54 protein-coding genes and 4 pseudogenes (1 of these 58 only partly in view) are annotated in these 56148 nt (G+C 58.7%); 26 read left to right on the top strand and 32 right to left on the bottom strand.

The features are described 5' to 3' along the window. The 6 genes from ACNAZS_RS18660 to ACNAZS_RS18635 all read right to left on the bottom strand — a co-directional run. On the bottom strand, positions 1-1801 hold the 5' portion of the coding sequence (locus ACNAZS_RS18660) for a xanthine dehydrogenase family protein molybdopterin-binding subunit (RefSeq protein ID WP_415791995.1). The gene continues 401 nt to the left of window position 1, outside the view; the window shows 1801 of its 2202 coding nt (coding positions 1-1801); its start codon is at positions 1799-1801; its stop codon lies off the left edge, out of view. 13 nt (positions 1802-1814) lie between these two features. Continuing rightward, positions 1815-2810 carry an FAD binding domain-containing protein gene (locus ACNAZS_RS18655; protein WP_415791994.1) on the bottom strand — a complete coding sequence of 332 codons (996 nt, stop codon included), beginning with the start codon at positions 2808-2810 and terminating at the stop codon, positions 1815-1817. Positions 2811-2814: 4 nt separating this feature from the next. Further along, positions 2815-3327, bottom strand: a complete 513-nt coding sequence (locus tag ACNAZS_RS18650) for a (2Fe-2S)-binding protein (RefSeq protein ID WP_415791993.1) — start codon at positions 3325-3327, stop codon at positions 2815-2817. A 106-nt stretch (positions 3328-3433) separates the two neighbouring features. Continuing rightward, positions 3434-4003, bottom strand: a complete 570-nt coding sequence (locus ACNAZS_RS18645) for a hypothetical protein (RefSeq protein ID WP_415791992.1) — start codon at positions 4001-4003, stop codon at positions 3434-3436. Between the two features lie 164 nt (positions 4004-4167). Further along, the gene (locus tag ACNAZS_RS18640; protein ID WP_415791991.1) at positions 4168-4554 is read right to left on the bottom strand and encodes a RidA family protein; all 387 of its coding nucleotides are present in this window, start codon (positions 4552-4554) and stop codon (positions 4168-4170) included. Between the two features lie 57 nt (positions 4555-4611). Continuing rightward, positions 4612-5430 carry an IclR family transcriptional regulator gene (locus ACNAZS_RS18635; RefSeq protein ID WP_415791990.1) on the bottom strand — a complete coding sequence of 273 codons (819 nt, stop codon included), beginning with the start codon at positions 5428-5430 and terminating at the stop codon, positions 4612-4614. Positions 5431-5543: 113 nt separating this feature from the next. Here ACNAZS_RS18635 and ACNAZS_RS18630 point away from each other — a divergent pair, with 113 nt between their 5' ends. Both ACNAZS_RS18630 and ACNAZS_RS18625 read left to right on the top strand, forming a co-directional pair. Further along, positions 5544-6719 carry a thiolase family protein gene (locus tag ACNAZS_RS18630; protein WP_415791989.1) on the top strand — a complete coding sequence of 392 codons (1176 nt, stop codon included), beginning with the start codon at positions 5544-5546 and terminating at the stop codon, positions 6717-6719. 14 nt (positions 6720-6733) lie between these two features. Further along, the gene (locus ACNAZS_RS18625; protein WP_415791988.1) at positions 6734-7129 is read left to right on the top strand and encodes a Zn-ribbon domain-containing OB-fold protein; all 396 of its coding nucleotides are present in this window, start codon (positions 6734-6736) and stop codon (positions 7127-7129) included. A gap of 50 nt (positions 7130-7179) precedes the next feature. On the opposite strand, the gene ACNAZS_RS18620 is transcribed toward ACNAZS_RS18625, so the two are convergent. The 11 genes from ACNAZS_RS18620 to ACNAZS_RS18570 form a co-directional block, all read right to left on the bottom strand. Further along, the gene (locus tag ACNAZS_RS18620) at positions 7180-8550 is read right to left on the bottom strand and encodes an MmgE/PrpD family protein (protein WP_415791987.1); all 1371 of its coding nucleotides are present in this window, start codon (positions 8548-8550) and stop codon (positions 7180-7182) included. Further along, complete coding sequence (locus tag ACNAZS_RS18615) at positions 8543-9706, bottom strand: PrpF domain-containing protein (protein WP_415791986.1); 1164 nt, start codon at positions 9704-9706, stop codon at positions 8543-8545. The genes ACNAZS_RS18620 and ACNAZS_RS18615 overlap by 8 nt, the downstream gene beginning before the upstream one ends. Before the next feature lie 3 nt (positions 9707-9709). Beyond that, positions 9710-10897, bottom strand: coding sequence for an iron-containing alcohol dehydrogenase (locus ACNAZS_RS18610; RefSeq protein ID WP_415791985.1), 1188 nt, complete (start codon positions 10895-10897; stop codon positions 9710-9712). A gap of 13 nt (positions 10898-10910) precedes the next feature. Further along, the gene (locus tag ACNAZS_RS18605) at positions 10911-12098 is read right to left on the bottom strand and encodes an acyl-CoA dehydrogenase family protein (RefSeq protein WP_415791984.1); all 1188 of its coding nucleotides are present in this window, start codon (positions 12096-12098) and stop codon (positions 10911-10913) included. A 22-nt stretch (positions 12099-12120) separates the two neighbouring features. Next, a complete protein-coding gene (locus ACNAZS_RS18600) occupies positions 12121-12897 on the bottom strand; it encodes an enoyl-CoA hydratase/isomerase family protein (RefSeq protein ID WP_415791983.1) in 777 nt (258 codons plus the stop codon). 30 nt (positions 12898-12927) lie between these two features. Further along, entirely contained in the window at positions 12928-14133 is a 1206-nt protein-coding gene (locus ACNAZS_RS18595; protein ID WP_415791982.1) for a CaiB/BaiF CoA transferase family protein, read from the bottom strand. Beyond that, a complete protein-coding gene (locus tag ACNAZS_RS18590; RefSeq protein ID WP_415791981.1) occupies positions 14130-15368 on the bottom strand; it encodes a CaiB/BaiF CoA transferase family protein in 1239 nt (412 codons plus the stop codon). Before ACNAZS_RS18590 ends, ACNAZS_RS18595 begins: the two co-directional genes overlap by 4 nt. A gap of 39 nt (positions 15369-15407) precedes the next feature. Further along, entirely contained in the window at positions 15408-16382 is a 975-nt protein-coding gene (locus ACNAZS_RS18585) for a Bug family tripartite tricarboxylate transporter substrate binding protein (protein ID WP_415791980.1), read from the bottom strand. Positions 16383-16701: 319 nt separating this feature from the next. After that, on the bottom strand, positions 16702-17775 hold the full coding sequence (locus tag ACNAZS_RS18580) for a phosphotransferase family protein (protein WP_415791979.1): 1074 nt from the start codon (positions 17773-17775) through the stop codon (positions 16702-16704). Then, positions 17768-18961 (bottom strand): acyl-CoA dehydrogenase family protein, encoded by a 1194-nt coding sequence (locus ACNAZS_RS18575; RefSeq protein ID WP_415791978.1) that lies wholly within the window; start codon positions 18959-18961, stop codon positions 17768-17770. Before ACNAZS_RS18575 ends, ACNAZS_RS18580 begins: the two co-directional genes overlap by 8 nt. Positions 18962-18971: 10 nt before the next feature. Next, on the bottom strand, positions 18972-19718 hold the full coding sequence (locus ACNAZS_RS18570; RefSeq protein ID WP_415791977.1) for an SDR family NAD(P)-dependent oxidoreductase: 747 nt from the start codon (positions 19716-19718) through the stop codon (positions 18972-18974). Positions 19719-19843: 125 nt separating this feature from the next. Between ACNAZS_RS18570 and ACNAZS_RS18565 the strand changes: the two genes are divergently transcribed. Next, the gene (locus ACNAZS_RS18565; RefSeq protein WP_415792107.1) at positions 19844-20533 is read left to right on the top strand and encodes a GntR family transcriptional regulator; all 690 of its coding nucleotides are present in this window, start codon (positions 19844-19846) and stop codon (positions 20531-20533) included. A gap of 93 nt (positions 20534-20626) precedes the next feature. Here ACNAZS_RS18565 and ACNAZS_RS18560 read toward each other — a convergent pair whose 3' ends face one another. From ACNAZS_RS18560 to ACNAZS_RS18550, 3 genes are read right to left on the bottom strand one after another with little or no spacing between them, the layout of a single operon-like run. Further along, complete coding sequence (locus tag ACNAZS_RS18560) at positions 20627-21331, bottom strand: SDR family NAD(P)-dependent oxidoreductase (protein WP_415792106.1); 705 nt, start codon at positions 21329-21331, stop codon at positions 20627-20629. A 7-nt stretch (positions 21332-21338) separates the two neighbouring features. Further along, positions 21339-22307, bottom strand: coding sequence for a Bug family tripartite tricarboxylate transporter substrate binding protein (locus ACNAZS_RS18555; protein ID WP_415791976.1), 969 nt, complete (start codon positions 22305-22307; stop codon positions 21339-21341). 39 nt (positions 22308-22346) lie between these two features. Then, complete coding sequence (locus tag ACNAZS_RS18550; RefSeq protein ID WP_415791975.1) at positions 22347-23285, bottom strand: dihydrodipicolinate synthase family protein; 939 nt, start codon at positions 23283-23285, stop codon at positions 22347-22349. A 117-nt stretch (positions 23286-23402) separates the two neighbouring features. Here ACNAZS_RS18550 and ACNAZS_RS18545 point away from each other — a divergent pair, with 117 nt between their 5' ends. After that, a complete protein-coding gene (locus tag ACNAZS_RS18545) occupies positions 23403-24341 on the top strand; it encodes a LysR family transcriptional regulator (protein ID WP_415791974.1) in 939 nt (312 codons plus the stop codon). A 64-nt stretch (positions 24342-24405) separates the two neighbouring features. Here ACNAZS_RS18545 and ACNAZS_RS18540 read toward each other — a convergent pair whose 3' ends face one another. Both ACNAZS_RS18540 and ACNAZS_RS18535 read right to left on the bottom strand, forming a co-directional pair. Continuing rightward, positions 24406-25911: a fumarate hydratase gene (locus ACNAZS_RS18540; RefSeq protein ID WP_415791973.1), complete on the bottom strand. Its 1506-nt coding sequence runs from the start codon at positions 25909-25911 to the stop codon at positions 24406-24408. Between the two features lie 13 nt (positions 25912-25924). Beyond that, complete coding sequence (locus ACNAZS_RS18535; protein WP_415791972.1) at positions 25925-26905, bottom strand: Bug family tripartite tricarboxylate transporter substrate binding protein; 981 nt, start codon at positions 26903-26905, stop codon at positions 25925-25927. A 189-nt stretch (positions 26906-27094) separates the two neighbouring features. Between ACNAZS_RS18535 and ACNAZS_RS18530 the strand changes: the two genes are divergently transcribed. Next, on the top strand, positions 27095-27847 hold the full coding sequence (locus ACNAZS_RS18530; RefSeq protein WP_415791971.1) for a GntR family transcriptional regulator: 753 nt from the start codon (positions 27095-27097) through the stop codon (positions 27845-27847). Between the two features lie 45 nt (positions 27848-27892). Here ACNAZS_RS18530 and ACNAZS_RS18525 read toward each other — a convergent pair whose 3' ends face one another. The 6 genes from ACNAZS_RS18525 to ACNAZS_RS18500 form a co-directional block, all read right to left on the bottom strand. Beyond that, on the bottom strand, positions 27893-29278 hold the full coding sequence (locus tag ACNAZS_RS18525) for an amidase (protein ID WP_415791970.1): 1386 nt from the start codon (positions 29276-29278) through the stop codon (positions 27893-27895). A gap of 43 nt (positions 29279-29321) precedes the next feature. Then, the gene (locus tag ACNAZS_RS18520) at positions 29322-30047 is read right to left on the bottom strand and encodes an ABC transporter ATP-binding protein (protein ID WP_415792105.1); all 726 of its coding nucleotides are present in this window, start codon (positions 30045-30047) and stop codon (positions 29322-29324) included. Between the two features lie 5 nt (positions 30048-30052). After that, positions 30053-30769, bottom strand: a complete 717-nt coding sequence (locus tag ACNAZS_RS18515) for an ABC transporter ATP-binding protein (RefSeq protein WP_415791969.1) — start codon at positions 30767-30769, stop codon at positions 30053-30055. Then, positions 30753-31700, bottom strand: a complete 948-nt coding sequence (locus tag ACNAZS_RS18510) for a branched-chain amino acid ABC transporter permease (RefSeq protein ID WP_415791968.1) — start codon at positions 31698-31700, stop codon at positions 30753-30755. Before ACNAZS_RS18510 ends, ACNAZS_RS18515 begins: the two co-directional genes overlap by 17 nt. Beyond that, complete coding sequence (locus ACNAZS_RS18505; RefSeq protein ID WP_415791967.1) at positions 31697-32578, bottom strand: branched-chain amino acid ABC transporter permease; 882 nt, start codon at positions 32576-32578, stop codon at positions 31697-31699. The genes ACNAZS_RS18510 and ACNAZS_RS18505 overlap by 4 nt, the downstream gene beginning before the upstream one ends. A gap of 122 nt (positions 32579-32700) precedes the next feature. Next, complete coding sequence (locus ACNAZS_RS18500) at positions 32701-33816, bottom strand: ABC transporter substrate-binding protein (RefSeq protein WP_415792104.1); 1116 nt, start codon at positions 33814-33816, stop codon at positions 32701-32703. 523 nt (positions 33817-34339) lie between these two features. On the opposite strand from ACNAZS_RS18500, the gene ACNAZS_RS18495 reads away from it, so the two are divergent. From ACNAZS_RS18495 to ACNAZS_RS18485, 3 genes are all read left to right on the top strand, one after another. Then, positions 34340-34819 (top strand): carboxymuconolactone decarboxylase family protein, encoded by a 480-nt coding sequence (locus ACNAZS_RS18495; RefSeq protein WP_415791966.1) that lies wholly within the window; start codon positions 34340-34342, stop codon positions 34817-34819. A gap of 10 nt (positions 34820-34829) precedes the next feature. Continuing rightward, positions 34830-35585, top strand: a complete 756-nt coding sequence (locus ACNAZS_RS18490; protein ID WP_415791965.1) for an SDR family oxidoreductase — start codon at positions 34830-34832, stop codon at positions 35583-35585. A 74-nt stretch (positions 35586-35659) separates the two neighbouring features. Next, complete coding sequence (locus tag ACNAZS_RS18485) at positions 35660-36154, top strand: Ohr family peroxiredoxin (RefSeq protein WP_415791964.1); 495 nt, start codon at positions 35660-35662, stop codon at positions 36152-36154. A 12-nt stretch (positions 36155-36166) separates the two neighbouring features. Here ACNAZS_RS18485 and ACNAZS_RS18480 read toward each other — a convergent pair whose 3' ends face one another. From ACNAZS_RS18480 to ACNAZS_RS18470, 3 genes are all read right to left on the bottom strand, one after another. Further along, complete coding sequence (locus ACNAZS_RS18480; RefSeq protein WP_415791963.1) at positions 36167-37207, bottom strand: LysR family transcriptional regulator; 1041 nt, start codon at positions 37205-37207, stop codon at positions 36167-36169. Between the two features lie 196 nt (positions 37208-37403). Continuing rightward, positions 37404-37838: a cupin domain-containing protein gene (locus ACNAZS_RS18475; protein ID WP_415791962.1), complete on the bottom strand. Its 435-nt coding sequence runs from the start codon at positions 37836-37838 to the stop codon at positions 37404-37406. Positions 37839-38054: 216 nt separating this feature from the next. Continuing rightward, on the bottom strand, positions 38055-38933 hold the full coding sequence (locus ACNAZS_RS18470) for an RNA polymerase sigma-70 factor (protein ID WP_415791961.1): 879 nt from the start codon (positions 38931-38933) through the stop codon (positions 38055-38057). A gap of 254 nt (positions 38934-39187) precedes the next feature. On the opposite strand from ACNAZS_RS18470, the pseudogene ACNAZS_RS18465 reads away from it, so the two are divergent. The 18 genes and pseudogenes from ACNAZS_RS18465 to tssH form a co-directional block, all read left to right on the top strand. Continuing rightward, positions 39188-39700, top strand: a pseudogene (locus tag ACNAZS_RS18465) (dihydrodipicolinate synthase family protein); the annotation flags it as partial. A gap of 1 nt (position 39701) precedes the next feature. After that, on the top strand, positions 39702-40099 hold a 398-nt coding region (locus ACNAZS_RS18460), incomplete at its 5' end, for a dihydrodipicolinate synthase family protein (RefSeq protein WP_415791960.1). A 277-nt stretch (positions 40100-40376) separates the two neighbouring features. Beyond that, complete coding sequence (locus ACNAZS_RS18455) at positions 40377-41702, top strand: aspartate aminotransferase family protein (RefSeq protein ID WP_415791959.1); 1326 nt, start codon at positions 40377-40379, stop codon at positions 41700-41702. Positions 41703-41831: 129 nt separating this feature from the next. Then, the gene (locus tag ACNAZS_RS18450; RefSeq protein ID WP_415791958.1) at positions 41832-42272 is read left to right on the top strand and encodes a WG repeat-containing protein; all 441 of its coding nucleotides are present in this window, start codon (positions 41832-41834) and stop codon (positions 42270-42272) included. 347 nt (positions 42273-42619) lie between these two features. After that, positions 42620-43681: a type VI secretion system protein TssA gene (gene tssA / locus ACNAZS_RS18445; protein ID WP_415791957.1), complete on the top strand. Its 1062-nt coding sequence runs from the start codon at positions 42620-42622 to the stop codon at positions 43679-43681. Positions 43682-43725: 44 nt separating this feature from the next. Next, complete coding sequence (gene tssB / locus ACNAZS_RS18440) at positions 43726-44280, top strand: type VI secretion system contractile sheath small subunit (RefSeq protein ID WP_415791956.1); 555 nt, start codon at positions 43726-43728, stop codon at positions 44278-44280. Between the two features lie 18 nt (positions 44281-44298). Continuing rightward, the gene (tssC, locus tag ACNAZS_RS18435; RefSeq protein ID WP_415791955.1) at positions 44299-45801 is read left to right on the top strand and encodes a type VI secretion system contractile sheath large subunit; all 1503 of its coding nucleotides are present in this window, start codon (positions 44299-44301) and stop codon (positions 45799-45801) included. Positions 45802-45857: 56 nt separating this feature from the next. Continuing rightward, on the top strand, positions 45858-46343 hold the full coding sequence (locus tag ACNAZS_RS18430; protein WP_415791954.1) for an Hcp family type VI secretion system effector: 486 nt from the start codon (positions 45858-45860) through the stop codon (positions 46341-46343). A 132-nt stretch (positions 46344-46475) separates the two neighbouring features. Continuing rightward, a complete protein-coding gene (locus ACNAZS_RS18425; RefSeq protein WP_415791953.1) occupies positions 46476-47291 on the top strand; it encodes a type VI secretion system accessory protein TagJ in 816 nt (271 codons plus the stop codon). Next, on the top strand, positions 47291-47854 hold the full coding sequence (gene tssE / locus ACNAZS_RS18420) for a type VI secretion system baseplate subunit TssE (RefSeq protein WP_415791952.1): 564 nt from the start codon (positions 47291-47293) through the stop codon (positions 47852-47854). The genes ACNAZS_RS18425 and tssE overlap by 1 nt, the downstream gene beginning before the upstream one ends. Beyond that, the gene (tssF, locus tag ACNAZS_RS18415; RefSeq protein ID WP_415791951.1) at positions 47854-49758 is read left to right on the top strand and encodes a type VI secretion system baseplate subunit TssF; all 1905 of its coding nucleotides are present in this window, start codon (positions 47854-47856) and stop codon (positions 49756-49758) included. The genes tssE and tssF overlap by 1 nt, the downstream gene beginning before the upstream one ends. A gap of 31 nt (positions 49759-49789) precedes the next feature. Next, a complete protein-coding gene (locus ACNAZS_RS18410) occupies positions 49790-50446 on the top strand; it encodes a DUF3540 domain-containing protein (RefSeq protein ID WP_415791950.1) in 657 nt (218 codons plus the stop codon). A 14-nt stretch (positions 50447-50460) separates the two neighbouring features. Further along, positions 50461-50676, top strand: a pseudogene (locus ACNAZS_RS18405) (hypothetical protein); the annotation flags it as partial. Position 50677: 1 nt separating this feature from the next. Beyond that, positions 50678-51336, top strand: a pseudogene (tssG, locus tag ACNAZS_RS18400) (type VI secretion system baseplate subunit TssG); the annotation flags it as partial. Between the two features lie 4 nt (positions 51337-51340). Then, on the top strand, positions 51341-51639 hold a 299-nt coding region (locus ACNAZS_RS18395; RefSeq protein ID WP_415791949.1), incomplete at its 5' end, for a type VI secretion system baseplate subunit TssG. After that, the gene (locus tag ACNAZS_RS18390; protein WP_415791948.1) at positions 51636-52160 is read left to right on the top strand and encodes a DUF2778 domain-containing protein; all 525 of its coding nucleotides are present in this window, start codon (positions 51636-51638) and stop codon (positions 52158-52160) included. The genes ACNAZS_RS18395 and ACNAZS_RS18390, both read left to right, overlap by 4 nt. Next, entirely contained in the window at positions 52150-52533 is a 384-nt protein-coding gene (locus ACNAZS_RS18385; RefSeq protein ID WP_415791947.1) for a DUF2195 family protein, read from the top strand. Before ACNAZS_RS18390 ends, ACNAZS_RS18385 begins: the two co-directional genes overlap by 11 nt. A 93-nt stretch (positions 52534-52626) precedes the next feature. Continuing rightward, positions 52627-55383 carry a type VI secretion system ATPase TssH gene (tssH, locus tag ACNAZS_RS18380; protein ID WP_415791946.1) on the top strand — a complete coding sequence of 919 codons (2757 nt, stop codon included), beginning with the start codon at positions 52627-52629 and terminating at the stop codon, positions 55381-55383. Positions 55384-55408: 25 nt separating this feature from the next. On the opposite strand, the pseudogene ACNAZS_RS18375 reads toward tssH, so the two are convergent. Then, positions 55409-56148: pseudogene (locus ACNAZS_RS18375) on the bottom strand (hypothetical protein); the annotation flags it as partial.

The raw sequence follows: 56148 nt of genomic DNA, 5'->3' as shown, positions 1-56148 counted from the left end.
AGACGACTTCGACGAAATGCGCGCCATACGAGTTGATCGAATACTGCTTTTTTAGCGCCCGGCCGCTGCCGCCGTGGCCGTCGCCCGATACGTGGGACACGTTGGCCGCGGCTAACACCTCAACCAGCGGCACGCCCGCGTCAACGCTGTCATCGGCCGCGCGAATGCGGCCGGCTTGCACGGTCAGTTCCTTGGCCGATCTGCCGCGGTATGGGCCTTGCCCGCTCACCGCTAGCTGGCAGGCAGCCTGAACGGCGTTGCGGGTGGCCTCCAGCGCGGCGGGCGCAATGGACGCGGTGGCGGCCGACCCGCCCGACACCGGGCCCGCGGGCAGCTGTGTATCGCCCAGGCTGACCTGGATGCGGTCCAGCGCGATACCTGTTTCGGCACTGACTAACTGCGCCAAAATCGTGTAGGTGCCCGTGCCGATATCCTGCGTGGCGCACATCAAGTGAGCCGAGCCGTCCGCATGCAGAGAGACTCTGGCATCGGTGGGCATGCGCAGCCCTAGCCACGAGCACGCGGCGACGCCCCAGCCTAGCACCTCATCGCCCCGACGCATCTCGCCCACGCCTGGCAGGCGTTTTTGCCATCCGAATCGTTCGGCCCCTTGCTGCAGGCATTCGCGCAGGTGGCGCGACGAAAAGGGCAGTCCGTTGCCCTCGTCGTGCTCGGGCTCGTTGCGCAGGCGGAGCTCAACAGGATCGATCTGTAGTGCGATGGCCAATTCGTCCATGGCGGATTCCAACGCGTACATGCCGGGCACCGCGCCGGGGCCGCGCATGGACGTCGGTGCGCCGACATGGCGCCGCGGCATTGCCCAAGTCACTTTTAAATTCGGCGTGCTGTACATGCGTGGCGTGGCTTCGCCGCAGCGTTCGCGATATTTGTCCAGCATAGATACCTGGCTCAGGTAGTGGTGCTGCAGTGACATCAGTTTGCCATCCTGCGTGGCGCCCAGGAGCAGGCGTTGTCGGGTGTACGGACGGTGCCCCGCGCTGTGAAAGGTCATCGCGCGGCTGATCACCAGTTTCACGGGACGGCTCAGCAGGCGCGAGGCGACAGCTGCCAATAGCGAATGCGGCCAAATCCATAACTTGCCGCCGAAACCCGATCCTAAATAATGCGAGATGACGCGTACGTTCTCTTTGCCGGTCCCCAACATCTGGGCGGCGACATCACGATGATTGACCACGCCTTGCGAGGTCTCATACAGCGTATAGGCCTGCCCGTCATAAGTCGCTACGCAAGCGTGCAGCTCCATCGAGTTATGGGTTTCGACCGGCGTGGTGTAGACGGCGTCGATCGTCACCGGCGCACTGGCGTGAGCGGCCGCTGCGTCGCCCCGCTCGCTTTCAATATTGGGTGTGTCCTCGTCGGCTAGCGGCGAAACATCAGGCGTCTGGCTGTCATAGCTGACTTGTACCGCATGGGCCGCGGCCTGAGCCTGTTCGAACGTATCAGCCACGACAAGCGCCACATACTGGCCGTAGTAGCGGATGATGTTGTCGTCCAGCGGTGGTCGTGCTTCGTCAATCGAACCGCTGGCAGCGCGGTATAACGCAGGGCGATTGCCTTGGTGCAATACGATATGCACGCCGGGCATGGTTTCAGCAACCTCAGTCTCCAGCTGGGTGATGCGTCCATGGGCAATGGTGGCGCATACGGGTACCGCATGCAGCATATCAGGCAGCATGAAGTCCGCGGTATAGCGCGCCGTGCCGCTGACTTTTGCAGGACCGTCGATACGCGTATAGGGCTGGCCGATTGCGTCAGGATGGGCAAGCGGGGATTGGGCCATGGTGCGCTTCCTCTTATTGGGGCGGCAGCGTGGTGGACAGGGTGTGGACCAGACAGCGGCGCGCCAGTTCAATCTTGAAGCCGTTCTCGCTTTGTGCAATGGCGTCCTGCAATGCGGTTTGCGCGGCTTGCCGATAGAGCCCCGCGCTGGCGGCTTGGCCGATCAACACTTGTTCGGCGTGCGGGCAGTGCCAGGGCCGCGTACCGACTCCGCCCAGGGCAACGCCGGCCGATACGATATGGCCGTCGCGAGTCTGCAGCACCACTGCGGCCGACGCCAGTGCGAACTCGTATGAAGCTCGATCGCGCAATTTCGTATACAGGGAGCGTGTGCCGGGCGCTATGGGCGGCAGGCTCACATGGGTGATCAATTCACCCGTCCGCAGCACAGTCTCGCGATGGGGCGTATCGCCGGGTAGCAAGTAAAAGTCGCGCAGTGCGATGTCTCGGGCGCCGTCGCTGCCTTGCACATGCACCGTGGCATCCAATGCCATCAGCGCCACATTCATGTCCGACGGATTGCTGGCGATGCAATGCTCGCTAGTGCCCAGGATAGCCAGATTGCGGTTGTGGCCGCCAATGGCGTCGCAGCCGCTGCCGGGGTTGCGCTTGTTGCAGCGAGTGGCACGGTCACGAAAGTAAACACAGCGCGTGCGCTGCAACAGGTTGCCGCTGGTGGTGGCCATGTTGCGCAGTTGCGCCGATGCGCCGGCCAGCAGCGCCTGCGCCAGCACAGGATACTGTGCTGCGATGCGCTCATGGCGCGCCAGATCGGCATTGCGTACCAGTGCGCCAATGTGTGTGCGGCCGTCCGGCGAGACCTCGATTTGGTCCAGGCCCAGATGGTTGATATCGACGACGTGAGAGGGCGTTTCGATATCGAGCTTCATCAAGTCGACCAGGGTGGTGCCGCCAGCTAAAAATCGTACCTGTTCGTGGGGATCGGTCGGTGTGGCCAGACGTACTGCTTCTTCAAGCGTGGCGGCGCGTGCGTAGTGATAGGTTTGCATGCCTTTACCTTTTTCCGCGTACGTCCTGGATGGCGGCGATGATGTTGCCATAGGCGCCGCATCGGCAAATATTGCCGCTCATCAATTCGCGCACCTCGTCGTCGCTGTCGCCACAGGGTTCGTGCAGTAGGGCGGCCGCCGACATGATCTGGCCGGCGGTGCAGTAGCCGCACTGATAGCCGTCGTGCTCCACAAACGCGGCTTGCAGCGGGTGCAGGGCCTCGGGGCTGCCCAGCCCTTCGATGGTCGTGACGTCGCAGTCGTGCGCGGCCACGGCCAGCACCAGACATGCGTTGACACGCCGGCTGTCCACATGCACCGTACAGGCCCCACATTGACCGTGATCACAGCCCTTCTTGGTGCCAGTCAGGTGCAGGGTGTCGCGCAGCGTATCCAGCAACGTGGCACGGGGGTCCAGTGTCAGGACATGGCGGTGGCCGTTGACGCGTAGCGTAGTGGGTACGCCGCCGTCTGGCTTGGAGATCCTACAGGACGTATCTTCAGAAGGATGGGGCATGAACAGTTCCTGTCTGCAGAAAAAAATGGCCGGAAAAGTAGGTGAGAACGAAGACGGCAGCAAACGAAGCGAGCAGCAAACGCCATGCCCGCGGAGCTGGAGAGTGCTAGCGACGGTTGCCTGCGTGGTCCCCTTCTTGCCGGGCCTGTTTCAGGTCTTCGTCTGACAATAGGCGCGTATCCGGGTCGGCGGTGTCACCTTGTTGGGTATTGAAATGCAATTTTTCCATATAGGGCGTGGGCTTCTTGCGGCGATAGTCGGCAAATTCCTTGGCGTAGTAGGCACGCGCTTCGTCAACCGATTTGGCATTGGTGACGATATCGTGCATCAGGTTCAAGGCCAGGAAATTAGCTTGTTCATCATGGCAGCGGGCTGAGACTTCACCCACTGTCCGTTCGACGATAACGCTACCATCGAATTGTGCCAATGCCGTGAACTTATCAGGAGGGACGAGATAATCGATGAACGACTCGACCGAGTCGTTGTGGGGCGCCGGAAAATTGTGCGTATAAAAGGCCCTGGACGCCACGATACGCTTCCACGGTCCGGGTTTGAACCATGTCAGCTGAGTATCGGTGATTTCATCGGGATCGCCATACTGGTCAATGACCAGTTGGGCAGCCTCGCGCGATTCGCTGGGCCAACCTTCCGTGAGAGGGGATTGGGGGGTAGTCATGCGGCTCTCCTTGTTTCAATATGGATTGAACCGGCCTAAAGCCGGAGCCGCAGTGACCAGCAAATCTCGTTCCGCTGCGCTGATTACGTTCGCAACAACATCAGCACACCAACGGCCGCCAAGCCGTTAGCGCTGGATAGCAGCAGATCGAGGCGAAGACGAAATCAGTTGTTGGAAACCGGGCCCCCGGCGTACTTGGGACGCTGCGCGGCAGTCACGATAATCTCTACCAACAGCTCGGGTGCTGCCAACTTCGCTTCGCAGGTCGCTCTCGTAGGCATCGCGTTCGCGGGCAGCCACTCCTCCCAGACGGCGTTCATGCCAGCGAAGTCGCGCTCAATATCCTTCAGCCAGATCTGCGCGGACAACAGACGGGATTTGTCCGAACGGCCCTTGAGCAGATAGTCTTCGATTTTCTTCAGTACGTCGCGGGTTTGCTCGGCGATCCCTCCTGCCGCTGACGATGTGATGCCCGCCAAGTACACCGTATCACCGTGGATCACGACGCGGCTCATCCGCTGGTTGGAATCTTTGCGTTCAATATCTGTCATTTGATGTGCTCCTTGATTCGTGGCTTGCAGTATTTGCTCGCGGTCAGAGGTTTAAGTCTACATCTGGCTTTGAGGTTCGTCTCTGTCTTCGTTTCGTAGCTTGGCCTCGATTGCTCGGGATGCATCGGTCAGCACCTGCAGCTTTTCTCGAAGGAAGTTTCCGGACAATCGCTTCTTTAGCGCTGAGATACTCAGGCCGCCCACCGGGATGCCGTGCGGACCAAAAATGGGCAGTGCCAATGCGCGAATATCCTGAATCTCCAGGACTTCGTCGATGAAATACCCTTTTGTGCGTACGTGTTCGATGCGCTCCCACATGGTCTTCAAGTCAAACCCTGGGTAGTCGCGGGCGATGCGCTTGCTGTTGGCCAGATAAATGCGTTCGATCTCGTCGTCCTGCAGGCCACTGAGAAATGCAACGGCGCCGCCGCCGATGTTTAGCGGACGATGTCGGCCCACATCTAATACGAATGCCTTGATCGGATAGGCGCCTTCGGCACGCCCCGCGCAGACGCCATCGAATCCTGAGCGGATCGTCAGAAAAGCGGTGTCGCCCGTTGCGACGGCGATGTGTTCCAGAAAGGGTTGGCAAACGTCGCGCAAGTCAAAGGACATGGCAGCGGCCAAGCCCATCTCATAGGCCAACGATCCGAGATGATATTTCTTTGATTTCTCGTCCTGGCTGATGAGTCGTTCAGAGACAAGCGCCTGCAGAATTCTATGGGTCGTTGGTCGAGTCAGTCCTGACCGTTGATAGAGCTCGACCAACCTCAGGCCTTTGCGATTGTCCGCGGTGATCAGTTTGAGCAGCGTCGCGCAACGCTGCACCATCTGCGTGCCGCTACGACTTTCTTCAGCATTGGCGTTGTTATGCATGAACTCTCACGATGTGGACGGTTAGGGGTGGGTAAGTCCCGATTATCTGCGGATAATGGGGGTTAATTCAAATTCGTTGTGACAAATAGTCCACATTTAGGGAGATCGAACAGGTGACTGCTACCTTGGACACTGACACATCTCAGATTTCTGCTGTGGTCGGAATCGGCCACACTGACTGGGTGGAGGATTACCGGCGTGTACGTGCCGGCGAGAAGCCACATGATTCCTACGGGTATGCCGCGCTGGCATTCAAAAGGGCGCTGGAAGATGCAGGTCTGAGCCGCGACGATGTCGACGGCTTGATCGTAGGGCCGACGACGGCGTACGAACGGATGGGCGAAATATTGAATATCGATCCGCGCTGGGGAGGCCAGGCCGATGCGGTGCAAGCGGTATTTCAGGCCGTCATGGCGATCAAGTCCGGCATGGCGGAAGTCGTGGCGCTGGTGTATGGCAACGATCAGCGCTCGGCCGCTGTGCAATACGGCGGTCCCGAGGCAATGGGTGGCGGAGCATTCCTGTCATATGTCTATCACAGCCCCTGGGGGCTGACGTCACAAGGCGCGCTCTACGCATTGATGTTTCAGCGCTACAAGGCGTTGCACGGCGTCACGGACAAGGACCTCGGGCAGGTGGCAGTTGGCCAACGCCAATGGGCCAATATCAATCCCAACGCCATCATGCAGAACAAACCGTTGAGCATGGAGGATTATCTCGCGGTCAAGTACATCGCCGAACCGCTGCGTATGAACGACTATTGTTTGATAAACGATGGCGGCGTGGCGCTCATCATCATGGAAGCCAGCCGCGCGAAGCGTCTGTCGAACAAAGCGGTCAAAATCCATGGCCTGGGCCGCAGCGATTTGAATCATCATGCGACCAGTTTGGGTCCGCGGTTGGTCGACTTCTATCTGCCGGCGCAACAGCGCGCGGCGGAGCAGGTGTTTGCTGCCGCCGGTATTGGTCCCAAGGATATTGACGCGTTGATGGTGTACGACAGTTTCAGCCCGCATATTCTCTTTGCGTTAGAAGGGTTCGGTTATTGCCGTTGCGGCGAGGCGGGAAAATTCATCGCCGAGAATGGCATTGGCGTGGGCGGAAAGTTGCCAGTGAACACGCACGGCGGCCATCTGTCCGAGTCCTATATGCAGGGCTGGAGCCATCAGATTGAGGCGGTGCGCCAGGCGCGCGGCGGGCTGGGAAAACGACAGGTACCGGACTGTCGCTATGTGCAATACGTTTCGGATGTCGCCGGCAAGGCCATGTCCATCATCTATGGACGCTGAGGAGGACCACGACCATGAGCAAGACGCCCCGTCTGTATTCCCCGTACGATGCACCGATGTGGGAAAGCATTGCCGAAGGCAAGATGAAGCTGCAACGTTGCCCAGAGTCCGGAGAGTTCCGTTATCCGCCCGGCCCGATATGCCCGGTCAGCCTTAGCATGGACTATGCGTGGACGCCGATCTCGGGTAAAGCCAAGATCGTTTCCTGGACCGTGTTTCATCGTCAGTACTTGCCCGCCTACCCCGCACCTCATCTGGTGGTTGCCGTGCAATTGGAAGAGGGCCCCATCATGGTGTCTTACATGGATCATGCCGAGCTCGCGGACATCGCGCTGGATGCGCCGGTACGCATGATGTATGCGGAGCATCCCGATGGTTATCAGGTTCCGAAGTTCACGCTGGATCGATAGAAAAAAAGGGCGTGCGATGGTGTCGCACGCCTATCCGCCATGCGCGTCGATCAGGCTACGATCGGCAGTTTGCTCATCAACTCTCGCACCGAGGTCTGCTGCAACGCCAAGGCCGATGCAAAAAACGCATCGCCATGATCGGCGGCACCGGCATGGCTCAGGCAATCCCGCCATTTTTCACGAAGTTCTTCGTCATCCAATGGACAGTCGGCCGAGCCGCGCAGTGCTCGGATTTCTTTGTGCAATACGTCGCCTGATACAAGCGTCACCGCCAGTGTATTCCAGCGAGGGGTTTCAGGGCCGTCGTCTTCGGTGCAGCGGATCTTTTGCATCAGAGCCTGCGCGGCGGGTCGTTGCACGGCATCGTCGGTGAAGCTGGATAGGCGTACGTGACCATCCAGTAGCGCGGCAGCCATGGCGTACTGCATGCTGAATTTGCCTTCCAGACCTGTTTTCGGATGATCGTGGATCAACGGAACCGTTGCGCGCCGGTTCGCACGTACGTGGACGGCTGTCACGGCGTCGGCGTGCAGACCATGTGTGTCGCGCAGTGCAAGCATGCCGTCGATGGACCGATGGGCGGCGTAGCACATTGGGTATTTTTTGATTTCGATGCCGCTGCGTTCCAGCTCCAGCGTATCCACGCCCAAGCTGTCCATAGCCTCGTTCAAGTCTTCGCCATGGCCATACAGTGACGTAAAGCCCTCGGGGCCGTCCAGGGCATCAATGGCGCCGTCGACGTCTAGCTCTGCCAGGAGGGCTGCGCGTATGGCGCTGGCACCGCAATGTCCTGTCTGAAATGACTTGGCCATGGTACCGAAGTTGCCGCGCGTACCGGACGCCTGTGCGACAGCAAGACCGATGGCGTTGACGGTTTGTGCCTCGGATAAGCGCAACAGATGGCAGCACGCGACGGATGCGCCGATTGTGCCTAGCGTCGTGGTAGCGTGCCAACCTTTGGCATAGTGGTCGTGAACCATGGCGCGAGCCAGTCGTACCATCACTTCGAATCCCATGGCATACGCGCTCGCCAACTGAATGCCATCCAGGTCTCGGGCCTCTGCCAGTGCCACTAGGGGTGGTAGCAGCGCGATGCTGGGATGGCCCCGAAGCGGACTGTTGACGTCGTCATAGTCCAGTACGTGCCCGGCGACGCCGTTATACAAAGCGGCGTCTTCGGCGGACCTGGCCGCGCCCAGGCCCCAAGCTGTCGCAAACGACCTCGTGTCGCGACGCCCGCCGGTATAGCGCCGTATCGCCAGGGAGGCGGGCTCGCCGTGTCCCGCCAGGGCGATGCCCGCGGTGTCAATCAGCGCCCGGCCGACTTGGCGCCGTAGTTCCGCTTGTAGCACACGCGGATCAAAGACTCGCGAGAACCGGGCGATACGTTGCGAGGCGGTAAGTGCGGTAGGTTCAACCATGAGGGCTCCGCAGAGGAGGATTCTTCAGAAACAGTTCGCCGCGCGCCAGCAAGCGAGCGGTGCGTTCAATGGTGGCGGTAATGATGCGTGTCGTCGCACCATCTTGCTGTGCGGCGGCGTCGACGCTGATCGTCCCGCTCGGATGACCCAAGCGAATCGGACCGGTCTGGTCGGGCCGGACATGCTGTGCGGCCAATGTGCCGGGAATGCGACATGCCATGCCCACCGCGGCGGATACGGTGGCGGCCAATGCTTTGCTGGTCGCGGAGGTCGAGTACTGTCGGCAGATCAGGTCCACATCGTTGGCCTCGATCTGTTCTCCGGTCGTATAGGCCCGATAGGCACGAGGCGACTGTACCGCAACGAGCATCGGTGTCGATGGCGCGGCGCGACTGTACCAGTAGTCGGATAGTCCCGTGCGCACGGCTACGGCTTCGCGTACACGCTGCATGACGCCGCTCAATTGGGCATTGTTATCGATGTCGTCAGGCGTTTCGACACCCGTCATGCCCAGATCTTCCGCGCAGACAAGCACGATCAGATTGGGGCCATCCACGACCGAGACGTTCAGCGGGCCGTGGCCTGGAACCTCAATGCGGCTGGTTGCCTCTCCAAGCGGCAGCAGGGCGCCCGTGATGGCGCCTGTCGCCAGGTGAAAATCCAGATCTATCGCGGCGCCCGTGCCCGGTACCCCGCCGATCATCAAGGTTCCTGTTTCCAGCACGGCGCCGTCACGCAGCGGGACTTTGGCCACGATGATGCGTTTCGTGTTGACGTTGTGGATGCGTACGGTGGCCACATCACCATGCGCCTGGACATATCCTTCACGGACGGCATAAGCGGCGGCCGCGGCGGTCAGGTTGCCGCAATTGAGATTGAAATCGACCTCGGCGTGGCGGATTCCTACCTGTGCGAACAGGTAGTCGATATCCGCGTTTGGCACGGTCGGGGTACCCATGAGGGCCGCCTTGCTGGTCAACTTATCGCCGCCGCCCATGCCGTCTATCTGGCGAGGGTCCGGGCTGCCGAAGATCTCCAGCAGCATGGGTACGAGGGCCGTACGGTCTGCGGGAAAGCGATCGCTGGGCATGAAAACGCCTTTGCTGGTGCCGCCGCGAAACAGAGAGAACGGAATAGAAGTAGTGCTCGTGTTCATGGCTTACGCTGCCTCCGTCAAGATGGCGCGCAGACGGTCGTGGTGACCCGCCAGTTCGCGTGCGCGATCGGCGTTGAAGTTGTATAACGACGCGTTCAGCGCGTGTTCGCGATCGGTGGGTGATACGTTGGTCAGTTTGTGAGGGACACCCAGAGAAAGGAAGTGTGCCCGTACCGCCTGAGCGACTTGCTCGGGTGCGGCCGCGGTGGCGGGTAGTCCCAGGGCGACGCCCATCTGCTCGATAGCGTCGGGACACAGGTTCCCGAAATGCCGGATGGCGGGTGCGGTGAGCAGTGCCTGCGTCGCACCTTGGTCCAGTTGCGGTACGCGGTTAAAGAGGGCCGCGGCCAGCGCATAGACCGAACGGGCGATCCAGTGGGCATCGAACGGTCTGCCCCCATCGTCTTCGTCGCGATTTTGCAATAGTGCCGCGGCGCACATGTCCAGACGAGCTTGCGCATCTCCTGGGTCGAGCATGCGGTGTAACGCTGTTCGTGACAGGGTGTAGGCGTGCAGCCGTGACGACTGCACCAGGGGGTTAGCTTGGCGCAGAGCGCCGATGTTCATCAGCGCGCGCCAATAGACACCCAGTCCGGTGGATAGCGCCAGGCTTGTGGGCGCGGTTAACAGGGCATCTGAATCCCAGAAAATGGCCGATGGTCGGGTCTTGGGATCGAAAAACTCCAGACGCGGACCGCCGTCGTCGCGGCGCAGCGCGGCACCGCCGCGATGCTGTGCCGAGGTGGCCGCCGTCAGCACGTTGAAAACAGGGGGTTTGGGGCGCAATAGCCTGGGGCTATATGGCGGCTGACCGTCGACGTAGCGCGTCGCCAGCTCCATTAACGGTCTGTCTTCGCCCAGCGCCATGGCCACGACGCGCGTGGCCTTCAGCACACTGCCCGCGCCCACTGCCACGAGCAGGTCTGCGTGCCCCGAGCGGGCGACCGCCGCGGCTTGCTGTACATCTTCCAGCGGAGCATCTTTGCGTAGTTGCGTGTAGGCGCCGGCGTATCGATCACCCAATAGCGCTTGAATGCGCGACAACAACGGCGTGCGCGTGGCGACGCTATTGCCGCACAGCACGAAGACGTGGCGTGCGTTCAGTCGCGCCACTTCGCGCGGCAGGCTGGCGAGCGCGTTGTCTCCAGCGTGGATGCGGACGGCGGAAGATATGGCGAGGAACCGAGTCATGGCTGCCTCTCGTTCAGTTTGTCGGTAATCCGCCGCGCAGCAACTCTCGGGCGACCACCCAGCGATGTACCTCGCTGGGACCTTCCACGATGCGCATGACGCGGCACATGCGGGAGATGTACTCCAAGGGCAATTCCTTGGATACGCCCATGCCGCCAAAGAGTTGCATGGCGCGGTCGACGACGCGCGTGATCATTTCCGTGCCCTGTACTTTCACCATGGAGCCGTCCAGGCGCACGTCGGTGCGGTCCTGATCCATTTTCCAGGCCATCTGGTAGACGAGCAGACGCACCATTTCCAATTCTTGATAAGAGTCGGCGATCCACCACTGTACGGCTTGACGGTCCGCCAGCGGTGCGCCAAAGGTCTTTCGTGTGTTGGCCTGTTCGATCATCATCTGCAGACAGCGCGTGGCCAATCCCAGGCAGCGCGACGCAATTTCGAGTCGACGTACACCCAGGCGCTGCGACAGCGGTCCGAATCCACCACCCACCGCGCCCAGCACCTGGCTATCGTCCAACTCCACGTTGTTCAGCACGACTTCATAGGGATGATATTCACCGATCATCGGAAACGACGTGGGAACGCTGAGCCCGGGTGTGCCGTTGTCCACCAGGAATGCGGTAAAGGCGGAGCGCTTGTCGGCGGCAGGATCCGTCACGGCCATGACGATCATGAAATCCGCGCGGCGTGCGTTGCTGATCCACAGCTTTGTGCCGTTGAGCACCCATTTTCCGTTCTTGCGCTCGGCACGAGTCGTTATGGCGGCGGCGTCTGAGCCAGCACCAGGTTCAGAGAGCGCCAGACAGCTTTTCTTCTCGCCTCGCGAGTAGGGCAACAGATATCGGTCGATCTGATCGCCTTTGCACAGCTCCTTGAGCATGAAGAGGTTCGGGCTTTCTGGCGGTAGAACGAAAGGGACAATGCTGTGCTTCAGTTGCTCGACGACCAGGCATTTCGTCAGCATCCCCAAGTTCTGTCCGCCAAACTCTTCGGGTACGTCGATGCCCCACAGGCCGATTTCTTTGGCTTTGGCCTGCAGTGTGGCCTCGAGTTCAGGCGGGATGAGCGGCGTGTCGGTATAGCCGCGCTCGGCTTCGCGGCGGATGATCAGCGCCTCGTGCGGTATCAGTTCGTCAGTGGTGAAACGCGCCACAGTGTCGCGCACCATCCGCGAAGTTTCGGGTAATTCGAAATCCATATTCTCTCCTGATGACTCTGGGTCACCGGCCCTGGTAGGCGGGTTTCCGTTTTTCCTGAAAGGCACGGCGGCCTTCGATTCGATCTTCTGTGTCGCGTAGCAGTCCAAAGGCGAGGCGCTCGCTGTCCAGTGCGGCGGGCAGCGGCATGTCCTTGCCGCTGTACACCAGCCGCTTGATGGCGCGGACCGATAGGGGGGCGTTCTGGGCAATGCGCTGTGCAATCGTCAGGGCGGCCGGCAGCAACTCGTCGCGCGGCAGCACCTTGCTTACCAGACCAATGCGCAACGCTTCGTTCGCGTCCACGCGGTCGCCCGTCAGCAGCATCAGCATGGCATCGGATGTGCCTATCGCGCGCGGCAGCCGTTGCGTGCCTCCCGCGCCCGGGATGCTGCCAATCCGTACTTCGGATAGCGCGAACACGGCGTTCTCCGAGGCGAGTCGGATGTCGCACGCTAGCGCAATCTCCATGCCGCCACCCATGGCGTAGCCGTTGATGGCGCAGATCAGAGGCTTGTCGGTATTCAGCCCTTCCAGCAAGTGGTCGGAATGTGATCGCCCAAACGTCAGTTCGGCAAAACTTTCCTTGGGAGGCATGGTCTTCTTCAGATCAGAGCCTGTGCAGAAAGCCTTGTCGCCAGCGCCGGTCAATACTGCTACCCGAATGGCGTCGTCTTCGTTGATACGGATCCAGGCGGCATGCAATTCGGCGCGCATCTCCGGGTCAATACTGTTCATCGCTTCCGGGCGATTCAGTGTCAGGGTGGCGACGTGGTCAACCACCGTAATGTTCAAGGGCATGTCTTCTCCTATCTCTGATTCGGCGATAGCTCAGGACAGAACACCGTCCGCGTACAAGACTGCTATCTCTGTGTCGTCCAGTCCGAGCAGGTCGTGGCAGACTTCGTCGGTATGCTGTCCCAGCAGTGGCGCCGGGGATGTGGGTTCGGATTGCGCGCCCGAAAACCGATAGGGCGCGGAGTTGTAGGTGCTAGGGCCCATTTCGGGATGGTTCATCGTGACCCAATGCCCGCGTTGCTTCAGTTGCGGGTCGATCATCACATCGCGGGCGTCGTAAACGGGACCCGCAGCGACGCCCGCGTTTTGCAGCGTTGTGGCTAGCTGCATCATGTCGTACGACGACGTGACGGCGGATAAAGCGGCATCGATGGCCTCGCGTTGATTCAGGCGATCCTCGACGTCATTCCACTCTGGATAATCCTGCATGCCGAGGACATGAGTGAGTGTCTGCCATTGCGCGTCGTCACTGATCTCAATGGTGATCCAACGATCTTTGCCTGCGCACGGATAGACGCCACTGGGAGCGCGGCCGGGGTGGGCATTGCCACGGCGGCCGTCGATACTGTCGTTCACCAGGAAATTCATGAGACTGGGACCCACCATGGCCAGTGTGGACTCCATCTGTGCCAGGTCAATGAACTGGCCCTGACCGGTGCGGCGCTGGTGGCGCAGTGCCGCCAAAATGGCGAATGCTCCATGTCCGGGATTGGGGATATGGTCCGGGTAGTTGGTGCCCGTACCCGCAGGTTGACGGTCGGGCAGGCCTGTCATGTGTTGCAGGCCGGTCAACGCAGCAATCGTCAGGCCATAGCCCAAGTCGTTTTTCGCAGGGCCCGCGGCGCCTTGCATGGACATCGCGGCAAAGATCAGGCGCGGTGCGAGTGCCTTCAACGTGTCGTAGCCCAGACCGAGTTTTTCCATGACGCCTGGCGTGAAGTTATTGGTGACCAAATGGGCATCGACGATCAGACGCTTGGCCAACTCCAGCCCTCGTACGGTCTTCAGGTTTAACGTGACGCTGCGTTTGCTGGAATTGCGATCCGCGAAGTAGCCGCTGCGATTGACACCGGGCTTGCCGTCCTTGAACGGTTTGGTGACGCGCAGCGTGTCCAGCCTTTGCGAACTTTCGATCTTGATAACGTCTGCACCGAGGTCGGCCAGAATCTTGGTGGTATATGAGCCTGCGCCAATCCATGAAAAATCGATGACACGTACGTTCGACAGCAGTTTTTTCATCGTACGACTCCTTGCTGTCTCATGGCTTCTTGCTCTGTGTCGGTGTAGCCGACCCAGCTCAGGATCTCCCGAGTATGTTCACCTAGCTGCGGCGCGTGACGACGCAACTGCCAGGGTGTGGCCGATAGTCGGTAGGGTGCACCGGGCATGTGCAGTGTGGTTCCATGGGCATCCTGGGTATCGACGAAATAGCGGCGGAATTCGCGTTGGGGATCGCCGGCAATGTCCCGTGTGTCGCAGATCGGCGCCAATGGAATGCGGCGCGTACGTCCCTTGGCATGCAGCGCCCGCTTGGTGAGTTTGCGGACAAAGGGAGTGAAGACCTCGCCAAAAAGGTGCTTGGCTTCGTCGCTTGCCAGGAATTCCTGGTTGTTCCAGCGCTCCTCGCGGAACTGTTCGGCGCCGATGACGCCTTCCTCGATTAACCAGTCCGTGGTGGTTTTCCAAAATCGGTTACTGCCGATGCCGCCCGCCATCAGATAGATGTAGCCATCCTCACATTCGAAGACGCCGGTGCCCGCCAGGCGCTGCGTGCCGGCGTTGCGCTGGCGGATGGTGCCTTCCAGATCATAGAACTGCACCGCGTTCTCCATGCCCATGACCACGCATTCCTGCATGGAGACATCGACATGTTGTCCCGAGCCGCTGACCTCGGCATCGTAGACAGCCGCCAAGGACGCAACGGCGGCGAACAGATTGGCCGCACCCACGGCCTGCTCGCCGCAGGCCACCATCGGTGCGGTGTCGGGATAGCCCGCCAAGTACAGCATGCCGCCCATCCCCATGGCCGTGAGATCGGTCGCCAGCCAATGCGCGAACGGACCGGATTGTCCAAACGCCGTAATGCTGGTCAGCGTCAGTGCGGGATTGGCGCGGCGCAGCTGAGCAAAATCCAGTCCCCGGTCCGCCATTTTGCCAGGCTGCTCGCTTTCTAGAATCAGCGAGCAGCGCTCGGCCAATCGGTGGAACACTTGCGTGCCAATGTCGCTTTCCAGATCCAGCGCGATACTCTCTTTGTTGGTGTTCTGATACTGGAATGTGAGACTGGCATCCGAATCGTCGCGGCCCGCGATCCGAGGTTCTACATGCCGTGACGGTGATCCTATCAGTGGCTCGATCAGGATGACTCGGGCCCCGAGATCAGCAAACAGTTTGCCGCAGTAGTTTCCCAAAGGGCCGGCCACGTCCAATACCGTGATGCCGGCCAGTGCCATGACTTCTGGCGTTGACGTCATATACGTAAGTCCATTTGTAGATTGCCCAGCCAGACAGGCTTATTGCATTTGGTAGATGCCCGCCTTCTTGGCGACGTCGCGCCATTTGGCGATGTTCTGTTGCACACTTTTTTGCATATCCTCGGGTGAGCTGGCGACCACGGCGTATCCCAGCTTTTCGAGCTGCTCGCGTCGCTTCTTGAGTGAGTTGACGATGGCGGTGTTGAGGACCGCAACGACTTTGGGGTCGGCCTTGGCTGGCATGTTGAAGCCATACCAGGTGTCCGAGTCGTATCCCTTTAGCCCGATTTCCGAGAAGGTGGGCACGTCCGGTAGTTGCGGGTTGCGTTCCGGGCTACCGATGGCCAGGATGCGCAAAGACCCCTTGTCCGCGAGTTCCTTTGCCGAAGCGGATTGCACAAACATCAGGTCGATGTGACCGCCCAGCAGATCTGTCATGGCCGGCCCGCCACCGCGGTAGGGTACGTGGGTGATGTCCACATCCGCCATTGCTTTCATGAGTTCGCCCGCCATGTGCTGCGAGCTACCTACTCCTGCCGAGCCATAGCTTAGTTTTTCGGGGTTCTTCTTGGCGTAATCGATGATCTCCTGCGCCGTCTTGAATGGCGAATTGGTCCGTACCGCCAGCACGAGCGGGGCCGAGACGGCGACGGACAACGGAGTGAAATCCTTGAGGGAGTCGTAGCCGAGCTTTTTGTATATGGCAGGGTTGACCGATAGTATGCCGTCGGTGGTCAGCATGATGGTGTAGCCGTCGCCGGGTTGCCGTTTGACATAGTCGGCCGCGATCGTGCCGCCGGCGCCCGCGTGGTTCTCGACGACGACCGGTTGCTTCAATGCTTCGGCGACGTCTTGGCCGACCAGGCGAGCCAGGCCATCAGTGCTGGCGCCAGCCGCGTAAGGCACGATCAATTTGATTTGCTCGGATGGGAATGTGTTGGCGGCCGCAACGCTCATGGCCAACGTCAGTCCGGCTACACCGAACAAATACTTGAGTGGATTCCTGAATGGCACGGATGTCTCCTAGTTTTAGGGAAGGGGTGTGCCGGTCTGCGCCGGATTCAGTCGCTTTTGGAAGGGGCGATCTGATACCGGTGAATGATAGGAATCTGGGGGAGCGTGGGCAATGCGGAAAAGCCCACAATGTGAGCTATTCAGGGTGAAATCTATGCGTTGTCGTACCGATTCTTCGGGTTTTACCCGATGAATATGCTGATAGTCCAATTATTGAGATTTTATTTTCTGGGCGAAGCCGTTCTTTTGGGCAGCCTTGGGGATCGAACCGCCGTGTAGCAGATATCCTCGAACACGGCATCGATTATGAACTGTGCGTTCAATTGGCGTGTCGCCCCTCCACCTGCCCCCACGCAATATCCGCCACCCGTGAAAACCGATTGCCCATGTCTTCTGCATTGGCACTCGCTGCGGTACCCCTCAGTACGCGGCCTTTGATTCCATGCAGAATCGCGGCAAATCGGAACATGTTGAAGACGATGTAAAAATCCAGATCGGCGATGCCCGTGCGGCCCGTGCGTTGGCAGTAGGCTTTGACATAAGCCTGCTCATCGGGCAGGCCCGCTGCCCGCAGATCTACACCGTGAATGCCGCCGAGAATGTCTGGCGGCATGCGAAACATCATGGCGTGATAGGCAAAATCCGCGAGCGGATCGCCTAGGGTCGAGAGCTCCCAATCCAGTACCGCCAGTACCTTGGGTTTGCTCGGGTGAAAGATCATGTTGTCAGCCCGAAAGTCACCATGCGTAATGGTGACGTCTTCGGTCGTCGGCAGGTGTGCGGGTAACCATTCGACGAGTTTATCCATGGCGGGGTAACGGCCGGCGAGTTCGTCTTCCAGATACTGTTTGGACCACCGATTGATTTGACGTGCGACATAGCCGCCTGGTCGGCCGTAGTCGCTCAGGCCGATGGCCGTGTAGTTCACTTGGTGCAGCGTTGCCAGCGTGGCATTCATGGCATCCATGTATAGGGCACGCTCGTTTTGTGGCACATCGGCAAAGCTGGCGTCCCAGAATACGCGGCCTTCTATCATGTCCATCACAAAGAACCAGCTGCCGATCACGCTGTCATCGGTGCACAGACCATAAATGCGCGGCACGGCAAAGCCTACAGTGCCCAGCGCGGCCATGACGCGTGCTTCGCGCTCTACGGCGTGCGCGCCTTTGAGCAGGACGCCCGGCGGCTTGCGCCGCAGTACATAATTGCGTCCGGGGGTTTGCAGGCGGTAGGTGGGATTGGATTGCCCGCCCTTGAATTGATCGACCGTTAAGGGGCCTTGGTATCCCTCGACATGGGCTTGCATCCAGGCCTCCAGTGAGGTTTGGTCAATTTGGTGTTCGGGACGGACCGCGGTCGTGCCGGCGAAGCTGGCCTCTTTACCCTTATCCATGCGTGCCTCCTTGTATCGCATCGCGCTTCATTTTCTTGGCCAGCGACCATTTGTGGACTTCGGTGGGACCGTCGTAAATGCGGAAGGCGCGAACTTCGCGAAAGATCTGTTCGACGATGGTATCGCGCGACACGCCCGTGCCGCCCAGGACTTGGACGCAGCGGTCGGCGACGCGGAATAGGGCGTCAGACACGGCGACTTTGGCCATGGAACTTTCGGTGGTAGCTTGCGAGCCACTGTCGAGCACACCAGCGCACCAGTCAATCATCAAGGCGGCCTGCTGCAAGTCGATCAGGTTGTCGGCCAACATGAAACCCACGCCTTCGTGATCGATCAGGGGCTTGCCAAAGGCTTTGCGCTTGACGGCGTAGGCGGTGGCAATCTCATGCGCGCGCGCGGCGCCGCCGAACCAGCGCATGCAGTGCGACAGGCGTGCCGGCGACAGGCGGATCTGCGCGTAACGGAAGCCCTCATGCACCTCGCCGAGGATGTCTTCCTGAGGAACGGTGAGGTTGTCGATGATGATCCGCGCATGGCCGCCGGGCATTGAGCTATCGATGGTATCGAGGATGCGTTCGATGCGTATGGCGGGGTTGGGCAGTTCGACCAGGAACATCGTGGCCTGGATCTTGTCGCCCGTGTTGGTGCGCGCCATCACGATGCCCACCTCGGCGCCGTCGGCACCGGTGATGAACATTTTTCGGCCATTGATCACCCATTGATCACCCTGCTGTATGGCAGTGGTTTGCAGCATCGACGGGTCGGAGCCCGCGCCACCGTCTTCGGCCGGCTCGGTCATGTAAAAGGCCGAGCGCGCCTGGCCGCTGACCAGTCGGTCGAGGTATTTGGTTTTCTGCGCGGCGGTGCCGATTTTACCGAGCAGGAACATATTGCCTTCGTCCGGCGCCATGGTGTTGACCGCTACAGGCCCCAGCGGCGACAGGCCCGAGCGTTTGAGCACGGCCGCTGTTTCCAGCTGCGTCATATGGCTGCCGTCGGGCAGGATATGGGGTGTCATGACGCCCGCTGCGCGAGCCTTGGCGCGCAGTTCTTCTACCAGTTCCTGATTCGGGCCGTGGGCCGTGCGACGCGGATCGTGCTCGTAGGGCACGACAATGTCGCGCACAAATGCTTCCACGCGCTGGCCCATTACTTGACTGCGTTCACTGGGGTATGGGGTGTACATGCCTATCTCCTTAAAGCGTACTGACGACATGGCCGCCGTCGACCACCAGCACAGAGCCGGTCATGTAGCGGGACGCATCGCTACACAGGAGCAGCAATGGGCCGTCAAGATCCTCGAGTTGGCCCAAGCGTCGCTGAGGGATGCGTTTGATCAGTGCTTTGCCCGCGTCGGTTTGCCAGAACTCGCTATTGAATTCGGTTTCGATGTAGCCGGGCGCCAAGGCGTTGACGCGAACGCCATAGCGCGCCCATTCCAGTGCCAGTGTTTTGCTGAGCTGGATCACACCGGCCTTTGAGACGGTGTACGACACGATGCCGCCTGCCTGGCGCAGACCCAGAATAGAGGCGACGTTGATGATGCTGCCCCCTGTGGTTTGCAGGGCCGGCAACAGGGCTTGGGCCAGAAAGAACATGCCCTTGAGATTGGTATCCAGTACCGCATCCCAATCGTCCTGACTGTGTTTGGCCGCAGGGCTTTCTCGCACGATGCCGGCATTATTGATCAGGACATCGAGGGTGTCGATTTGCTTGACCAGGGCTGCGCGACTGGCCGCATCGGTCACGTCGAATGACAGGCAAATCGGCGACACGCTGCATTCCAGCGTGTCGGCAAAGGCCTGTAATCGGTCCAGCCGCCGGGCGGCCAATATCAACTGTGCCCCTTGTGCGGCCAGTACCTTGGCAAAGTGCTGCCCCAGGCCACTGGATGCCCCCGTGACGAGCACTCGCTTGTTCGCGACGGATAGTGATGGCGTCATACCTTACGTCTCCTAAGATCCTATTGGCCCGCATAGCGGGACGTGGCTCAATATTTTTTCCCATCAATGAGAATTGTTCTATAAAATTGTAGGATGATTTTCCTGGTGTGACTAGCCCCCTATTTATGAATCAATCGATCACCCCTACTGAACCCAACGACCTGCCGTCGTTGCAAAAGAAATCGAAAAGTGCATCCGACCTGGTTTTCCAGGGGATTCTGCGTGAGCTGGAGGCCCATACACTGGTACCTGGGCAACGCTTGGTGGAAGTCGACTTGGCCGCCCACTTTGGCGTGGGTCGCAATTCGGTACGAGAGGCCTTGCAGCGGCTCGCAGCCGAGGGGGTGATTGAGCTATCGCGGCACAAGGGCGCGGCGATACGCTCGCTGAGTCTGCAGGAAACCCTGGATGTGCTGGATGTGGCAGAGCGCATGTTGGGTCTGTTGGCGCGCACGGCGATCCGGGGTTTGGATCTGCCCTTGGCGAGGGGCTCGTTGCAGGATACGTTGCAGCAATTGAGACAGGCCGATCAGGCGCAGGATAATGTGGCTTTTGCCCGGGTACGTCGGCGCTTTTATCGAGTCTTGCTGGACATGGGCGGCAATCTGGAACTCAAACGATTGTTTCCCACCATTCTGATGCCGGTGGTGCATGCTCAGCATCGGCTGCCTAGTCTGCAGAAAATGCGTCTTGCCGATTATCAGCACATTGCGCAGGCGGTGCTGGATGGCGATCCTGATCAGGCGGAAATGGCCGCTTGCGCTCATGTGCACAACGTGCGCAAGAGTATTAATGGCGCTTATGGGCCAGGCTAGAGTGGCTCTGGTTGTTTGCCGGCTCAATGTGGTCAAGAGTGATTGGGGCGGGGACTTCTCGTTTCGTCGTGGGATAACCTCCAGAGAGTCTATTTAACACCGCAATGACGCCCCTCCGCATATCCCAATATTTTGCCCAGTAATCGCCGCGGCGGCAGGGGAAAGCAGATAGCCTATCAACTGAGCGACCTCTACTGGTTCGATGAGTCGGCCAATCGGCGGCACCCGTGCGGCACTCTCTGATCGCGCCGGATCATTCAACATCCCCGTCGCGGTAGCGGCGGGAGACACGACATTCACAGTGACTCCGTGTTCGGCGAATTCTGCAGCCCAACTGCGTGACATGGCGATCAGTGCCGCCTTGGTGGCCGCATATTGACCTCGCCCCGGCATGCCTTGCGCTACACGGCTGCCAATGAACACGACGCGTCCGTGGTAGCGTGCGGCCATGGCGGGCATGATGGTATTACACAATCTGTTGGCGGCATCGACATGTAAACGCCACATCAGGTCGCTGGCCACATGATCCAATTCCCCAATGCGGCCAACACGCAAGATGCCGGCTGCGTGCACCAGGGCGTCAGCGTCAACGAGTTGCTGCGCTATGCGTTCGACCTCTGTTCCTATGCTGAGATCGACAGTGAATGCATTGAAGTGGTCGGTCGCGAGCGTGGGGGGATCCCGATCCACGCCCGTTACACGCCAACCTGACTCCAATAGCAACTCGGTGATTGCCCGCCCGATACCGGCACTGGCGCCTGTCACGACGGCATGTCTTTGCGATGGGGGGCTCTTCATCGCGGCGTTATTGGACACGAATGTTTGCCTCCGTCACGATCTTTTGTGCTTGAGCCATCTCATCGCGCTGGAAGTTCGCAAAATCAGCGACCGAGCCAGGTTGAAACATGAGGCCTTGCTCGGTCAGCTTAGTTCGCATATCGGTAGCTAATGCGATGTTGACCTCTTTATTGAGACGTTCGGTGACGTCGGCAGGTAACTTGGCGGGGCCCCACAAACCATACCAGCTGTAAAACTCATACCCTGGAATCGTCTCCCCCACGGTCGGCACATCGGGCAGACTGCTGGCGCGCTCGGCGGATGTGACGGCGATGACACGCAGCTTCCCCGTTTTGTGATACTGCAACGAGCCCAGGATGGGATCGATAAAGCCGTTGATCTGCCCACCGATCAGGTCGTTCAACGCGGGGGCTGTACCCCTGTACGGCACAGTCAGGTATTCCAGATTGCCCGCCGCCTGTTTCAGCGACTCGGTGGCGAGGTGGCCTGCGGAGCCGATTGACCCTACGGCGAAGGTCATCTTGCCTGGATTGGCCTGTGCGTAGGTAATGAGCGACTTGACATCCGTAATGGGCAGGTCTTTGTTGAGCGCGATAGACAAAGGGGCTTTGGCGACTAAGGCAATCGGGGTGAAGTCGTTCTCGACCTTGTAGGGGACGGACTTCGTCGTCATTTGGGTGGTGGTAAACGTCGAGGCGCTAAACAGCAAGGTGTAGCCGTCGGGTTCGGCGCGGGCGACTGCGTCACCGCCGATAATGCCGTTGCCGCCAGGACGGTTTTCGACAACAATCGATTGGCCCATCTGTGTACCTAGTTTTTCCGCGAGCATACGACCAACAATATCCAGCGTTCCGCCAGGCGGAAAGGGAATGATCATGCGAATCGGCCGGGTGGGATATTCCGCGGCGAGCGCGTTGATGGATACCACGAGCGCGATGGTGGTCAGGCATGTGCCGATTAGGGTTTTGATTTTCATCGTTGTCTTCCTCCTTGTTATGTGCTGGCTGTCAGGCGATCAGCGTGTGAGTAGTCCAGCTTGTTTGACGGCGGCTCTGAGGGCCTCCAGTTCTTGTTCAGAAGGGGCTTGGGTTGGTGGGCGTACCGTGGCGTCGTTGATGACACCCGCCAAATACATTCCGCTCTTCATCCGAGCATGGGCTTCGCCGGTGGGCTCGCCACCGCCATATACGGCGTCTTTCAAGGGCGTAATGATGGCTTGAATCTCAATCGCTTTCTTGAGGTCACCGGTTTTCACCGCATCCCATAGGTCGATGATTAGTTGCGGGATAAACGTCGCAAAACCCACTAATGCCCCATCTACGCCTTGCACCATCGAGGCGAGCAGATACTCGTCGTGGCAGGTCAGTATGGCTTTGTGAGCGTTCGCCTCGCGAATGGCCTGAATATCGCGTGCATATTTGTTCATGTCGCGCTGGCCCACCTTAAAGGCCTGTACATAGGGCAATCGGGCGAGATCGGCCAGCAGTTGTGACGAGTATGAGGCGCGCGTCCATGCTGGATAGACGTGGCACACCAGATCAAGGTCCGGCGCGGCATGGTGAATGGCCTCGAAATATTCCAATGCATGAACGGTGGTGAAACCAAAACGCAGCCAATGGTGTGGCGGCATCACATCCAGGGCTTTCGCTCCTGCCTCGCGGGCGGCACGGGCATGATCGGCGGCGTCGGAGAGCCCCTCGCACACAATCGACGAGATGACGGGGATTTTGCCCTTGAGTTCATCGGCGACGACGCGTGTGACTTCGGCTCGCTCGTGGGGCGTCAGGGCGAACACTTCGCCTGTGTGACCATTGGTCATGACGGCCACCACTCCCTGGTGACTGGCCAACCATGCAGCGAGTTTGCGCAGGGCGGGCTCGTCGATACGGTGATCTGGTGTAAATGGGCAGGAAATAGCAGGTATGATTCCCCGATAATTATTGATGGACGGCATGGTCGTTTCCTAGTGTCGATAGTGAGTGTCGTAACGTTTTTCGGACACCTCTATCGTTCCTCACCCACCTCCTGTCCGTCCAATACTCGAATCGCATAGAACTATTCACCACAAAAGATGGGTCCCGGAAATCGACCTCTTGATCTCGAATGGCTGGAAGATTTTCTGGCCCTGGCCGAGTGCGGTAATTTCTCACGAGCGGCAGAGGCTCGTCACATTGCACAGCCGGCGTTTAGTCGGCATATTCGTGCCCTTGAGGAATGGGTAGGTGTCGATCTTTTTGACCGTAGTGCGCATCCCGCTGCACTGACTGCGGCAGGCAAGCGATTTCATCCGTTGCTGGAGGATATTCTGGCCAGTCTGCAAGCCGCCCGGATCAAGGCTCAGCTTGCCCATGACGTGGCGGCCGCCAGCCTGCGCTTTGCTGCGACGCACGTGTTATCCCTGACGTTTTTTCCAGCTTGGCTGGGTCGCCTCGAGGGGCAATTGCACCTGGGGTCTATTCAGACGATGTCTGATAGTGCGCAGACCTGCGAGGACTTTATGTTGCAGCGCCGCGCGCAGTTCATGCTCTGTCACGGACATGCCAAGCTTACTAACCGTCTGGACGAAGCGAATTATCCCAAGTTGGTATTGGGACAAGATGTCCTGGTGCCGGTGTCCGCGCAAGATGGGCTGGGTCAGCCCCGGTACACGCTAGATTCCAAGGGCATGCCTCCTTTGCTGGCGTATAGCGAGGGTGCAGGGTTGGGACGAATATTACGTGCCGAGATGCGTCAGTGGTTCGGAGAAATGCCGGATACGGTAGCGTATCCTGGTGCATGGATTGTTTTCACGGCGCATCACGCATTGTTGCTCAAGTCCATGGCACTGGCTGGGCGAGGAGTGGCTTGGCTGCCTGAGAGCTTGATTCGTAGTGAGTTGGAGCGGGGTGAACTGGTCGCGGCCGCAGACACATCGAGGCATGTGATCATCGACATCCGTTTGTATCGGCAGCCATTCGAGATGGCGCCCTCGGCGGAAAAGCTGTGGTTGCTTGCTAGCAGTGGAATTTGAAGTCAATCAATCCCTGTGATGTGGCGTGAGCACACGCTGCGGTTCGTACATCTATACGCTCAGATTACACGGCCGCTTTCAGCGGAAAGACCTTGTGAACTCTGTTTCCCTGCGCATCTATTGCTACGGTAACGGGCATGTCGCGTACATCAAATTCGTAGATGGCTTCCATGCCCAGGTCCTCGAAAGCCACGACACGTGCTGCCTTGATGGCTTGAGCTACTAGATAAGCGGCTCCCCCCACCGCGCTCAGGTAGGCGGCGCCATGGGCTTTGATCGCGTCAATGGCGATGGAACCGCGTTCTGCCTTGCCGATGGTGACCAATAATCCCGTCGTGGCAAGGAGCTGAGGCATGAATTTGTCCATTCGGGTGGCGGTCGTGGGACCCGCGGGGCCAACGGCTTCTCCGTGTACCGGATCCACCGGGCCGACGTAATAGAGCGCTCGATCTCTCAGGGATACTGGCAAGGGTTGCCCTTGTGTGAGCAAATCCGCCATACGCTTATGTGCCGCATCGCGCCCCGTTAGGAGTTTGCCCGATAGCAACAGCGTTTCGCCCGCCCTCCAGGTTGCAACGTCCGTCGGTGTCAGGGTGTTCAGATCGATCCGCTTACCTTCCTGGGCTGGCAGCGTATCGGGGATGCCCTCCCACGTGCCGGGGTCTGGTGGAGGAAGGCGGGCAGGCCCGTTATCGGGCATCTCAAAGGAAATAAAACGGGTGGCGGCACAGTTAGGCACTAGCGCTACGGGCAGTAGCGCCGCATGCGAAGCAGCGGTCGCGACTTTGACATCCAGTACGGTGGTGTCGCCGCCTAAACCCTGGGCACCGATACCCAGGGCATTGACGCGTTGATAGACATCTATTCTTAACTGCTCCTCTGCGATGTGTCCCCCACGTTTGAGCAACGCGTGCATGTCAATGGGACTGAACAGGGCGCGTTTGGCCATCGACATGGCTTGTTCGGGCGTGCCACCGATACCTAGGCCAAGTACGCCCGGTGGACACCAGCCTGCGCCCATGCCGGGCAGCTGGGACACAACCCAGTCAGCAACGGAATCGCTGGGATTGAGCATGGCGTAGCGCGTTTTGACGTCGCCGCCGCCGCCCTTGGCTACGACGATGAACGCCAGTTCTTCACCTTCGACCAGTTCTACCTGCACCATCGCGGGCGTGTTGTCTTGGGTATTTCGACGCGTGCCTAGCGGATCCTGAATCATAGACGCCCGCAATGGATTGTTCGTGCAGCCATAGGCGCGAGCGACTGCGCGGTTGGCTAGGGTTTGCAGGCTTGGCGTGGCCTCGGCGTCGCCGTGACGGATGCGCACGTCCATCCCCATCCGCGCGTATATGTGCACAACGCCAGTGTCCTGACAGACTGGCCGGCGCGCCTGCGCACTGAGCTTGCTGTTGATCAGCAACTGCAGTAGCGCATGGCGCGCCGCAACGCCGCTCTCGGTTGCATGCGCCGCCTTTAGCGCTTGCACGAAATCCGCAGGATGAGTGTGACTGATCGCTTGCAATGCGTCGGCGATGCTGGTTTCGATATCGATGGCTAACACATTGCGCATGACGTTTCTCCTCTCATTGCAATTTGATTCCCGCCTGCTTGACAACACTTGCCCAGCGTTTTCCTTCATCTGCCGTGAACTGTTGGAAGGCGGACGGTGCATACTGTTCAGCGGGCAGCAGTTTGATGCCCTGTTCACTCATCGTGCTGGTGAAGTTCCGATCGGCTAGTGCTTTTTGCCATGCTCGATATAGCGTCTGTACCACTTGGTCAGGTGTGCCTTTCGGCGCGTACAGTCCATACCAGGTGGCGACCTCGAAATCCGGTATGGCTTTTTCTCCGATAGTGGGAACATCCGGAAATTGCGTCATACGATCTGGTGAGGTCAGACCCAGCGCTCGCACCTTACCTCCCTTGGTTTGAGGGAGGGCGGTATTGGTCTGGTCGAACATAGCATCAACCTGATTGCCCATCAGGTCATTCAAGGCGGGGCCGGCGCCTTTGTAGGCAATGGGTGTGACCTCGATACCCGCTTCGCTGGCGAACATGGCTGCTACCAGATGTGAGGTGGATCCAACGCCGGCGTTACTGAAGTTCAATTTGCCGGGGTTCTGTTTGCCATAGGTGATGAGATCGGAGACGGATTGATAGGGAGAGGACTCACCTACCAACAGCACCAAGGGGGTGTCGGGGAAGCGGAATACCGCTTGAAAATCCTGGACAGGATCATAAGGTAGCCGTGCATATAACGAAGGGGCCGCCGCCATATAACCAATGTGTCCCACCAAAAATGTGTAGCCATCTGGGGCGGCTTTGGCGGCTTTGGTTGCCCCGATGGTGCCCCCGGCTCCACCCACGTTTTCAACGAGGATGGTTTGTCCCAATTCTTGGGATACGCGATTGGCAACGTTACGGGCCATGGCATCGGTCGGGCCGCCTGCAGCGAAAGGAACGATCCAGGTAATCGCCCGGTTAGGGTAATTATCTTGCGCCTGAGAGGCCATAGGCAACGCGAGCGCTCCCGCGGCAGTGAGTGCTGCAATCCAATTTTTCATGAGTTGTCTCCGTTCTATGGTGGGCCGTGTTTCCGGGTAGATGGGTACGCGTACATGTGATTCGAGAATGAATACTGACATAATAATGTACGCTCATATAAAAATGTACGTACATTTAAGCGAATCAATATTATCGCGTCAATATTGGGAATTACCCTTGGACTCTGTCAGGGCAGGGCAGCAGATAGAATGGAGACTGTCATCTATTTCCCTCATACCATGTCCATTACGCTGTACACACGCATCTCGGAAGAGCTGGCCGGGTTGATCGCAAGTGGCGTGTATCCGGTAGGCTCTTTGTTGCCCGCCGAGCACACGCTGACCGAACAGTTCGATGCCAGCCGCCACACAGTGCGCGCCGCCTTGCGCCAGTTACAGGATCTGGGATTGATCGCACGTCGCCGTGGCATCGGGACGGTGATTATTGCCGCCAAGCCCAAGGCGGGTTTCAGTCAGTCTTTGAGTTCGTTAGAGGACTTGGTGCAATTGGCGGTGCGTAGTCCACGCACGATTAAGCAAGTCCAGGAAGTCGTGGTGGACGTGGCATTGGCGACGTATTTAGGTGTCGGGCCGGGGACGCGGTGGTTGAAGTTTTCCTCGACGCGTGGGGTCGATGGACAGCCTCCCGTGGCATGGACGGATCTTTATGTCGATGTCCATTACAAAGGCGTGCGTAAATTGGCGCGCGAGCACCCGGATCAATTGGTATCGCAGCTGATCGAAGAGCACTACGGTCGTCGCATTGCTTCCGTTGAACAAACGATTTCCGCGTGTGCGATTCCCTCTGCCGTGGCGCGAGAGCTAGCGGTCCCGGTGGATTCACCGGGCTTGCTGATTCGTCGACAGTACAAGGATCAGGCCGGGACATTGGTCGAAGCATCGTGCTCTTATCATCCAGCAGGACGCTATGAGTTTTCCACGACCTTGATCAGGGAGCAGTGAGGGCGTATGGGCCTATTGCAGGTTAGCGTTCGTCGTGACTCTCAATCACTTTTGCTTAGCAAAAGCGTTTTCGATTTCAACGGCGATCTCTAACAATCGTCGATCGCTGTTAGGAGCCCCCATCAATTGATAGCCGATAGGCAGGCCTCGTACCGGTAACGGCAATGAGACCGCGCACAGGCCCAGGTAATTCGCAGGCTGCGTGTTTTGCGTCATACCCAAGGCCAGGCTCATGCTTTTTTCTGGGTCAGACAGTTCTGTCAACAGAGGGGGGAAATCCGCCGTCGTTGGGCTCACCCAGGCGTCATACCCCGCAAATCTTTCCGCGACAGTTTTTCTGCTCTGGGTTCGTTTGTCCTCCAGGGCCAGGAACTCATAGGCTTTCGATTCCAGGCCCGCTTCGATCCGTTTCGCAATCACGGGGTCCATCAACGATTTTTGGGCGAGGAAGTTTTCTTTGCCCAATACCGACAACAATGATGCCGGCATGGACACGGGAAAATATCCGGCTCGTTCGGGTGCCTCGGGAACCATGATATTTTCCAGCGAACATCCGTTTTCCTTCAGGCGCTGATTGGCCTGTTGAAACGCGTCGCTGATGTCCTGGTTAATGCCGTCACTGAAATGATTTTCCGGCACGCCGAGACACAGGCGGCTTAGTCGGACGCCCGTTGGACGGCTGTCGTATTGGTATCCGAAAAGCACGGACGAGATCGTATTAAATGCCAGCAGCGCATCCTTGGCCGATCTTGTAATCAAGCCGATGGAATCGACGCGGGGGTCTAGCGGAAACGCGCCGTCGACGGGCCACAAACCCGCCGTGGTTTTAATGCCAAATACCCCGTTAAATGCCGCCGGGACGCGAACGGAGCCGCCGGAATCCGAGCCAATGGCAAAGGCGCACAGCCCGGCACCCATGGCGACCCCGGATCCCGAACTGGAGCCGCCTGGCGCGCGGTGGTTGTCCCGATCCGATGTATTCCACGGCGTACCTCTCGGTGTCGAATGGCCGGTGATGCCCAGGCAAAACTCAACCGCCTTGGTTTGCCCCAAGAATACGCAACCTGCCTGTCTGAGGGCTTGGATGAAGGTCGCTTCCTCGGGGCCAAGAATGCCTTGCAAATCGATATTGGAGCCCACCTTGGGTCGCGGCATCTGCGAAATCACAAACACATCTTTGATCGCGATGGGCACACCCATCAACGGCCCTAGATCCGTGCCGGCTTTGATCAAGAGGTCCATGGCTTTTGCCGTGGCGATTGCGCTGTCGGCGGCGACCGACTCATAGGCGCCCAGTTTCGGATCCAGTTGCTGAATGCGCTCCAGATAAATCTTTGTGACGGCTTCAGCGGTCACCTTTCCTGTGCGAAAGTCTTTCGCGAATCCTTCCAGACCGTGTTCTTGGAACGGATCTAACGGCAAATCACTCATTACTGCGTTCTCCGAAAAAGAGTCAAATAGGATGAATAGCGACCTATAGGCCCAAGTACGCTTTTCTGATCAATGGGTGGCCTTCTAATGTCGAAGACGGCCCTTCCAGCACCAACCGTCCGTTTTCGAGTACGTAAGCGCGATCACTGCATTGCAGCACCTGCTTAATGTTTTGCTCTACCAATAACACCGGAAATCCCAGATCCGCGACTTGCCGTATCGTTTGCATGACTTGTTTGACGTACAGCGGTGACAATCCCAGACTCGGTTCGTCCATGATCAACAAATCCGGGTCCAACATCAGTGCGCGACCAATGGCCACCATCTGTTGTTGTCCCCCCGACAACGAGCCAGCTTCCATGTGGGCGAATTTCTCTACATCCGGAAAAAGCGAAAATACTTTCTCCAAATTGGAATTTCTCTTCGCGCGCTGGCGAGGGAGATATCCTCCGAGCAGAATATTGTCTTTGACCGTCAGATTCGGAAAAAGCTGGCGCCCCATGGGAACGTGCGCCAATCCGCGTTCGGCCATCTGATGGGGCTCAAGGCCGGAAATCTCTTCGCCTTTAAACAGGATCCGACCCTTCCAGGGTTTGATCATGCCCGAGATGGCGCGAAGGATGGTGGATTTTCCGCTGCCGTTACCGCCCACCAGCCCGACCAGTTCGTTCTTTTTGACTTCTAGTGAAACATTGAAGACGACCTGCAGTGCACCGTATCCAAGCTCGACATCCTCAACCTTCAATATGACTTCATTTGTGCTGTTCATGGTCGTCAATCCGTGCCGAGGTAAGCTTCAATGACGTTCGCGTCATTAATCACTTCAGTGGCGGATCCTTCCGCGATCTTATTGCCACTGGCCAAGACAATCACGTGGTCAGCGAGCTGAATAATGGCTTCCATGATGTGTTCGACCATTACGATCGACACACCGGTCGCCGTGAGCGTGCGTAAAAGCTCAATCATTTCCTTCAAAGCAGGCGGGTTTAGCCCCGCCATAATTTCGTCCAGAAACAGCACTTGAGGCTCCAGCGCCAACGCTTTCGCCAACTCCAAACGACGCAGTCTGGCCAAATTCAGATCAGAAGACAGCTGATTCGCTCTATCCAGCAAGCCGACCTTTTCCAGCGCAGCCAACGCCACACATTCCGCGTCTTTACGTCGCGTGTTCTTTAAAAAGGCCGCGACCAGCACGTTTTCCAGTACCGTCATCTCCTCATAGGGACGCTCGGTCTGGAACGTACGCCCCATGCCATGCCGGGTGCGCAGATAGGCCGCAAGCCGTGTCACATCCTGATCCAGAAACGTAATTTTTCCTGCGCTGATCGGCGTGAACCCCGTGATGGCGTTAAACAGCGTAGATTTGCCGGCGCCATTTGGCCCGATCAATCCCAGCACCTGGCCTTTGGTCAGCGTCAGTGAGACGTTATTGACAGCGATAAGACCGCCAAACTGCACTTTTATATTTTCAGCCTTAAGCACGGTTTGCATATTTCTTCCTGATTAATTTATGCGCATACTCGCCCACGATGCCGCGAGGCAATACGAGAATGACCACCAATATCAGCACTCCATAGAGCAACATATTGGCTTGTGCAAAGGCTGTTCTGAATATTTCTCCTGAAATCACGAGCAATGCCGCACCGACGGCGGGCCCCCAGAGGGTGCCCCGCCCACCGATAATGACAGTGAGTGCGATCTGGATTGAAAGCAGCAAGTTAAAAATGATGTGCGGTTCGATAAACGACAAGAACAGGCCGTAGATTCCTCCTCCAAGCGCCGTCAGTATGCCCGATAAGACAAATGCTTTTAGCTTGATGATGCTTGGGTTGATGCCCGCCGCCATTGCGGCTTCTTCGTTATCTCGGACTGCCTTTAATTGATAACCGAACTTTCGTGTCGAAATATAGATCGTGATGCCAATCGTGATGGCCGCGTAAATCAACGCCAGATAGTATTGCGTGGTCTTGTCGAATAGATCGATGCCGAACGGTTCGGGTAATGTATCGATAAATACTCCGGACGCACCACCTGTCAGCCATCCTTCATTAATCGCGATCAGGCGCAGAATCTCTGCAATGGCAATCGTCGACAACGTGAAATAGGGGCCACGCAGTCCAAAGGTCAGTTTGCCCCAGATCAGCGCCATGACCGCCGCCACCGCCATTGCGAGCAGTAAGGACCACCACGGTGCCAACCCGAATTGTGCGGAACCAATGGCGACAAAGTACGCCCCCAGGCCTACAAAACTGGCGTGGCCCAAGCTGAGCTGCCCGGCCCATCCTCCCAGCAGGTTCCAGGATGTCGCCCATCCCGTGAATAGCAGAACCGAAATACCCACCGTAATATAGGCGGAGGACGTCAAGGGGTAGCATGCCGCCGCGACGATCAGGCCACCCAAAATCAGAATATGCTTACTCATACTCTTTTCACCGTTTTACCAAAGAGACCTTCGGGCTTGACCAACAGCACGATCAGGAAGACCAACAGCCCATAGGCATCACGGTAGGCAGAATCCAGATACGACGCGCCCAGGACTTCAACGACACCCAGTAGCACGCCACCGATAATAGCTGCGCCGATATTGCCGAGCCCGCCCAGCACGGTGACGACAAATGCCTTGAGCGTAAAGAGTGCACCCGTCGTGACGGGTGAGGCAAAGAGCAGGGGGATCAAGGAAACGCCGGCCGTGACGGCTAGGGCCATTCCCAGTCCAAAAACAATGGCTTGGATTTTTTTGGTGTTGATACCCACCAGCTCCGCACCCAGACGATTTTCTGCCGTGGCTTTGATAGCCCGTCCGACTTCCGTTTTATTCAACAAGAAGTACAAGGCGCTGATCACAACCAGCGTTGCCAACCCGGCAAATAGCAGGACAACGGAAATTCTGATTTCGCCCACCGACATCGTGCTGGACGCATAGGAAACCTTGACCGATTGAGGTTCTCCACCAAATGTCAGCAAGAGAAGATTGGCAATCACCAGGGAAATGCCAAGCGTGGCCAACATCATCGTTTCGGGCTTGGCATCTATCACGCGGGTCAATAGCACTTTTTGTATCATCGCACCCACGACAAAACCCAGCGGAATCGCCAATATCAACGTCAGGTACGGATCCCACCCTAAAAAGCTATTGAGAACGACGGCAAAATACATACCTAGCACGACAAAATCGCCATGAGCAAAATTGATCGTTCGCATGACGCCGAACACGAGCGTGAGGCCCACGCCAATCAGGGCGTAAACCGCGCCAATCAGAACCCCGTTTGAAAGGTTCTGAAGAAATGAAACATAATCCATCGTGAATGACCTTTTGCTGACTTGGACATCGGCCGAATTTTTGAAGTCGATAGCGCGTATTCAGACTGCACCACATGCCGATATAGATCGGCATGTGGGTCTTTATATTTATTGATTAGCAGTCAGTTCGAGAGTTTGGCTTTTTGCGATGCCAGATTCTCCGGGAATACGGTCACGTGCTTGCCATCCTGAATCTGGATAATGACGCTTTTAATCGGGTTCTGTCCGGAGAAGCCGTCGTAATCCTTAAAAACGACGTCGGTCACCGGGGTTTTCAGATTCGTGCTGGCAAGCGCCTCGCGTACTTTTTCGCGATCAGTCGACTTGGCGCGGCGTAATGCATCTGCCGCGACGGTCAGGGCCAGATAACCTTCCGCCTCGTAGAAAGAGGGCTCCTCTTTTGCCTTCGCTTTCAAGCGCTCATAAAGCTCGGGCGTCCCTGCGTATTTAACGTCCGGGCTCCAGCTCACCGCCGACACGATATTTTCCGATGGGTCGCCAACCTGCTCAATGAAACTGATCATCGAGGAGGCAGTGTCAATGGCCACGACTTTCGTGTTCAGACCGACTTCTTTGATTTGCCGCGCAATCGCGATGCCGTCATCCGCATACGAACTGGTTAGCAAAATGTCCGGGTTGGCCGAGCGGAATTTGTTCAGGATCGGACGGAAATCCGTGGTGCCTTGGTCATAGGCTTGCTTGCCGACGATTTCATAGCCTCGTTTTTCCGCTTGGCGCACCCCTTCTTCGCTCATCGAGGTTGGCCACGCGCCGTTGCCGTACATGATGGCAATCTTCTTCAAATCACCATGGGTTTTTTGAAGATTATCGAAATAATCGAAGTAGACATTCGCCACAATCGTGGAGTTGTGCTTGGCACGAAACACCCACTTGGAGCCCGGCTTGGTAATCGAGTCATCGGCGCTGCCCAACACAATCAACGGGATTTTTTGACGGGTCGCAACTTTGGACATCGGGCCCGTAATACCCGAGGCATACGAGCCGATAATCAATGGTACCTGCTGCTTGTTTAGGGACTCAACGGCAGCTAATGCACTTTGCGCATCAGAGCGGTCATCCTGAGAAATCAATTCCAGCTTTTCGCCGTTAATGCCGCCATTCGCATTGACCTCTTCCAACGCAACTTGTATGCCCGTGTTGTATCGCTCTCCGAATGCTGCGAAGTTGCCCGACAGGCTGTTGATGACCCCGATCTTCACTTGTGCAACGGCCGGCATAGAAAATGCCGACGCGCACAACACCGCGAACAGACCCAGTCTCAAAAATTTGGTTTGAGTTTGCATTGTTACCCCTTATTTTTAATAAAAATGTAAATGCCTATACACGCCTACGATGAATGGCGATTAAATTTTTTCTGGCCTTTCTCCCCTCTCGCTCTATGGGTGGTCTAATGGCGTGAGAGTTCAAGAGACCATATTCCCCAGGTGTTATGGCTTGGTTTTATCCGCTTCGTGGGCTGGAAATCCCCAGCTGATTTTCGGCCCGTGAACCCTGCCTGTCAAATATTGAGTTGGCGGCCTGTACGGGCTTGCCAACGTCCCCGGTATCTCGGTCGACCAACGTGCTGGTAGCGATCGCTTGCCTACGATAGCGATTGGTGCTTTCCAGACAACACTATGATCCCTTTGCCGGGTCTACCGGCTGATTCCTTCGACGCCTACCATTTGCTCGTTGCCTGAGTGTTTGCAACGACCCAATTTATCCGCCAGGCGGGCGGCGTCAACCATAGAGGGAATCATCATGAGTCAACGTGTTAATGCCTTTGCGCAGTCCCCCGAGTTATTCAAGAAGTTTGTCGAATTTGGCATGCTCGTCAAGTCGGGTTCCATTGAAGAGTCGATCCTCAATCTCGTCGATATCAGGGCATCGCAACTGAACGGCTGCGCGTTCTGCCTGGATATGCACGTCAAGCAGGCCAAGATCCGAGGCGAACGTGAACTGCGTTTGCACCACGTCGCCATTTGGCGTGAGTCCACGCTGTTCTCGCCGCGTGAGCGTGCGGCGCTGGCGTGGACGGAAGTCATGACCCATCTGCCTGCGCACGGTGTGCCCGATGAGATCTATGAACGTGTGCGTACGCAGTATTCGGAAAAAGAGCTCACGGAGCTGAGCTTTGCGATCATGGTGATCAATGGCTGGAACCGCCTGAATGTGGGTTTCCAGACGGTTCCTGGCTCGGCCGACAAGGCCTATGGGCTGGATAAGGCCAACCTGAACTGAGGAGTACGTCATGAAAATCCTGGTCATTGGTGGCACCGGTCTGATTGGCTCCAAACTGGTCGGCAATTTGACGCAGCGCGGCCACGACGTGATTGCCGCTTCGCCGGCGACCGGCGTGAACACGGTCACGGGCGAGGGCCTGCGCGAAGCGTTGGCCGGCGTTCAAATCGTGGTGGATGTCGCGAACTCTCCCTCGTTCGAAGACAAGGCGGTATTGGAGTTCTTTGAAACGTCAGGGCGTAATTTGTTGGCCGCCGAGGCCGAGGCGGGTGTACGGCATCATGTTGCGCTGTCGGTGGTGGGAACACACCGACTGTCGGAAAGCGGATATTTTCGAGGAAAAATTGCGCAGGAAAAGCTGATCAAGGCGAGTGGCATTCCGTACACCATCGTCCATAGCACACAGTTCTTTGAGTTCCTGGGTGGTATTGTGCAGTCAGGCGCCGATGGGGACGTGGTGCGTTTGCCGGATGCGTATGTACAGCCTATCGCGTCTGATGACGTGGCCAGGGCGATGGCCGACGTCACTCTGGCGTCGCCGGTTAACGGCACGATCGAAATCGCCGGCCCCGAAAAAGTAAGGCTGGGAAATCTGGTCGAGCGATTTTTGAAGCAGATTGGCGATGTCCGTCAGGTCGTGGCGGATAAACAGGCGCGTTATTTTGGGGCATTGCTGCAGGATGACACGCTGGTGCCAGGGGCCATTCCCCTTTTGGGCGATATTGATTTTGAGACGTGGTTTTCCCGCTCACGTAGCGGGAAATAACCGGCTCTGGGAAAATGGCGGCATCAGCTTGATGCCGCCGTTGGGTAGTCCAGACGTACACGCGAGGCAACTATATGAGTAAATTACAGCCCCCTTCTTTAAGCCTGCTGGACAAGTATCGGGGGGAAGATTTTCAGGCCCTGTATACCACCTCTGTGACAGTCAAGGGCGGAGAGGCCGAACACGGACGCGCGTCAGGTATTGCGCGCTCTGACGATGGCGCGTTGACGGTCGACCTGCGTTTGCCTGCAGAGTTGGGTGGCCCGGGCGGCGGCAGTAATCCTGAGCAGCTGTTTGCTGCAGGTTATGCCGCCTGTTTCCACGGCGCGCTCAGTCTGCTGGCCGCCAGAGAGGGGCTGATTATTCACCATTCCGAGGTCAAGGCATCGGTGACCTTTGGCCGTGATCCAGTTGACGGTCTTTATGCCTTGGCGGCGCACATCACTATTCATCTACCGGGGTTGGAAAAGGCCGCGGCAGAAGAGTTGGTACGCAACGCCGAGCGCCTATGCCCATACTCCAAAATGGCCCGGCAAGGCATTGAGAGTGTGGTGGCATTGACGCAATAGTGGTCGCGGCGGTTAGTGCTGTTTTAGCAAAAATGTCTCTAGGCTTTGTAGATCCAGTGCCCGGATACGGGTGGTCATATAGTCGATGAACACCCGTATTCTGCTGGGCAGATGTTGACGGCTGAGGTAACAGATGTAGTGCCCGCGGTCATCGGGCGAGTATTGCGGCAGGCACGGCACTAGCGTGCCGGCCCGCAGATGGTCGCCTATCTGGTAGCCCGCCATGTGTGCGATGCCCTGACCGTCGAGTACCGCTTGCAGAACCAGGTCCGCATCGTTGAACGACAACATAGACTGCGGTGTGAACTTGCGCATCAGGCCTTCGATCTTGAATTCCCATTCGTAGAGTCGCCCCGTCGGCAGGCGAAAGTTGATGCACTGATGTCTGGCCAGCTCGTCGATCGTCTGCGGCAAGGGATGCCTGGCGGCATAGTCCGGCGACGCGCAAAGGAGCATTTGCATTGGAATCAATTGTTTGGCAATGACCTGGCTGTCTTCCATGCGGCCATCGCGAAACGCCACGTCGATGCGGTCCGTCGTGAAGTCGGCCGTTCCGTCGTCCAGGAGGAGTTCTATCGAGACATCAGGGTACGCGGCGCGGAAACCATTGAGCAACGGCGCGACGACCTTGCGGCCAAACCCCGTGGTGGCACATACGCGGAGTTGTCCGGCAGGCGGTCCCGCGCGCAAGTCACGCATGTCGTCCAGTGCTTGCACGATGCGCTTGACACCGGCATGGCAGTTTTCATAGAACACCTCGCCTTCTCGGGTCAGCGACGTGCTTCTCGTCGTGCGCACGAATAGTCGTGTGCCCAACTGGTCCTCCAGCTTTTGCACGCTGCGACTGACGGCCGACCGGCCGATACCCAGGCGGTCGCCCGCCTTGGCGAAGTTGCCTTCGGACGCAACCGCGATAAAGGCTACGACGCCGGCATAGCTGGTAGCAAAGCTATTGGCCAGCGAGTCGCCGCCATTACCAGGGCTAGCCTGTGTGGAAATGGCGTCTGACGCCTGGGCCGCGGGTGCGTTGACAGAGGGATCTGTGTTTTCCATATCCCTAAGACGGCCGAACTGATCGTTTTGTGACGTGGGTCAGAAGAAAAGAAGGCCCGGCGGCAGAAAAGACCCCCACGCCGTGCCGTCGGCTTGCTGTCCACCTCGCGGCTAGTACGCCGCTCGGATTCGCCAGGCACAGAACAGTCCGCAGGGACTGTTCTGTGTCCGGGCTCATCTCCCGAGGGGGCTCAAGCTATTTCACCGGTATGAGCGCTGGCGAACCTTGCTTTTTGATCAACACCACCAGAAATTTGGCGGGTTGGGTGTTACTGGCGTTGCGACCGACGGTATGGATGTCGTTTGGACCTTCATAGAAAGTCTGGCCGGGTGTCAACGTAACCTCTTTGCCGCCTTGGACTTGCATCACGATGCTGCCTTCCAGGACGTAGACAAAGCTGTGCGCGTCGTGCCGATGAATGGGGTCGGCGGCACCGGGCGGGTAGTCGACCGTAATCACCAGGGCGTCTTTACCCTGTATATCCGGCAGATCGTGGGTCATCAGCGATGTCACGATGGGTTGTGGAGCGGTGGTGGCGTGAGCCTTGTGCGGTGGTGCCGCGGATGCCAGGGGGCTCAGTAAGGCGCCGATGGCGATGAAAGGTAATCCGCGCTTGATGATCTGTTGCATGGCCGTTCCTTGGGTGGTTGAAGGGACGGGTCCATCGTAGAAGGCCAGGCGTCAGCCCGGTAGATCCGGGCGCGGGATCACTATGTTGTCTGTGGGGCACCAATCTCGAGTGTCGGCGATAGTTTGGCGTTACTGCGTAAAGCGAGGGCGCCAGCGTTGGCGCTTTTATTTTGTACTGTCTATACGGATTGATGCGTTTTTTTCGCACATGCTAAATCAATCCACCGGCAGCGCCGCCGCGATGCGGGCAAGTTTTTCCGGATTGCGCTGCACCAGTACGCGAACGATGCGTTGTCCGTCAGTTTCGTAGGACTGTACGGATTCCAGGCTGCCCTGGATGTAGCGCAGCAGCGTCCATTGGCCATTGATCTGTACGACCTTGACGTGTAGTGCGTCGCCGTATCGCCTTCGTCCTGCGTAGAACAGTTGAGCCAGGCGTTTGCCGCCGACCAGGCTGGCAAAGCTGGGGACCTTGCCGCCACCATCGCCGATCAGTTCCGCATCGTCACGCAGCAGGGCGTGCAGGCCGTGGAAGTCGCCGCATTGCATCGCCTCGGCAAAGCCCAGCATCAGGCGATGGTGGGTTTCGTGTGAGACATTGTGCCGGGGTTCGGCGGCCTGGAGTTGCTGCTTGGCGCGTCTGACGAGCTGGCGACAGGCTGTCTCGGTTTTTTCGAGGGTCCGGGCAATATCCTCGTAGTCGCTATCGAAGACCTCGCGCATTAGAAAGGCGGCACGCGCTTCGGGCGATAGTCGTTCCAGCAGGAATAGGAACGCGACCGAGACGTCGCTGGCCATTTCGTGGATCTCGGCCGGCGTGGGGGGGGACGACATCAAGATGGGCTCGGGCAGCCAGACGCCGACGTAGTGTTCTCGCTGCGCCTTGGCGGCACGCAGGCGGTCGATGGACAGGCGTGTGGTAACGGTCACCAGCCAGGCTTCGGGATTGTCCAGCGTTGAGAGGTCTGTCTCGTGCCACCGTAGCCAGGCATCCTGGACGACGTCCTCGGCGTCGGCGACCGAGCCCAGCATGCGATAAGCGATCGCCTGCAAGCGCGAACGATGGCTGTTGAACAGGCGAGTGGGATCGGTCATTAGAGGGTAAAGGGGCCGTCGTGAAAGCGTAAAAGAGGCAGCCGTGATTATTGTGCGGTTTCCCCAGAATTGGCAACTTTTCGTCGCGTGGACTTTACTGCGTTGCCTCGGTGGCATAGATCTCTACTGCCATCATTCAGTTCTTGTATGACCGAATGTGCGTTGCGTATTGGACGAGCCGCCGGCAAACGTGTTCAATACATTAGAGTCCGCCGGGCGCCCGTTCGGCTATTACCTATTCGAGACGAGACACCATGAGTCAGGCCCCTACCAAGCTACGCGCCGCCCTGAACGGGATTTCCGGCATTTTGGTTACCCCTTTTGATGATGCCGATAAACTGGCGCCGGCCCGCTTGGCGCCGATCGTCGATCGTGCGGTGACTGCCGGTGTACATGTATTGGTGGCTAACGGTAATACCAGCGAGTTTTATGGCCTGACGACACACGAAGCGGAACAAATGGTGCACGCGGCGGCTGAACAGGTTGCCGGGCGGGTGCCGTTGCTGGCGGGTGTAGGCCGTAGCCTGCATGATGCGATAGCCTTGGCGCGCGCATCGCGCGCGGCGGGCGCTACGGCGCTGATGGTGCATCAGCCGCCAGATCCTTTTGTCGCGCCGCGTGGCGTGGTGCAGTATGTCACTCGGATCGCCGAGGTGGGTGATGGCCTGCCGCTGGTGCTTTACCTGCGTGATGACGGAATCGGCCTGGACGCCGTGGAGGCGCTCTGCGCGATTCCCGGTGTGGTTGGGGTGAAGTGGGCTTCGCCCNCGCCGCTGCGTCTGGCCGAGATTATCGAGCGCACGCGTGAGCGTGATTTGGCGTGGGTGGGTGGCTTGGCTGAACACTGGGCGCCGCCGTTTTATGCCGTGGGCTCGCGTGGCTTTACGTCAGGCCTGATCAACGTGTTGCCCGAGCGATCCGTCGAGATTCATGTGGCGCTTGAGGCGGGCGATTATCCGCGTGCGATGCAACTGATTCGCGGTATGGCCGAGTTTGAGGCATTACGGGCGCTAGAGCGCAATGGCACCAATGTGACCGTGGTCAAGCGTGCGTTGCAATTGCTGGGGACAGACTGCGGCGCGGTGCGTGCCCCGGGCGCGTGGCCACTGTCGGCCGAGGCGGATGAGACGCTGCGCCGGCTGCTTGGCCAGTGGGGGCTGATTTAAGACGGGATTGCCCGCCGCCAAGGTTTCCGTGGCGACTGCGGGGGCGAGAGGACGATGGCTTGGCATGAAACGATTGTTGCGTGGCGATCGACTGGTTGCGCGAGCTATCACGCGCATGATTGATTCATTTGATCCGTTTCATTATTTCAATGAAACGATTGTTGCGTTTCGAGTCAGGACTTTTTATACTGGGTGACGGGTACGCTGCTTTGGCAAGTTTCGTTTTGGGTGGCGCCTTGTTCTTCGCGTTTAGCCTTTTCACAAAGAGATTCTGACCATGACGCACGTATTTCACCGTAATCCCAAGCTCAAGTTGCCCCTTGCCGTCGGCGGCGAGGGGATCGAACTGATCGATCAGGATGGTAAGCGCTATATCGATGCCTCCGGCGGTGCGGCGGTGTCGTGCCTGGGGCATGGCCATCCGGTTGTGATTGAGGCGATCAAGCAGCAGCTGGATTCGATTGCCTACGCGCACACGTCGTTTTTTACGACCGAGGTGGCTGAGACGCTGGCCGATATGCTGGCGCAGGCGGCGCCGGGCGATCTGAATCATGTGTATTTTGTATCGGGCGGGTCCGAGGCGGTCGAGGCTGCGCTGAAAATGGCGCGTCAGTATTTTGTGGAAATCGGCCAGCCGTCGCGGCACCATTTCATCGCGCGTCGCCAGAGTTACCATGGCAACACGCTGGGCGCGCTGGCGATCGGCGGCAACGCCTGGCGACGCGAGCCATTCTTGCCGCTGCTGGTCGAGGCGCATCATGTGTCGCCGTGCTATCCGTATCGCGAACGTCTGGACGGGGAAAGCGATGCGCAATATGCACAACGTCTGGCTGACGAGCTCGAAGCCAAAATTCTCGAACTCGGCCCGGAGTCGGTCGCGGCGTTTGTGGCCGAGACGGTGGTCGGCGCGACTGCGGGTGCCCTGGCGCCGGTGGGCGATTACCTCAAACGGATTCGCGCGGTGTGCGACAAGTACGGCGTGCTGTTGATTCTGGACGAAGTGATGTCCGGGATGGGGCGTACAGGCCATTTGTTTGCCTGCGACGAAGACGGTGTGGTGCCTGATCTCATTACCATCGCCAAAGGACTGGGAGCGGGCTATCAACCGATCGGCGCGACGCTGTGCACGGACCGCATCTATGACGCCATCGTGGGCGGCAGCGGTTTCTTTCAGCATGGTCACACGTATATTGGTCATGCGACGGCGTGCGCAGCATCGTTGGCGGTGCAGCGCGTCATTGAACAAGACGATCTGTTGACGAATGTGCTCGCGCGGGGTGAGCAACTGCGTGCCGGCCTCAAGGCCGCTTTTGCGGATCATCCCAATGTGGGCGATGTCCGCGGCCGCGGCTTGTTTGTCGGGGTGGAGTTCGTTGCTGACCGCAGCACCAAAGAAACGTTGGATCCCGCTCAGAAGACCCACGCCAAGCTCAAGGCGATGGCCAAACAACATGGTCTGCTGGTCTACCCTATGGGCGGTACGGTGGACGGGGTCAAGGGGGATCATGCGTTGTTGGCGCCGCCCTTTATTTGTACGGCTGAGAACATCGATCAGATCGTTGAGCGGTTTGCGCAATCGGTACGCGCGGTTCTGCCCGCCTAATGAAGGGGGCGCGTCACGGTAATCTGCCGACTCTTCTATATATATATAGATAAGTGAGTCGGCGAAGCAGAGACCCCAAGGCCGCCCGCATGCTGGCGGCCTTGGGGTCTCTGCCGTTATGCTGTCGCCATGAAGCACAAATTTCAATCTGCCTGCGCGTCAGCGCTGTTGGTCTGTGCCGCGCTGCCTAGCCTGGCACAGAATGTCGATCACACTGACCAGGCCCAGGATGTCGATCGTTATGGCCACGCCCTGATTCTTGATGAGCAAGGCTGGCTCTATATTGACCGGAACAAACGCCCCATCTTGCGGCCTTTTATTTTCGACAATGGCCCAGACTACTACGAGGAGGGCCTGGCGCGCTTTGTCGAGAACGGCAAAATGGGTTTTCACAACGAGGCGCTGCACGTCGTGGTTCCCGCGCAATACGATTTTGTTTTTCCGTTTAAAGATGGTGTAGCCCGAGCCGGGACGAATTGCACTCAGAATCGCGAGGCAGAGCATTCATACATGATTTGCCAGCAGTGGGAAACGCTGCGTAATCCGATGCGTCCGGTACCGGCGCATTAGGGACGCAACGACTCATCTCATATGGATAATGAAGTCTTATTGCATTGTTGATTGGTTTTATTAATGAAACAGCATCAAAAATAAGCTAACGATCAAATCAGCGTACGTGATGTGCGGGGTTCTGGCCCTGATAGTGCTTGGACGGTATTGTTTCAATATTTAAAAATAGCAATGAAGAAAATGTACTGATATTTTCGTATTTGTTAATAAATCGTAAAAAAAGACAGTAGGTGTTATCTGTCACAGGGATAGGCGCAGGCTATGCCTAGAATTCCGACTTCTACGGGATTAGCTCGAAGGTGGCCTATTTGCGGGGCTAAGGGTTATCCCAGGTATGAATAAGACTTATGGAATTTGCCGATATCTTGACCTCGTTGGATTCTCGTCTGCCTTGCGGCGAGGACCTGGAATACGATCCCGAATTTCTGCAACTGCAGCAAGCGGCGGTGGAGCGTAGTGAGCAACAATTCGGCTCGACGATCATCCCGGCCCAGCCTCCCGACTGGCGGGAAGTAGAGAAACTCGCGCGCGGTTTATTGGAGCGCACGCGAGATGTGCGCATCATGGGCTACCTGACTCAGGCTTGGGCAGAAGTGCGGGGCCTGCCGGGCTATGCCGACGGTGTGAAACTGGTGGCCGATACGCTGGAGCGTTATTGGGAGGCCGTGCATCCGCATCTGGATAGTGAGGATGATCACGATCCCATGCCGCGCATCAATGCACTGACTTCGTTGGGCGACCATGCGGGCTGCGCACGCAGCGTGCGTTCGAGTCGCCTGGTCAATGGTGTGCATGGGCAATTGTCGCTGCGCGATGCGGAATCCTTATTGGATGGCACTCGCTCGGATCCCGATTTTTATCCGGGCGGTCGTGTCCGCCTGGTCGAGCATCTGCGTCAATCCTGGGTGCAAAAAGAACCTGAGCTGGTGGCGCTGACCAATGCCGCGCAGGCTTTGCGTCGCATCCAAAAACAAGTCACGGACAAGCTGGGGCAAGAATGGGTGCCGGATTACACCGGTATTCTGCGCACGCTGGATGTGGCGACGTTGGCTTTGGGTGATAGTGCACCGGTAACGACCGTCAGCGCATCAATAGGGGACGCAAGTGCGGATGACACTGCAGTTACAACCTCTGAACAGCACGCTACACTGGTAGCAGCACCGGCGCCGGTGCTACGTTGGCAGGACGCGCAGATACAGTCACGTGACGATGCGATCGCCATGTTGACCAAGGTATGCGCGTACTTTGAAGTGCATGAGCCTAGTCATCCTGCTCCGTATTTGATTCGTCGGGCGCAGCAACTGGTTTCTATGAGCTTTCACGACATTATGAAGAATCTGGCGCCGCAGGGTCTCGAACAATTCGAGAACTGGTTGCCCAGGGACGCTAATGGCGGATCTGGCGACTGAGCTCGCTCAATTCATTGCATAGATTGCAGGACAGGAGAGTACAGATGGTAACGACACTGAAGGGTAGCGGCCAGAAGTTCATTGCACGTAATCGAGCACCGCGTGTGCAGATCGAATACGACGTGGAGATCTATGGTGCCGAACGCAAGGTTCAATTGCCTTTTGTGATGGGCGTGATGGCGGATCTGGCCGGTAAGTCGGTCGAACCTTTGCCGGACGTGGCCGAACGCAAATTCCTGGACGTCGACATCGATAATTTCGATGAGCGCATGAAGTCGATTCAACCGCGTGCGGCTTTCCATGTGCCGAATACGCTGACGGGCGACGGCGAGCTGAATGTCGACATTACGTTTGAGAGCATCGACGATTTCTCGCCCGCCACCGTGGCTCGCAAGGTCGGCGCGTTGAACGAACTGCTGGAGGCGCGTACCCAGTTGGCCAACTTGCTTACCTACATGGACGGCAAGACCGGCGCCGAAGAGTTGATCGGCAAGGTACTGAAGAACCCTGCTTTGATGAATGCGTTGGCTGCTGCGCCGAATCCGGATGCGCCGGCTGCGGGCACGGATGCGCCCGAATCTGATCCGGCCGCGAAATAAACGATAACGGAGATCGCGATGACTGCTGTGGCGAAAAGCGCGGATGCCCGCACAACTGAAACGCTAGAGGCCGATGGCCTGTCGGCGCTGTTAAAGAAAGAATTCAAGCCCAAGACTGAACAAGCACGCGAAGCGGTGGAGCACGCGGTGCGCACGCTGGCCCACCAGGCGCTGGAAAACAGCGGCGTGTCGATGTCTTCCGATGCTTATCGCACGATTCAGGCGATCATTGCCGAGATCGATCGCAAGCTGTCGGATCAGATCAATCTGGTGATGCATCACGCGGACTTCCAGCAACTGGAAGGCGCTTGGCGTGGTCTGCACTACCTGGTGACCAACACTGAGACGGATGAGCTGCTCAAGATCCGTGTGATGTGCATCTCCAAGAAAGAATTGGGCCGTACCCTCAAGCGCCATAAGGGCGTGGGCTGGGATCAGAGCCCGATTTTCAAGAAGGTTTACGAAGAAGAATACGGCCAGTTCGGTGGCGAGCCGATCGGCTGCCTGGTGGGCGACTACCACTTCGACCACAGCCCGCCAGATGTGGAACTGCTGAGCGAAATCGCCAAGGTTTCGGCGGCGGCGCACTGCCCGTTCATCACGGGGGCATCGCCCAGCGTGATGCAGATGGATTCGTGGCAAGAGTTGGCAAATCCGCGTGATCTGACCAAGATTTTTACCAACACGGAATACGCCGCCTGGCGCAGTCTGCGTGAGTCCGAGGATGCTCGCTACCTTGGTCTGGCCATGCCGCGATTCCTGGCACGTTTGCCTTATGGCTCGCGCACCAACCCGGTTGATGAATTCGACTTCGAAGAAGACACCGACGGTGCGAACCATGATCGCTATTCCTGGGCCAACTCGGCCTACGCGATGGCGTCCAACATCAACCGCTCGTTCAAACTGTACGGCTGGTGCACGTCGATCCGTGGCGTGGAGTCGGGCGGCGCAGTGGAAAACTTGCCGTGCCATACCTTCCCCACGGACGACGGCGGTGTCGACATGAAGTGCCCCACCGAGATCGCGATTAGCGATCGCCGTGAGGCTGAGTTGGCCAAGAATGGCTTTATGCCGTTGGTCCATCGCAAAAACTCGGACTTTGCGGCGTTCATCGGCGCACAGTCCCTGCAAAAACCGCATGAGTACTATGACGTGGATGCGTCGGCGAATGCCAAGCTGTCGGCCCGCTTGCCGTATTTGTTTGCCTGCTGCCGTTTCGCGCATTACCTCAAGTGCATCGTGCGCGACAAGATCGGTTCGTTTCGCGAGCGTGACGACATGGAGCGCTGGCTCAATGACTGGATCATGAATTATGTCGATGGTGATCCAGGCAACTCGTCTCAGGAGACCAAGGCCCGCAAGCCGCTGGCTGCCGCCGAGGTCCAGGTCCAGGAGATTGAGGACAACCCAGGCTATTACTCCGCAAAGTTTTTTTTGCGGCCGCACTATCAGCTCGAAGGGCTGACGGTGTCGCTGCGTCTCGTGTCCAAGCTGCCGTCGTTGAAGAAGAATGACGGTTAATGGACTCATTCGATCAGGGCACGTCGGTGCCGTGACTGCAACTTAGGGAGAGAGAAGTGGCTGTTGACATGTTCATGAAAATCGACGGTGCCAGTGGCGAGTCGAAGGATGGCAATCACAAGAATTGGACCGACATTGTTTCGTTCTCGTGGGGTGCTACGCAGCCCGGTACCATGGCCAGCGGTGGTGGTCTGGGCGCCGGTAAGGCCAGCTTTAACGACTTGCACGTCGTTGCGCGTATCGACAAGGCCGCTCCGGCTGTCATGAAGCACTGCGCCAGCGGCAAGCACTTGAGCCGTATCGAGTTGTCGGTGTGCAAGGCTGGTGGCCAACAGGTTGAATACACGAAGATCACGCTGGAAGACGTGTTGGTGTCGTCCGTGCAGTTGTCGGGCGAACTCAACTCTGAATCCGTTGTTGTGAACTTTGCTTTCCAGGCTGCGAAGGTCAAGCAGCAATACTGGGAGCAAACGGAGCAAGGCGGCAAGGGTGCGGAAAGCCTGGTCGCTTGGGATATCAAGCAAAACCGCGAAGTCGGCTAAAGCCTTGGGTAGCGGCTCGGTGGGGCATTGCCTCGTCGGGCCACCCCCAAGGGATCAAGCCGCATCTTTTTCGAGACGGCGGACGGTTTCTGAACCGTGCGCCGACTTTGTGTTTCTTCTGCGGTGCTCTTTATGACCAAACCTGCCATTGCGCTGCGTGAAAGCAGCTTGTCCCAGCATCTGGAGTCGATCCAGTCGCAGATACGCCGTAAACCGGCCGATGCGGATTTGCGTGCACAGTTATTTCAGTTGATGGTGGTGCAGGGAGATTGGGCGCGTGCGTCCGAACAACTGCAATTGAGCGCCCAGCTCAATGCTCAGGCACAGCCTACCGCCATGTTGTATGCACAGGCGATTGCCGCCGAGCGTCAGCGCGAGCTCGTGCTCAGTGGCCAAGAAGAACCCTTTTCCTTTGGCGAGGCGCCGGAGTGGTTTGCGGATTTGTGGCAGGCGTTGCGCTGTGACGCCGAGGCGCCGCAAGAAGCGGATGAATGTCGCGCGCGCGCTTATGAGGCGGCTCAGGCTCGCCCCGGGCAGGTGGTGGTGTCCAATGACGAGACACCGTTGACATTTGAATGGGTCAGTGATGGTGACAGCCGTCTCGGTCCGGTGTTTGAGTTTATGTCGGGCGGCCGTTATGGCTGGCTCCCGTTCTCCGCGTTAAAGAGCGTGCGTTTGTTGCCACCCGAGGGCTTGAGCGATGTCGTGTGGTCGCAAGCCGAAGCCGTGCTGGAGGATGGCCGGACCCAATATGGCTTGATTCCCGCTCGTTATCCCGCGCTGGCCGGGCAGACATACGCCGACCTGTCGGACGGAGCGAAGCTGGGGCGGATGACTGACTGGCACGTGCTGCATGGCGACACCTACGCCGGCGTAGGTCAGAAGATGTGGGTGACCGATCAGGGCGAGTACGGCTTGCTGGATATACGGTCGCTGGAGATGCGTTGATGGCAGTAACCGATACGACGGCGGGTTTGCGTCCGTGGGAGCATATGCCGCGCAGTGAACGCGTGGCCCGTGATCGCTTGCAACCGTCGCTATTGGATCGCTTGATGGACAACGATCCGTCCAAGCGACAGGAGACGCGCGAGTCGTCGATGTTGACGCATGCGGAGTTGCGCACGGCCGTTTTGCGGGATCTGCGCTGGTTGCTCAACACGGTCAATTTGCAGACGACGGATGATTTGTCTTCTTATCCGAGCGTGCCGGGTTCGACCTTGAATTTTGGCGTGCGCGCCATGGCAGGCAAACGGATGTCGGAAATCGACTGGATCGACGTCGAAGACTCGATCCGTAATGCGATTGCGGCGTTCGAGCCCCGCATCCTGAATTCGTCGGTCGAGGTGCGTTGCGTGACCGATACCGGTACGCTGGAGCATCACAACATATTGACCCTGGAGATCAAGGGCATGTTGTGGTGTGTGCCGCACCCCATGGAGTTTTTGTTCCGCACGGATATCGATCTGGAAAGCGGCCATATGGATCTGCGCGATATCGGAGGCGTTGTCTGATGGATTCGCGCTTGCTCGACTACTACAACCGCGAATTGGTGTACATGCGCGAAATGGGTGCGGAGTTTGCCCAGATGTATCCCAAGGTGGCGGGCCGTCTGGGGATACATGGCACCGAGGTTGCGGACCCGTATGTAGAGCGGCTGCTTGAGGGCTTTAGTTTTCTGACGGCGCGTATCCATCTGAAGATGGACGCGGAGTTCCCGCGTTTTTCGCAACGCCTGCTCGAGGTCGTTTATCCCAACTACCTGGCGCCGACGCCCTCGATGGCGGTGGTGCAGTTTTCCCCAAGCATGAACGAAGGCACGTTGGCGCGCGGCTTTGATTTGCCGCGAGGCACGTTGCTGCGTGGGCGAGTGCCGCGTGGCGAGCAGACCCCTTGCGAGTTCATGACCGGACATGCAGTGCGGCTGTGGCCCTTGCGCGTGGTGCAGGCGGAGTTCACGGGCACACCGCCCGATTTGCCGTTGGCCCGGTTGGGGTTGGGCGGGCGTAATGGTCGCGTGCTGAGTGCCTTGCGTATTCGTATCGAAGTTTGTGGGGGCGTTCGTCTGGAAGACATGGATCTGGACCAGTTGGTGTTTCACCTGGCCGGTCAAGACTTGCAGATGCAGCGTTTGCTGGAAATCATCATGGGCCATACCGTGGCGGTGCTGGGCCATGATACGGAGCGCCCTGTCAGTTGGATCAACAAACTATCGCCCGCCTCGATCAAGCATGAGGGATTCGACGACGACCAGGCGCTGCTGCCTGCGGATACGCGGGTGTTCCAAGGCTATCGTTTGTTGCAGGAATATTTTGCGTTTCCGCGACGCTATTTGTTTTTCAGCGTGAATGATTTAAAGCGCGGCTTGCGCACGTCTGCCTTGCGCAGCGGCGAGCGCCGCGAGACGCGCAGTTTTGATTTGACGCTTTTGTTTTCGGTGGCGGCGCCTGAGCTGGAGGGCTCGATCGCCGCGGAGCACGTGGCGTTGCACTGTGCGCCGGCGATCAACCTGTTCCCCAAGCGCGCGGATCGTGTGGCTGTGACGCCGCGCACGAGCGAATATCACTTGGTGGTGGATCGTACGCGACCCTTGGACTACGAAGTGTTTGGGGTGACTCAGGTGTTGGGTCATGCCTCGGCAGAGCGGCCCGAGCAAGAGTTCCGGTCGTTTTATGGCACGCTGGGCAGTGATCCGGATGATTATGGTGCGTACTATTCCATGCGTCGTGAGCCTCGATTGTTGTCCGATCAGGCAAAGCGCAATGGCACGCGGACCGGTTACATCGGTAGCGAGGTGTTTGTGTCGCTGGTGGATCGTCACGAGGTTCCGTTTTCGGGGCAACTGCGTCACCTGACGCTGGAGACACTGTGTACGAATCGCGATCTGGCGATGCTGCTGCCGCTCGGCACGGAGACGGACTTTACGTTGCGGGTGTCAGCGCCGGTTGGTGCGATCAAGGTGCTGCATGGCCCGACGCGGCCGCATCCGGCGTTGGCTGAAAATGCGGCGACGTGGCATTTGATCAGCCATTTGGGCTTGAATTATCTGAGCCTGGTGGATCTGGATGCCGAGCAGGGGGCGCAGACGCTGCGCGAGATGTTGAATGTGTACGGCAATCTGGCGGATCCGGTGGTGCGCAAGCATATCGCTGGCGTGCGCCATGTCCGCGCTGACCCCATGCATCATCGTTTGCCGATTCCTGGCCCAATTGTGTATGGACGGGGCGTGCGTATCGGTTTACAAGTGGATGAGACAGCGTTCTCGGGGATCAGCCCGTATTTGTTTGGTGCCGTCCTGGAGCAGTTTTTTTCCCGGCATGTGTCGATCAACATGATGTCGGAATTGGTGTTGTCTACGTTGCAGCGCGGCGAAATCGCGCGCTGGAAGCCCCGTATGGGGGCACGCCCCGCAGTCTAGGGTCCTGAGTTTGATTGAAAGGAATCGTGCCATGAAAACCGCGGCGAAACGTCAGTATCCCGTCTACGATCCGGTGCATCTGATCGGCACAGTGATGCATCGTGACGACGACGGTATGTTTACTGTTGAATGTGATGGTCATCAATGGCATACCCGTCTGGCGGCCAGTTGTTTGCTGATGCCCCAGTTGGGGGATCAGGTGCTGATCAGCGGCCCCGAGACCGCGCGTGTGTACCTGATTGCCGTGGTCGAGCAGGCCGATCCGCGTCAGGCCCAGCTCGAAACGATGGGCGATGTGGTGCTGCGCTCGCGTACCGGCAGTGTCTCGGTCGAGAGTGCCAAGGACGTGCGTCTGGCCGGCGAGCGCTCGGTCACCGTCGATACGGCGTCTCTGGCGCTGCAGGCCAAAGAAGCCAGTTTCGTGACGGAAAAAATGAAGTACCTGGGCGGTGAGGTGACGGCGACCGTCGGGTCGACTCGTGTGGTGGGCAAGGTCTACGAGGCCGTGATGGATCGCCTGTCGTTCTTGTCCCGCGTGACCTTCCGCGCGGCCGAGGAGGTCGAGCACGTACGGGCTGGTTCGCTAGATTACCGGGCCGACAAGAGTGCCCGTCTGCATGCGTCCTACACCATGGTGACCGGTGAGAACCTGGTGAAGGTGGACGCCAAGCAGATTCATATGGGTTAACCATGTCGGACACGATGGTGGGCGCCGGCGAGCAGGCAACGGTCGGGGCGACGCCCGGGTCGCAGCCGGTCGCGTCCGAAGGGGAGGGTCAGCCATCCGGGACGATCCCGCCCGCGGGAGGTGGGGTCTTGCCCTCCATGCCGATCACGTTCTGGCGTGAGTTGGCGCAAGACCCTTATTCCCACGATCTGTTTCATGTGCTGCGTTGGATTGACGCCCGCGCGGGCGCGNGCGCCCCGTTGGGCCGCGACACGGTTGCGCGTAATGAGCCGGTGCGTCTGCGCCAGGAGCCCTCGATGGCTTTTGCGCCGTCGACATTGTCTTCTGTCGATTTGGCGCGCGACGGACGTCCTCCGGAAGTCTCGATCTACAGTTTTGGTTTGTTTGGGCCAAATGGCCCGCTGCCCCTGCACCTGACGGAGTATGTGCGTGAGCGCATTCACCACTATGGCGATCGCACGCTGTCGGGTTTTGCCGATGTATTTCATCATCGGCTGATTTTGCTGTTCTATCGTGCCTGGGCCGATGCGCAGAGCACGGTCAGTCTGGATCGCAAAGAGGCGCGTTTTACGCGTTATGTCGCCAGCTTGCTGCATATGGGGATGCCGTCCCTGGCACGGCGCGACACCGTGATGGATCACGCCAAGTTTTTCATGGCGGGCCATTTGCTGCGCCAGACGCGTAATCCAGAGGGTCTGAAGCAGATCCTTCAGACATTCTTTTCGGTGCCTGTGCGTATTGCGGAGTTTGTACCGCAGTGGATACGGTTGGAACCCTCGCAGCAGTTGGGGTTGGGCGGTAGTCTCGGATTGGGGCAGGACACTATTCTGGGTTCGGCGGTGCGCGATGCCCAGCATAAATTTCGCATTGAACTCGGCCCGCTGGAGCGGNCCNACTACGCCAGCTTCTTGCCGGGCGGAAAGCGGGCACGGCAGTTGATGCACTGGGTGCGCGATTACATTGGTGTCGAGTTTGCCTGGGATGTACGGCCGGTGCTCAAACGCAAGGATGTGGTCGGCATCAAGTTGGGTGCGGAGCAACCGTTGGGTCTGTCGTCATGGTTGGGTAGTCGCCGGGCAGAGCAAGGCGATGCACGTGATTTAGTGCTGGATTATGAGGGCCGTGATCGTGCAGGACGTGATGCACGCAAGGCGGCGATGGCAACGACGCAACTCCAGGAGACGCAAGCATGAGGCATGACATGACCTACGATGGCCAAACAGTGGAGTGGACAGGCCACGGAACGTTTCGCGCGACCAGTGGCGCGTCACGCCACCAGTTGCCCAGCGAGCATTGCACGCCCGACGCCGGTCCGATCCCGCCGGGCTACTACAAGATTTTTTTGGCGGATCAGGGCGTGGCGCAAGACGATGGCCGCGACATGTGCGCGCTGAAGCCCGCATGGGGCATTCAGACGATTCCCCGCGGCGCCGACGCCGGCCGGTGCGAGCCTAACTGGGCGAATTGGGGGACTAACCGTGCGCGGATGGAGCCGGCCGATACGGCGACGAAGAATCGTTGCTCGCCGGGCCGTAACGGGTTTTACCTCCATGATTCCACCAAGGGTTATAGCCACGGTTGCATTGAAGTCGATGGCCGAATTTTTCCGTTATTGCGCACCTACGTGCGTGGCGGGCAAGGACGGTCGACGATGATCATCAAGGTCGAGTATGTGAAAGATCGCGCCACGAACGGAGGCACGAGTGCCCATTAAAACTCGCTGCCTGGCAGTGCTGCTGGCAACCACCGTATGGGGTCCGCTGGCGCAGGCGGCCGGGTCGATCAAAGTCGAGAATGCGCTGGCGCAGTGCGTGGAGTTGCAACCGGGCGTGCGCAGCACGACGGCTCAAGCCGTGCTCCTGCAGGCCAATGTGAACGTTAAAAAATCCATCGGTGAATGCGGCTGCAAGTCGGCGATTGCGCAGTACACGTCCAAGGTCGAGATGGACGGGTATCGCAGCTTTCTGCAAAGCGGCGCAGTTGCGCTGCGCGAGTCCGGGCCACAGACGCTGACGTTGACCAGCAGTGCCCAATTGCTGGGCGATCGCGGCGTGGTGCTCTCGCTGGGCTGCGCTGCGCCGGATTGACCGAGTTCGCTTGACTGACTGCGACGTTCGATGTCCGCCGAATAATGCTGAACGGCTGATCCCTTTTTTTGATGCTGAGTACAACACAACGATATGTCCGACATTGGCCGCCAAGATTTGTTTGGAAAACTGAATCCGCTGCTGTATCAAGCGCTGGAAGGTGCGACCTCGTTTTGCAAATTGCGGGGCAATCCGTACGTGGAGCTGGTGCATTGGATACACCAGGTCGTTCATACGCAAGACAGTGATTTTCACCGCATCGCGCGTCGCTTTGACATGGACATGGGGACATTGCAGGCAGACTTGACGGTGGCGCTGGATCAACTGCCGCGGGGTGCCGGCTCGGTGTCCGATTTGTCTGAGCATATTGACCATGCAGTCGAGCGTGCGTGGGTGTTGGGATCATTGCGGTACGGCGCCGGGCGTATTCGCGGTGGCCATTTGATGGCTGGGTTGGTCAAGACCTATGCCTTACGCAACGTGTTGCTGGGTATGTCGGACCAGTTCTCCCGCATAGTGCCGGATGTGCTGCTGGAGCAAATGGAGGGAATCGTGCACGGCTCCCCCGAGGATGCTTCCGCACAGCCCGTTGAGTCCGAAGGCACTGCGCCGGTGTCGGGCGAGGGCGGTGGCTCGGCATTGGCCAAGTTTGCGGTCGATTTGACTGCTCGGGCGCGTGCCGGCGAGATCGACCCGGTGTCGGGCCGCGATGAGGAAATCCGTCAGATCGTCGATATTCTGATGCGTCGCAGGCAAAACAACCCGCTGCTGGCCGGTGAGGCTGGCGTGGGCAAGACGGCAGTGGTCGAAGGGTTGGCGCTGCGACTGGCCAGTGGCGACGTGCCGCCGCCGCTGCACGACGTGTCGCTGCTGTTGCTGGATATCGGACTGCTGCAGGCGGGGGCCGGCGTCAAAGGCGAGTTTGAGCAACGTTTGCGTAGTGTGATTGACGAGGTGCAAGCCAGCCCCCGGCCTATCGTGCTGTTTATTGACGAGATTCATACCCTGGTGGGCGCCGGGGGGGCGGCAGGGACGGGCGATGCGGCAAACTTGCTCAAGCCCGCGCTGGCGCGGGGACAATTGCGGACCATCGGGGCAACGACCTGGTCGGAATATAAAAAGTACATTGAGAAAGATCCCGCGCTGACGCGGCGCTTTCAGGTGGTGCAGATTCACGAGCCCGCCGAACCTCGCGCCGTCGGGATGTTGCGCGGTCTGGCCGCGACGCTGGAGGATCACCACAAGGTGTTGTTGCTGGACGAGGCGATTGAGGCGGCTGTCTCGCTGTCGCATCGCTACATCCCGGCGCGCCAGTTGCCTGATAAGGCCGTGGCCCTGCTGGATACGGCATGTGCCCGAGTAGCGGTCAGCCAGCATGCCGTGCCCGCGGCGCTTGAAGATGCGCGTCGCCGTATCGAAGCGTTGGAGATCGAGCAGCGTATTGCGGTGCGTGAGGCGCGTTTAGGGGCGGGAGATGAGGCCCGTGTGGCGCAAATCGCCGATGCATTGACGCAGGCGCGTGTGGAAGAAAGCGCGCTCGAGGAGCGCTGGGCATCTGAGCGAGCATTGGCCGAGCGTGTTTTCTCGCTACGCAAGGCACTGGATCAGGATGGCGACACGCAAGCTCCGGCTAGCGAGATGCCCGGGGCGCCGATTGGCAATGTGCCTTCAGCACACGATAACAGCGAAACCGCAGAACCACCTGCCGGCGATGCGGTGCAAGAACCCGCGCCCGTGCAAGACGCTGCGCCGACAAAAGACCCGGTGCAATTGCGCGAGGAATTGGCGCAGGCCCAGGACGAGTTGGCGCGTCTCCAAGGCGAAGCCGCGCTGATCTACCCGGCCGTTGATGCGGCGTCGGTGGCATCGGTGGTCGCGGACTGGACCGGCATTCCCGTCGGCCGCATGGTGCGCGACGAGGCCAAATCGGTGTTGCGCCTGGCCGATACGCTGGAGCAGCGTGTCATCGGGCAACGGCATGGCCTGGAGGCCATCGCACGACGCATTCAGACCTCGCGTGCCCGCTTGACCGATCCGAACAAGCCGGTCGGTGTTTTCTTGCTGTGCGGCCCCAGTGGCGTGGGCAAGACCGAGACGGCACTGACGCTGGCTGAGGCGCTATATGGTGGTGAGCAGAATCTGATTACCATCAACATGAGCGAGTTCCAGGAGTCCCATACGGTATCCACGCTCAAGGGCGCGCCGCCGGGATATGTGGGCTATGGCGAAGGCGGCGTCTTGACCGAGGCCGTGCGCCGTCGTCCGTATAGCGTGGTGTTGCTGGACGAAGTGGAAAAGGCACATACGGATGTGCATGAGATTTTCTTCCAGGTGTTCGACAAGGGCTGGATGGAAGACGGTGAAGGTCGTTATATCGATTTCCGCAACACCGTCATTATTCTGACGTCGAATGTGGGGACCGAGTTGATCGCCACGCTGTGCAAAGATCCCGATTTGATGCCGGATGCGGACGGCCTGGCGACTGCTTTGCGAGAGCCGTTACTCAAGGCCTTCCCGGCGGCACTGCTTGGCCGTCTGGTGGCGGTGCCCTATCTGCCGCTATCGGATGAGATGTTGGCGCGGATTGTCGATTTACAGTTTGAGCGAGTGCGTCAGCGCTTGCGTGATAACCATGATATCGCGCTCACGGTCAGCCCCGAGGCGACTGCGCTGGTGGTGGCGCGCTGCACCGAAGTGGAGTCAGGCGGCCGTATGGTTGATGCGATTTTGACAAATACCGTGCTGCCACAGGTTAGCCGCGAACTACTGTCCGCCTCGATGGAGGGGCGCAGCGTGTCCACGGTGACCTTGCTTGCGGCTGATGGGGAGTTCCAGTACCAGTACGAATGATGCCGATGCCGGGCATCTCCCGTGCTTATTTGCGGCGCGGAGGGCTCGGCTCGTCTTCAGACGTGTCTTTTTTGGGGGCCGGCTGTTGCACACGAGCCGGTCGCAAGAACCCGCCATACTCGCGCAAATTATCGCGAGCAGCCCAACCGTTGTTGTCCTGCTCGCGGGCGCTATTCAACGTCTCGCCCAAGGGATCGAGACGGTGCGGCGCGAGGGGATCGTCGGAGGGGAGGGTCGACGGCGTTTGGTCGGAGAACACGTTGTGGCCGTCATTGTCATCGTGCGAGCCCAGTGCGTCGAGCGGGTCTCGCAGGGGGCCCGAGACATTGGCATCGCCGCGCGGCAGATGGCGCAGGGGATCTTCCGGGTTGCGGTTCTGGGCCGATTCCATATCGAAGGGATGGGCGGAAACGTCGGGCGCGCTACCGACCGGGACGGTGCCGGGGCCGCCGAACAGGTCACTGAAGACGTCGGTCGTAGAGGTGTCAGTGGGCGGGAAGTCCGGAAGCAGTGCTTCGTCGGACGGGGTGTCGTCAAAAGGGGATCCTGAGGGGGGCGGCGCGGCAAATTCCTGCGCCCTTGGGGACGCAAGCGGGGCCGAGGCCGCGGCCGCGGGCACCGCAGCGGAGACTGGCGTCGCAGGGGTCACTGGGGAGGGCGCAGGGGTCGTGGGCTCTGTGGGTGGCGTGGCTGTGTCAGCGACGTTGATCGGGGGTGTCGTGTCCAGATCAGCGGGACTCGGCTGCGCCACAGGCTGGTCAGGGG

This window comes from Bordetella tumulicola (assembly GCF_965138755.1).
Lineage (GTDB): Bacteria > Pseudomonadota > Gammaproteobacteria > Burkholderiales > Burkholderiaceae_B > Bordetella_A > Bordetella_A tumulicola.
This window is presented reverse-complemented; position numbering and strand designations above follow the sequence as displayed.

Bases quoted from the DNA above. Each gene is read 5' to 3' on its own strand.
- ACNAZS_RS18545 (WP_415791974.1), top strand. From the start codon at position 23,403: ATGGGTCCCGGAAATCGACCTCTTGATCTCGAATGGCTGGAAGATTTT.
- ACNAZS_RS18595 (WP_415791982.1), bottom strand. From the start codon at position 14,133: ATGAAAAAACTGCTGTCGAACGTACGTGTCATCGATTTTTCATGGATT.
- ACNAZS_RS18600 (WP_415791983.1), bottom strand. From the start codon at position 12,897: ATGCCCTTGAACATTACGGTGGTTGACCACGTCGCCACCCTGACACTG.
- ACNAZS_RS18390 (WP_415791948.1), top strand. From the start codon at position 51,636: ATGAGGCATGACATGACCTACGATGGCCAAACAGTGGAGTGGACAGGC.
- ACNAZS_RS18645 (WP_415791992.1), bottom strand. From the start codon at position 4,003: ATGACTACCCCCCAATCCCCTCTCACGGAAGGTTGGCCCAGCGAATCG.
- ACNAZS_RS18500 (WP_415792104.1), bottom strand. From the start codon at position 33,816: ATGCCGGCCGTTGCACAAGTGAAGATCGGGGTCATCAACAGCCTGTCG.
- ACNAZS_RS18655 (WP_415791994.1), bottom strand. From the start codon at position 2,810: ATGCAAACCTATCACTACGCACGCGCCGCCACGCTTGAAGAAGCAGTA.
- tssE (WP_415791952.1), top strand. From the start codon at position 47,291: ATGGCAGTAACCGATACGACGGCGGGTTTGCGTCCGTGGGAGCATATG.
- ACNAZS_RS18640 (WP_415791991.1), bottom strand. From the start codon at position 4,554: ATGACAGATATTGAACGCAAAGATTCCAACCAGCGGATGAGCCGCGTC.
- ACNAZS_RS18475 (WP_415791962.1), bottom strand. From the start codon at position 37,838: ATGCAACAGATCATCAAGCGCGGATTACCTTTCATCGCCATCGGCGCC.
- ACNAZS_RS18495 (WP_415791966.1), top strand. From the start codon at position 34,340: ATGAGTCAACGTGTTAATGCCTTTGCGCAGTCCCCCGAGTTATTCAAG.
- ACNAZS_RS18485 (WP_415791964.1), top strand. From the start codon at position 35,660: ATGAGTAAATTACAGCCCCCTTCTTTAAGCCTGCTGGACAAGTATCGG.
- ACNAZS_RS18520 (WP_415792105.1), bottom strand. From the start codon at position 30,047: ATGAACAGCACAAATGAAGTCATATTGAAGGTTGAGGATGTCGAGCTT.
- ACNAZS_RS18580 (WP_415791979.1), bottom strand. From the start codon at position 17,775: ATGGATAAGGGTAAAGAGGCCAGCTTCGCCGGCACGACCGCGGTCCGT.
- ACNAZS_RS18480 (WP_415791963.1), bottom strand. From the start codon at position 37,207: ATGGAAAACACAGATCCCTCTGTCAACGCACCCGCGGCCCAGGCGTCA.
- ACNAZS_RS18550 (WP_415791975.1), bottom strand. From the start codon at position 23,285: ATGCCGTCCATCAATAATTATCGGGGAATCATACCTGCTATTTCCTGC.
- tssH (WP_415791946.1), top strand. From the start codon at position 52,627: ATGTCCGACATTGGCCGCCAAGATTTGTTTGGAAAACTGAATCCGCTG.
- ACNAZS_RS18540 (WP_415791973.1), bottom strand. From the start codon at position 25,911: ATGCGCAATGTGTTAGCCATCGATATCGAAACCAGCATCGCCGACGCA.
- ACNAZS_RS18625 (WP_415791988.1), top strand. From the start codon at position 6,734: ATGAGCAAGACGCCCCGTCTGTATTCCCCGTACGATGCACCGATGTGG.
- ACNAZS_RS18555 (WP_415791976.1), bottom strand. From the start codon at position 22,307: ATGAAAATCAAAACCCTAATCGGCACATGCCTGACCACCATCGCGCTC.
- ACNAZS_RS18455 (WP_415791959.1), top strand. From the start codon at position 40,377: ATGACGCACGTATTTCACCGTAATCCCAAGCTCAAGTTGCCCCTTGCC.
- ACNAZS_RS18620 (WP_415791987.1), bottom strand. From the start codon at position 8,550: ATGGTTGAACCTACCGCACTTACCGCCTCGCAACGTATCGCCCGGTTC.
- ACNAZS_RS18560 (WP_415792106.1), bottom strand. From the start codon at position 21,331: ATGAAGAGCCCCCCATCGCAAAGACATGCCGTCGTGACAGGCGCCAGT.
- ACNAZS_RS18490 (WP_415791965.1), top strand. From the start codon at position 34,830: ATGAAAATCCTGGTCATTGGTGGCACCGGTCTGATTGGCTCCAAACTG.
- ACNAZS_RS18410 (WP_415791950.1), top strand. From the start codon at position 49,790: ATGAAAACCGCGGCGAAACGTCAGTATCCCGTCTACGATCCGGTGCAT.
- ACNAZS_RS18525 (WP_415791970.1), bottom strand. From the start codon at position 29,278: ATGAGTGATTTGCCGTTAGATCCGTTCCAAGAACACGGTCTGGAAGGA.
- ACNAZS_RS18450 (WP_415791958.1), top strand. From the start codon at position 41,832: ATGAAGCACAAATTTCAATCTGCCTGCGCGTCAGCGCTGTTGGTCTGT.
- ACNAZS_RS18530 (WP_415791971.1), top strand. From the start codon at position 27,095: ATGGAGACTGTCATCTATTTCCCTCATACCATGTCCATTACGCTGTAC.
- ACNAZS_RS18650 (WP_415791993.1), bottom strand. From the start codon at position 3,327: ATGCCCCATCCTTCTGAAGATACGTCCTGTAGGATCTCCAAGCCAGAC.
- ACNAZS_RS18590 (WP_415791981.1), bottom strand. From the start codon at position 15,368: ATGACGTCAACGCCAGAAGTCATGGCACTGGCCGGCATCACGGTATTG.
- ACNAZS_RS18610 (WP_415791985.1), bottom strand. From the start codon at position 10,897: ATGACTCGGTTCCTCGCCATATCTTCCGCCGTCCGCATCCACGCTGGA.
- tssB (WP_415791956.1), top strand. From the start codon at position 43,726: ATGGTAACGACACTGAAGGGTAGCGGCCAGAAGTTCATTGCACGTAAT.
- tssF (WP_415791951.1), top strand. From the start codon at position 47,854: ATGGATTCGCGCTTGCTCGACTACTACAACCGCGAATTGGTGTACATG.
- ACNAZS_RS18565 (WP_415792107.1), top strand. From the start codon at position 19,844: ATGAATCAATCGATCACCCCTACTGAACCCAACGACCTGCCGTCGTTG.
- ACNAZS_RS18615 (WP_415791986.1), bottom strand. From the start codon at position 9,706: ATGAACACGAGCACTACTTCTATTCCGTTCTCTCTGTTTCGCGGCGGC.
- ACNAZS_RS18515 (WP_415791969.1), bottom strand. From the start codon at position 30,769: ATGCAAACCGTGCTTAAGGCTGAAAATATAAAAGTGCAGTTTGGCGGT.
- tssC (WP_415791955.1), top strand. From the start codon at position 44,299: ATGACTGCTGTGGCGAAAAGCGCGGATGCCCGCACAACTGAAACGCTA.
- ACNAZS_RS18605 (WP_415791984.1), bottom strand. From the start codon at position 12,098: ATGGATTTCGAATTACCCGAAACTTCGCGGATGGTGCGCGACACTGTG.
- ACNAZS_RS18505 (WP_415791967.1), bottom strand. From the start codon at position 32,578: ATGGATTATGTTTCATTTCTTCAGAACCTTTCAAACGGGGTTCTGATT.
- tssA (WP_415791957.1), top strand. From the start codon at position 42,620: ATGGAATTTGCCGATATCTTGACCTCGTTGGATTCTCGTCTGCCTTGC.
- ACNAZS_RS18575 (WP_415791978.1), bottom strand. From the start codon at position 18,961: ATGTACACCCCATACCCCAGTGAACGCAGTCAAGTAATGGGCCAGCGC.
- ACNAZS_RS18570 (WP_415791977.1), bottom strand. From the start codon at position 19,718: ATGACGCCATCACTATCCGTCGCGAACAAGCGAGTGCTCGTCACGGGG.
- ACNAZS_RS18425 (WP_415791953.1), top strand. From the start codon at position 46,476: ATGACCAAACCTGCCATTGCGCTGCGTGAAAGCAGCTTGTCCCAGCAT.
- ACNAZS_RS18635 (WP_415791990.1), bottom strand. From the start codon at position 5,430: ATGCATAACAACGCCAATGCTGAAGAAAGTCGTAGCGGCACGCAGATG.
- ACNAZS_RS18470 (WP_415791961.1), bottom strand. From the start codon at position 38,933: ATGACCGATCCCACTCGCCTGTTCAACAGCCATCGTTCGCGCTTGCAG.
- ACNAZS_RS18535 (WP_415791972.1), bottom strand. From the start codon at position 26,905: ATGAAAAATTGGATTGCAGCACTCACTGCCGCGGGAGCGCTCGCGTTG.
- ACNAZS_RS18510 (WP_415791968.1), bottom strand. From the start codon at position 31,700: ATGAGTAAGCATATTCTGATTTTGGGTGGCCTGATCGTCGCGGCGGCA.